This is a genomic window from Synechococcus sp. BSA11S (genome assembly GCF_014224355.1).
In the GTDB taxonomy this organism is placed as follows: Bacteria; Cyanobacteriota; Cyanobacteriia; order PCC-6307; family Cyanobiaceae; genus Regnicoccus_A.
In genome coordinates this window covers 1-54,591 of record NZ_VNWP01000016.1, presented here as the reverse complement: position 1 = coordinate 54,591, position 54,591 = coordinate 1, and the positions used below count along the sequence as shown (strand labels likewise).

General features: G+C 68.2%; 60 protein-coding genes (1 of these 60 only partly in view). 36 read left to right on the top strand and 24 right to left on the bottom strand.

Translation table 11 applies throughout. The features are described from left to right. A protein-coding gene (locus FPZ61_RS12845) for a CPP1-like family protein (protein WP_185466975.1) crosses the window boundary here: on the top strand, nt 1-603 show its 3' portion. It extends 87 nt beyond the left edge of the window; 603 of the gene's 690 nt are visible here — the last part of the coding sequence; the start codon falls outside the window, past its left edge; its stop codon occupies nt 601-603. Here the strand turns inward: FPZ61_RS12845 and hslO are convergent. Both hslO and FPZ61_RS12835 read right to left on the bottom strand, forming a co-directional pair. Beyond that, the gene (hslO, locus tag FPZ61_RS12840; protein WP_185466974.1) at nt 600-1,514 is read right to left on the bottom strand and encodes an Hsp33 family molecular chaperone HslO; all 915 of its coding nucleotides are present in this window, start codon (nt 1,512-1,514) and stop codon (nt 600-602) included. The two genes, FPZ61_RS12845 and hslO, sit on opposite strands and share 4 nt — an antisense overlap. Nucleotides 1,515-1,532: 18 nt before the next feature. Further along, on the bottom strand, nt 1,533-2,180 hold the full coding sequence (locus FPZ61_RS12835; protein WP_185466973.1) for an ABC transporter ATP-binding protein: 648 nt from the start codon (nt 2,178-2,180) through the stop codon (nt 1,533-1,535). 84 nt (nt 2,181-2,264) lie between these two features. Here FPZ61_RS12835 and FPZ61_RS12830 point away from each other — a divergent pair, with 84 nt between their 5' ends. After that, the gene (locus tag FPZ61_RS12830; protein WP_185466972.1) at nt 2,265-2,717 is read left to right on the top strand and encodes a DUF3531 family protein; all 453 of its coding nucleotides are present in this window, start codon (nt 2,265-2,267) and stop codon (nt 2,715-2,717) included. An 8-nt stretch (nt 2,718-2,725) separates the two neighbouring features. Further along, complete coding sequence (locus tag FPZ61_RS12825; protein ID WP_185466971.1) at nt 2,726-3,481, top strand: 16S rRNA (uracil(1498)-N(3))-methyltransferase; 756 nt, start codon at nt 2,726-2,728, stop codon at nt 3,479-3,481. 16 nt (nt 3,482-3,497) lie between these two features. Here the strand turns inward: FPZ61_RS12825 and FPZ61_RS12820 are convergent, their stop codons facing one another. Continuing rightward, nucleotides 3,498-3,854 carry a hypothetical protein gene (locus tag FPZ61_RS12820; RefSeq protein WP_185474858.1) on the bottom strand — a complete coding sequence of 119 codons (357 nt, stop codon included), beginning with the start codon at nt 3,852-3,854 and terminating at the stop codon, nt 3,498-3,500. A gap of 158 nt (nt 3,855-4,012) precedes the next feature. Here FPZ61_RS12820 and FPZ61_RS12815 point away from each other — a divergent pair, with 158 nt between their 5' ends. Beyond that, the gene (locus tag FPZ61_RS12815) at nt 4,013-4,768 is read left to right on the top strand and encodes a DUF92 domain-containing protein (protein WP_221630158.1); all 756 of its coding nucleotides are present in this window, start codon (nt 4,013-4,015) and stop codon (nt 4,766-4,768) included. Here the strand turns inward: FPZ61_RS12815 and FPZ61_RS12810 are convergent. From FPZ61_RS12810 to FPZ61_RS12780, 7 genes are all read right to left on the bottom strand, one after another. Beyond that, nucleotides 4,686-5,642 (bottom strand): sigma-70 family RNA polymerase sigma factor, encoded by a 957-nt coding sequence (locus tag FPZ61_RS12810; RefSeq protein WP_185466969.1) that lies wholly within the window; start codon nt 5,640-5,642, stop codon nt 4,686-4,688. The two genes, FPZ61_RS12815 and FPZ61_RS12810, sit on opposite strands and share 83 nt — an antisense overlap. Before the next feature lie 111 nt (nt 5,643-5,753). Then, on the bottom strand, nt 5,754-6,434 hold the full coding sequence (locus FPZ61_RS12805) for a GDSL-type esterase/lipase family protein (RefSeq protein WP_185466968.1): 681 nt from the start codon (nt 6,432-6,434) through the stop codon (nt 5,754-5,756). An 11-nt stretch (nt 6,435-6,445) separates the two neighbouring features. Next, complete coding sequence (locus tag FPZ61_RS12800; RefSeq protein WP_185466967.1) at nt 6,446-8,017, bottom strand: ABC transporter permease; 1,572 nt, start codon at nt 8,015-8,017, stop codon at nt 6,446-6,448. Then, on the bottom strand, nt 8,014-8,769 hold the full coding sequence (locus FPZ61_RS12795; RefSeq protein ID WP_370593456.1) for an ATP-binding cassette domain-containing protein: 756 nt from the start codon (nt 8,767-8,769) through the stop codon (nt 8,014-8,016). Before FPZ61_RS12795 ends, FPZ61_RS12800 begins: the two co-directional genes overlap by 4 nt. Before the next feature lie 35 nt (nt 8,770-8,804). After that, nucleotides 8,805-9,047: a hypothetical protein gene (locus FPZ61_RS12790; protein ID WP_185466966.1), complete on the bottom strand. Its 243-nt coding sequence runs from the start codon at nt 9,045-9,047 to the stop codon at nt 8,805-8,807. Nucleotides 9,048-9,096: 49 nt separating this feature from the next. After that, nucleotides 9,097-10,059, bottom strand: coding sequence for a putative selenate ABC transporter substrate-binding protein (locus FPZ61_RS12785; RefSeq protein WP_185466965.1), 963 nt, complete (start codon nt 10,057-10,059; stop codon nt 9,097-9,099). A 6-nt stretch (nt 10,060-10,065) separates the two neighbouring features. After that, nucleotides 10,066-11,244: a pyridoxal phosphate-dependent aminotransferase gene (locus tag FPZ61_RS12780; protein ID WP_185466964.1), complete on the bottom strand. Its 1,179-nt coding sequence runs from the start codon at nt 11,242-11,244 to the stop codon at nt 10,066-10,068. Between the two features lie 214 nt (nt 11,245-11,458). Between FPZ61_RS12780 and FPZ61_RS12775 the strand changes: the two genes are divergently transcribed. The 3 genes from FPZ61_RS12775 (at nt 11,459) to FPZ61_RS12765 (ending at nt 14,836) form a co-directional block, all read left to right on the top strand. Continuing rightward, complete coding sequence (locus tag FPZ61_RS12775) at nt 11,459-12,085, top strand: uracil-DNA glycosylase (protein ID WP_185474857.1); 627 nt, start codon at nt 11,459-11,461, stop codon at nt 12,083-12,085. 38 nt (nt 12,086-12,123) lie between these two features. Beyond that, entirely contained in the window at nt 12,124-13,368 is a 1,245-nt protein-coding gene (ispG, locus tag FPZ61_RS12770; protein WP_185466988.1) for a (E)-4-hydroxy-3-methylbut-2-enyl-diphosphate synthase, read from the top strand. A gap of 121 nt (nt 13,369-13,489) precedes the next feature. Then, entirely contained in the window at nt 13,490-14,836 is a 1,347-nt protein-coding gene (locus tag FPZ61_RS12765) for a S41 family peptidase (protein WP_185466962.1), read from the top strand. Nucleotides 14,837-14,860: 24 nt separating this feature from the next. On the opposite strand, the gene FPZ61_RS12760 is transcribed toward FPZ61_RS12765, so the two are convergent. Together FPZ61_RS12760 and mfd are read right to left on the bottom strand one after the other, a co-directional pair. Continuing rightward, entirely contained in the window at nt 14,861-15,040 is a 180-nt protein-coding gene (locus FPZ61_RS12760) for a hypothetical protein (protein ID WP_185466961.1), read from the bottom strand. Nucleotides 15,041-15,132: 92 nt separating this feature from the next. Further along, nucleotides 15,133-18,696, bottom strand: coding sequence for a transcription-repair coupling factor (gene mfd / locus FPZ61_RS12755; protein ID WP_185466960.1), 3,564 nt, complete (start codon nt 18,694-18,696; stop codon nt 15,133-15,135). A 141-nt stretch (nt 18,697-18,837) separates the two neighbouring features. Between mfd and FPZ61_RS12750 the strand changes: the two genes are divergently transcribed. Beyond that, nucleotides 18,838-19,743 carry a hypothetical protein gene (locus FPZ61_RS12750; protein WP_255441598.1) on the top strand — a complete coding sequence of 302 codons (906 nt, stop codon included), beginning with the start codon at nt 18,838-18,840 and terminating at the stop codon, nt 19,741-19,743. Here the strand turns inward: FPZ61_RS12750 and FPZ61_RS12745 are convergent. Beyond that, a complete protein-coding gene (locus tag FPZ61_RS12745; RefSeq protein WP_185466959.1) occupies nt 19,652-20,404 on the bottom strand; it encodes a hypothetical protein in 753 nt (250 codons plus the stop codon). The two genes, FPZ61_RS12750 and FPZ61_RS12745, sit on opposite strands and share 92 nt — an antisense overlap. 60 nt (nt 20,405-20,464) lie before the next feature. Between FPZ61_RS12745 and FPZ61_RS12740 the strand changes: the two genes are divergently transcribed. Together FPZ61_RS12740 and FPZ61_RS12735 are read left to right on the top strand one after the other, a co-directional pair. After that, complete coding sequence (locus tag FPZ61_RS12740) at nt 20,465-21,247, top strand: hypothetical protein (RefSeq protein WP_185466958.1); 783 nt, start codon at nt 20,465-20,467, stop codon at nt 21,245-21,247. A gap of 5 nt (nt 21,248-21,252) precedes the next feature. Next, on the top strand, nt 21,253-21,609 hold the full coding sequence (locus tag FPZ61_RS12735; RefSeq protein WP_185466986.1) for a DUF6464 family protein: 357 nt from the start codon (nt 21,253-21,255) through the stop codon (nt 21,607-21,609). Nucleotides 21,610-21,624: 15 nt separating this feature from the next. Here FPZ61_RS12735 and FPZ61_RS12730 read toward each other — a convergent pair whose 3' ends face one another. The 6 genes from FPZ61_RS12730 to FPZ61_RS12705 all read right to left on the bottom strand — a co-directional run bounded on the left by FPZ61_RS12730 (nt 21,625) and on the right by FPZ61_RS12705 (nt 26,867). Continuing rightward, nucleotides 21,625-22,272 carry a TMEM165/GDT1 family protein gene (locus FPZ61_RS12730; RefSeq protein ID WP_185466957.1) on the bottom strand — a complete coding sequence of 216 codons (648 nt, stop codon included), beginning with the start codon at nt 22,270-22,272 and terminating at the stop codon, nt 21,625-21,627. A 21-nt stretch (nt 22,273-22,293) separates the two neighbouring features. Beyond that, nucleotides 22,294-22,575, bottom strand: a complete 282-nt coding sequence (locus FPZ61_RS12725) for a transcriptional regulator (RefSeq protein WP_185466956.1) — start codon at nt 22,573-22,575, stop codon at nt 22,294-22,296. Nucleotides 22,576-22,590: 15 nt separating this feature from the next. Next, entirely contained in the window at nt 22,591-23,586 is a 996-nt protein-coding gene (locus FPZ61_RS12720; protein WP_185466955.1) for a sodium-dependent bicarbonate transport family permease, read from the bottom strand. Nucleotides 23,587-23,724: 138 nt separating this feature from the next. Further along, entirely contained in the window at nt 23,725-24,504 is a 780-nt protein-coding gene (locus FPZ61_RS12715) for a carbohydrate ABC transporter permease (RefSeq protein WP_221630156.1), read from the bottom strand. 50 nt (nt 24,505-24,554) lie between these two features. Next, the gene (locus tag FPZ61_RS12710) at nt 24,555-26,177 is read right to left on the bottom strand and encodes a 2-isopropylmalate synthase (RefSeq protein WP_185466953.1); all 1,623 of its coding nucleotides are present in this window, start codon (nt 26,175-26,177) and stop codon (nt 24,555-24,557) included. A 39-nt stretch (nt 26,178-26,216) separates the two neighbouring features. Then, the gene (locus FPZ61_RS12705; RefSeq protein WP_370594289.1) at nt 26,217-26,867 is read right to left on the bottom strand and encodes an NYN domain-containing protein; all 651 of its coding nucleotides are present in this window, start codon (nt 26,865-26,867) and stop codon (nt 26,217-26,219) included. A gap of 96 nt (nt 26,868-26,963) precedes the next feature. On the opposite strand from FPZ61_RS12705, the gene FPZ61_RS12700 reads away from it, so the two are divergent. After that, nucleotides 26,964-28,544: a glycoside hydrolase family 57 protein gene (locus FPZ61_RS12700; protein WP_185466952.1), complete on the top strand. Its 1,581-nt coding sequence runs from the start codon at nt 26,964-26,966 to the stop codon at nt 28,542-28,544. Nucleotides 28,545-28,685: 141 nt separating this feature from the next. Then, entirely contained in the window at nt 28,686-29,129 is a 444-nt protein-coding gene (locus tag FPZ61_RS12695; RefSeq protein WP_185466951.1) for a universal stress protein, read from the top strand. Between the two features lie 15 nt (nt 29,130-29,144). Here the strand turns inward: FPZ61_RS12695 and crtL are convergent, their stop codons facing one another. Together crtL and gyrA are read right to left on the bottom strand one after the other, a co-directional pair. Continuing rightward, a complete protein-coding gene (crtL, locus tag FPZ61_RS12690) occupies nt 29,145-30,371 on the bottom strand; it encodes a lycopene beta cyclase (protein WP_185466984.1) in 1,227 nt (408 codons plus the stop codon). 8 nt (nt 30,372-30,379) lie between these two features. Continuing rightward, nucleotides 30,380-32,992: a DNA gyrase subunit A gene (gene gyrA, locus FPZ61_RS12685; protein WP_185466950.1), complete on the bottom strand. Its 2,613-nt coding sequence runs from the start codon at nt 32,990-32,992 to the stop codon at nt 30,380-30,382. A gap of 68 nt (nt 32,993-33,060) precedes the next feature. On the opposite strand from gyrA, the gene FPZ61_RS12680 reads away from it, so the two are divergent. The 7 genes from FPZ61_RS12680 to rsmD all read left to right on the top strand — a co-directional run bounded on the left by FPZ61_RS12680 (nt 33,061) and on the right by rsmD (nt 38,982). Beyond that, the gene (locus tag FPZ61_RS12680; protein ID WP_185474856.1) at nt 33,061-34,224 is read left to right on the top strand and encodes a homocysteine biosynthesis protein; all 1,164 of its coding nucleotides are present in this window, start codon (nt 33,061-33,063) and stop codon (nt 34,222-34,224) included. Nucleotides 34,225-34,295: 71 nt separating this feature from the next. Further along, the gene (locus tag FPZ61_RS12675; protein ID WP_185466948.1) at nt 34,296-34,922 is read left to right on the top strand and encodes a CAAD domain-containing protein; all 627 of its coding nucleotides are present in this window, start codon (nt 34,296-34,298) and stop codon (nt 34,920-34,922) included. 72 nt (nt 34,923-34,994) lie between these two features. Then, the gene (locus FPZ61_RS12670) at nt 34,995-36,158 is read left to right on the top strand and encodes a GuaB3 family IMP dehydrogenase-related protein (protein ID WP_185466947.1); all 1,164 of its coding nucleotides are present in this window, start codon (nt 34,995-34,997) and stop codon (nt 36,156-36,158) included. A 214-nt stretch (nt 36,159-36,372) separates the two neighbouring features. Next, nucleotides 36,373-36,696, top strand: coding sequence for a thioredoxin (trxA, locus tag FPZ61_RS12665; RefSeq protein WP_006170349.1), 324 nt, complete (start codon nt 36,373-36,375; stop codon nt 36,694-36,696). A 38-nt stretch (nt 36,697-36,734) separates the two neighbouring features. Next, a complete protein-coding gene (locus tag FPZ61_RS12660; protein ID WP_185466946.1) occupies nt 36,735-37,781 on the top strand; it encodes an LOG family protein in 1,047 nt (348 codons plus the stop codon). Then, nucleotides 37,778-38,410: an imidazole glycerol phosphate synthase subunit HisH gene (gene hisH, locus FPZ61_RS12655; protein WP_185466945.1), complete on the top strand. Its 633-nt coding sequence runs from the start codon at nt 37,778-37,780 to the stop codon at nt 38,408-38,410. The genes FPZ61_RS12660 and hisH overlap by 4 nt, the downstream gene beginning before the upstream one ends. Next, nucleotides 38,407-38,982 carry a 16S rRNA (guanine(966)-N(2))-methyltransferase RsmD gene (gene rsmD / locus FPZ61_RS12650; protein ID WP_185466944.1) on the top strand — a complete coding sequence of 192 codons (576 nt, stop codon included), beginning with the start codon at nt 38,407-38,409 and terminating at the stop codon, nt 38,980-38,982. Before hisH ends, rsmD begins: the two co-directional genes overlap by 4 nt. A 1-nt stretch (nt 38,983) precedes the next feature. Here rsmD and petG read toward each other — a convergent pair whose 3' ends face one another. Then, complete coding sequence (petG, locus tag FPZ61_RS12645; RefSeq protein ID WP_006170345.1) at nt 38,984-39,097, bottom strand: cytochrome b6-f complex subunit V; 114 nt, start codon at nt 39,095-39,097, stop codon at nt 38,984-38,986. A 73-nt stretch (nt 39,098-39,170) separates the two neighbouring features. Between petG and FPZ61_RS12640 the strand changes: the two genes are divergently transcribed. The 14 genes from FPZ61_RS12640 to FPZ61_RS12575 all read left to right on the top strand — a co-directional run bounded on the left by FPZ61_RS12640 (nt 39,171) and on the right by FPZ61_RS12575 (nt 50,979). Beyond that, entirely contained in the window at nt 39,171-39,569 is a 399-nt protein-coding gene (locus FPZ61_RS12640) for a cytochrome c (RefSeq protein ID WP_185466943.1), read from the top strand. Between the two features lie 44 nt (nt 39,570-39,613). Further along, the gene (locus FPZ61_RS12635) at nt 39,614-40,369 is read left to right on the top strand and encodes an RNA methyltransferase (RefSeq protein ID WP_185466983.1); all 756 of its coding nucleotides are present in this window, start codon (nt 39,614-39,616) and stop codon (nt 40,367-40,369) included. Nucleotides 40,370-40,401: 32 nt separating this feature from the next. Then, nucleotides 40,402-41,490, top strand: coding sequence for a serine hydrolase (locus FPZ61_RS12630; protein WP_185466942.1), 1,089 nt, complete (start codon nt 40,402-40,404; stop codon nt 41,488-41,490). A gap of 6 nt (nt 41,491-41,496) precedes the next feature. After that, entirely contained in the window at nt 41,497-42,930 is a 1,434-nt protein-coding gene (locus FPZ61_RS12625; RefSeq protein ID WP_185474855.1) for a DUF3370 domain-containing protein, read from the top strand. Beyond that, entirely contained in the window at nt 42,927-44,012 is a 1,086-nt protein-coding gene (gene bchI / locus FPZ61_RS12620) for a magnesium chelatase ATPase subunit I (RefSeq protein WP_185466940.1), read from the top strand. Before FPZ61_RS12625 ends, bchI begins: the two co-directional genes overlap by 4 nt. 4 nt (nt 44,013-44,016) lie before the next feature. Further along, entirely contained in the window at nt 44,017-44,478 is a 462-nt protein-coding gene (ruvC, locus tag FPZ61_RS12615) for a crossover junction endodeoxyribonuclease RuvC (protein ID WP_185466939.1), read from the top strand. Beyond that, nucleotides 44,478-45,083 carry a 5-formyltetrahydrofolate cyclo-ligase gene (locus FPZ61_RS12610; RefSeq protein ID WP_185466938.1) on the top strand — a complete coding sequence of 202 codons (606 nt, stop codon included), beginning with the start codon at nt 44,478-44,480 and terminating at the stop codon, nt 45,081-45,083. The genes ruvC and FPZ61_RS12610 overlap by 1 nt, the downstream gene beginning before the upstream one ends. A gap of 53 nt (nt 45,084-45,136) precedes the next feature. Beyond that, entirely contained in the window at nt 45,137-45,352 is a 216-nt protein-coding gene (locus FPZ61_RS12605; protein ID WP_255441597.1) for a hypothetical protein, read from the top strand. A 51-nt stretch (nt 45,353-45,403) separates the two neighbouring features. Continuing rightward, nucleotides 45,404-45,925 carry a hypothetical protein gene (locus tag FPZ61_RS12600; protein WP_255441596.1) on the top strand — a complete coding sequence of 174 codons (522 nt, stop codon included), beginning with the start codon at nt 45,404-45,406 and terminating at the stop codon, nt 45,923-45,925. Nucleotides 45,926-45,967: 42 nt separating this feature from the next. Then, entirely contained in the window at nt 45,968-46,387 is a 420-nt protein-coding gene (locus FPZ61_RS12595; RefSeq protein ID WP_185466936.1) for a SufE family protein, read from the top strand. A gap of 34 nt (nt 46,388-46,421) precedes the next feature. Continuing rightward, nucleotides 46,422-47,726: a homoserine dehydrogenase gene (locus FPZ61_RS12590; protein ID WP_185466935.1), complete on the top strand. Its 1,305-nt coding sequence runs from the start codon at nt 46,422-46,424 to the stop codon at nt 47,724-47,726. Between the two features lie 300 nt (nt 47,727-48,026). Next, nucleotides 48,027-48,338 carry a hypothetical protein gene (locus tag FPZ61_RS12585; RefSeq protein WP_185466992.1) on the top strand — a complete coding sequence of 104 codons (312 nt, stop codon included), beginning with the start codon at nt 48,027-48,029 and terminating at the stop codon, nt 48,336-48,338. Between the two features lie 38 nt (nt 48,339-48,376). Next, complete coding sequence (locus FPZ61_RS12580) at nt 48,377-49,951, top strand: ABC transporter substrate-binding protein (protein WP_370593451.1); 1,575 nt, start codon at nt 48,377-48,379, stop codon at nt 49,949-49,951. Continuing rightward, nucleotides 49,948-50,979: an ABC transporter permease gene (locus FPZ61_RS12575; protein WP_185466934.1), complete on the top strand. Its 1,032-nt coding sequence runs from the start codon at nt 49,948-49,950 to the stop codon at nt 50,977-50,979. The genes FPZ61_RS12580 and FPZ61_RS12575 overlap by 4 nt, the downstream gene beginning before the upstream one ends. A gap of 10 nt (nt 50,980-50,989) precedes the next feature. Here FPZ61_RS12575 and FPZ61_RS12570 read toward each other — a convergent pair whose 3' ends face one another. Next, entirely contained in the window at nt 50,990-52,522 is a 1,533-nt protein-coding gene (locus FPZ61_RS12570) for an alpha/beta hydrolase (RefSeq protein WP_370593450.1), read from the bottom strand. 128 nt (nt 52,523-52,650) lie between these two features. Here FPZ61_RS12570 and FPZ61_RS12565 point away from each other — a divergent pair, with 128 nt between their 5' ends. Further along, a complete protein-coding gene (locus tag FPZ61_RS12565) occupies nt 52,651-53,814 on the top strand; it encodes an MFS transporter (protein ID WP_370594288.1) in 1,164 nt (387 codons plus the stop codon). Between the two features lie 16 nt (nt 53,815-53,830). Here FPZ61_RS12565 and FPZ61_RS12560 read toward each other — a convergent pair whose 3' ends face one another. Continuing rightward, entirely contained in the window at nt 53,831-54,049 is a 219-nt protein-coding gene (locus tag FPZ61_RS12560) for a hypothetical protein (RefSeq protein WP_185466931.1), read from the bottom strand. A gap of 85 nt (nt 54,050-54,134) precedes the next feature. On the opposite strand from FPZ61_RS12560, the gene FPZ61_RS15335 reads away from it, so the two are divergent. Beyond that, nucleotides 54,135-54,371 carry a hypothetical protein gene (locus FPZ61_RS15335; protein ID WP_221630149.1) on the top strand — a complete coding sequence of 79 codons (237 nt, stop codon included), beginning with the start codon at nt 54,135-54,137 and terminating at the stop codon, nt 54,369-54,371. Continuing rightward, a partial coding sequence (locus tag FPZ61_RS12550; protein ID WP_185466930.1) for a transposase occupies nt 54,355-54,591 on the top strand: 237 nt, incomplete at its 3' end. The genes FPZ61_RS15335 and FPZ61_RS12550, both read left to right, overlap by 17 nt.

The window sequence follows — 54,591 nt, the reverse complement described above, 5'->3', positions numbered from 1 at the left end:
ACGGCCCGCCAGCGTCAGCTCGATGCCGTCGCCGATGATCCCCAGGCTCGCGCCAGGGTCGAAGCCGCCTACGACGCGGTGCTCATGGAGCGGCTGCGGGAACGCCAGCAGGGCAAGGTGAGCAGCGCCGCAGTCACCGCCTCCAAGCGCGAGGAGATCAAGCCTGCGCCTGCCAGGGTTCCCTCCCGGCCTTCCCTGCCCCAGCTCCCCTCCCTGCCCCAGCTCAGCGGTGGCAACAAGCTGCAGGCCCCCAGCCTCTCCCTGCCCCAGCTCGCCCTGGCCGAAGGCCGTGAGCTCTGGTTTCCCCTGGTGGCCGATGGCCTGCTCGTTCTGCTGGTCCTGATCAGCCCGCCGGGCTCGGCGGAAGTGCTGCTGGCTCTGGCCACCGGCGTCACGGTGGTGAACCTCAGGCGCCGCAACGGCCGCTTCCTGGCTGCGGTGGGCTGGAGCTTCGCCCTGCTCAGCGTGGGGCTGCTGCTTGGTGGCGCTCTCACCCTGGGCCTCGATCCAGCTCTGCCCCTCGGGCTGCCCCTGGCCCTGAATCAGGTCCAGAGCCTGCCGGCCCTGATCCTGCTGCTGCTCGGTGCCCTGCTGATCGCCTAGGCCGGAGAGAGCTCGGCGATCAGCTCCCGCAGCTCTCCTTCCTCCACGCCGTACACCTCGTTGCAGAAGTGGCAGGTGAGCTCGGCGCGGCCGTCCTCCCGCAGAATCGAAGCCAGTTCCTGCTCACCCAGCAGCCGCAGGGCGTTGACACTGCGGCGGCGGGTGCACGGGCAGTGGAAGGTCACGTCCTGTCGGGCCTCGGCTTCCTCCAGCAACTGGGGATCGAGATCAGGGAAAATATCTTCCAACAGCTGCTTGAGATCGTCCTTGCAGGCAGCCAGACGCCCGCTGAAACCGCTGATCTCCCGGCACCGCTCCTCCAGCAGCGCCACCAGTGCAGGCTCCCGTGCCGCCTTGGGGAGCACCTGCACCAGCACACCGCCGGAGCAACGCACACCGGAGCTGTCGATCTGCTCGCCTACGAACACCGCCGAGGGTGTCTGCTCGGAATGGAGCAGATAGGAGGCCACGTCGTCGCCGATGCCGCCGCTCACCAGTTCCACGGTGCTGCTGAACGGCTCCCCCTTGCCCAGGTCACGCACCACGTGCAGGTAACCGGTGCCGGTGGCCTGGCGGAAGTCGAACTGGTGCTGACCATCGGCCTCCTCGAGCAGGTCGAGCTCAAGCGCGGGGTGACCCACATAGCCGCGCACCGTGCCATCGCGGCCCGCATCCACCATCAGCCCACGCAGGGGGCCATCCGACTGGATGCGCAGGTTAACCCGCCCGTGGGCCACCTTCATCGAGCTGGCCAGCAGCAGTCCGGCCGTCATCGCCCGCCCCAGCAGAGCTGTGGTGAGGTAGGAGAGCCCATGGCGGCGGCGGGCGTAGCGGCTGGTGACGGTCGTGAGCGCCGCCACCAGGCGGATTCCCCCCTCGGCCGCCGTGGCCCTCACCAACTGATCGGGCATCGCTCGCCCTCCCCCAACTCAGGGCATCGTACGGAGCGCCGGCAGGGCCTGAAGGCCCCCGTCGCTCAGGCGCCAGGCCTGCCTCACCACGCTCTGGAACACCTCCGGCTCATGGGTGACCACCAGCAGAGCCCGCTGGCAGCCGAGCTGGGCGATCAGCTGCAGCACCTCGTGGCGCACCGACCAGTCCAGCCCTGCGGTGGGCTCATCCAGCAGCAGCACCTTCGGGTTCCGCAGCAGCTGCACCGCCAGGGCCAGGCGCCGCTGCTGGCCGCCGCTGAGCCGCTCCGGCGCCTGCTGCAGCGACACCCCCTGCAGACCCACCTGGGCCAGCACCGCCTCCAGCCGCTCGCTTCCCAGCCGGCGCTGCCCCAGCTTGAGTTCCTGGCCCACGCTCAGGCCAAGGAAATGGCGTTCGGGAAACTGGAACACCAGGCCGCTCAGCCAGCGGCGCTGACGGCCCGACACCGGCTGGCCCTGCCAGAGGATCGTGCCGCCGCTGGGTTCCGCCAGCCCACTGATCAGCTCCAGCAGGGTGCTCTTACCGCTGCCGCTGCGGCCCGCCACCAGCACCGGCTCGCCCACGGGCAGTGTCAGGCTGAGATCGCGCAATACCGGCTCGGGGGTGGTGGCCGGGTGGTAGCGGATCGATCGGAGCTCCAGCATGGCGGACCACGGACCGCACCAGCTTGCAGCAGCCGCCACCGTGTTTGATGGGATCACCAGTCGATGCTGGAAGGAGCAACGCCCATGGACATTCGCTTCCGCGAGGTGGATCCGTTCAACTGCTGGATCTGGTTGCGCTTCCCCAATCCCCCCGGTCAGGGGGAGAAGGGATACATCGACACGGTGTTCGACAGCTGGTTCTTCCTGGGCAAGCTGGGCGGGTTCAACGCCGAATGCCTGCAGGTGCACGAGGAGGGGATCGACCTCAGCGCCATGGACTACGACATCGAGGCCGCCGAGGCAACTCTCCCCGCGCTGATGCACAGCATGGGTGAACCGGAATACCGCGACGCCTGGTGCCGCTGCTGGGTCGACCTGGGCACCAGCGATGGGGTGGCCCTCGATGTGCTCATCAACGCCCTGCGTCAGCTCGACAACGACGTGGTGGAGATCGAGGAGATCGTGATCGGTGGCGTCAATGACGACTGGCCGGTGGAGGAGGTGCCCGAGGCCCTTTTCCCCCTCGGCGCCAACTGAGGGCGGCGGTGCGGGAACTGCGCCGGCTGCTGATTTCGCCCGAGCGGCTGGCGACCGGCACCACCCTGGCCCTGACCACCGAGGAGAGCCGGTATCTCAGCCGCGTACTGCGCTACGGGCCCGGAGACCGCTTCGCCGTGATCGACGGGCAGGGCCAGCTCTGGAGTGTGGTGCTGCTCGATGGCCCCCAGGCCCGCCTGGACCAGCCGCTCGATCGCCCCCTGCAGCGCCAGGCGGCAGCCAGCCCCTGGCTAGAGCTGGCGGTGGCGGTGCCCAGGCTCGACTTTGACGTGGTGGTGCGCATGGCCTGCGAGCTGGGGGTGGACCGGCTCCAGCCCCTGGCGGCTGAGCACGCCGCCCTCCGGGGCAGCTGGAAGGCGGCCCGCTGGCAGGCGATCCTGCGTGAAGCCTGCGAGCAGTGCGAACGCCTCTGGCTGCCGCAGCTGCTGGAACCGCTCGAAGCGATCACCTACCTGGCCAGATCGCGGCAGGACTTGCAACTGCTGGCCTGCACCCGGGAGGGAGAGCTGCCGCTGCTGAGCGCCGTTCTGCCCCGGCCACGTTCCGGCGCCTCAGCCGAGCCGCCCCCCGGGGTGGTGCTGGCGATCGGAGCGGAGGGCGGCTGGAGCCCTGCAGAAGCCAGGGCCGCTCAAAAGGCTGGCTGGCGCAGGGTGAGCCTGGGGCCCCACATCCTGCGCACCTCCACGGCGGCCGTGGCGGGGTTGGCCTCGCTGGCGCAATGGCGGACGGCGGGCGACGCGTGAGTGGAGGCCAGCCGCTTCAGCGGCCGCGCATGCCGCTGGCCATCTCCTTGAACATCGCCAGGTTGGCGCCCGCGCGGCGGCGGGCACGGGGCAGCGCCCCGGAGGGGATCAAGCGCTCCGGGGAGAAGGTGACGACGCTGGGGGCAGGGCGGTTCTCCTGATCCCGCCGCAGCTCGGCCGCGATCGCCTCGGCGGTGGTGAGTATCTGGGCGGAAGCGGAGGCGGCTTCAGGGGCCACCGGGGCAGCCATGGCCTTGGGCGCTTCAGCCTTCGCAGCCTTGGGAGCGACCTGAGCCACGGGAGCAACCGTCACAGGCTTGTCGGCAGCGTCCTTGTCGAGGTTGAGGAAGACCCCCTTGGGCTTGAAGATCATGACGCCGGCCAGCCAGGACGTAAGAGCTGATTATCCGCCGCAACGGGACCGCCTCGACAGGCCCGTTGGGGAGTGCAACAGAGGGCTGCACCGACGCCAACGGCACCAGCACTGCACAGCCGGGCGGGGAAACTGGTGGCCGACGGACCCCCGCTGTGCTGCCCCCCTGGACTCCCGCCCCGGCACCTGCGGCTGCGTGGCCGCTGGCTTTCGCCATCAACGCCGGGCTGATCACCGCCGCCCAGCGGCTGCCACTGCTCACCAAGGCGGGCTGGGTACATGCCGGCATTCTCGGAACGCTGCTCTGGGGCTGCCTCGGCTGGCGCGGCTGGCTGGCGGTGGTGCTCTACCTGGCCCTGGGCTCGGCCGTGACCCGGCTCGGGATCAGGCGCAAGCAGGAGCAGGGGCTGGCGGAGGCCCGTGGCGGCCGGCGCGGCCCCGAGAACGTCTGGGGGTCGGCGGCCACAGGTGCCGTTCTGGCCCTACTCACCACCTTGCCCGGAGCGCCGATTCCCTGGTTGCTGATCGGGTTTGCCGCCAGCTTCGCCGCCAAGCTGGCCGACACCTGTGGCAGCGAGATCGGCAAGCGCTGGGGGCGCACCACCGTGCTGATCACCACCCTGCGGCCTGTCCCCCCGGGCAGTGAAGGGGCCATCAGCCTGGAGGGGTCCCTGGCCAGCCTCGGCGGCAGCGCCCTGATGGCTCTGGTGCTGCTCTTCCTCGGACTGCTGCCGGGCAGCGCCGCGGCCCTGCTGGTGACGGCGGTGGGGCTGGTGGCCACGTTGATCGAGAGTCTGATCGGCGCCAGCCTGCAGGGGCGCCTGGCCTGGCTCAGCAATGAACTGGTGAACGGCCTGCAGACCCTGATCGCCGCCCTGCTGGCACTGGGGCTGGCCCCGTTGCTGGGGCTCTGAGTGCAGCCGCGGCGGCTCCCGCACGCGCCGGCCAGACCGGCGGCGCCTGGCGGACCTGCACCAGCTCCAGGATTTCCTCGCGCAACAGCAGCACAAGGGCCTCGAAGCGCCGCTGGGTGGCCCGGGCCGGCAGGCCCTGAGCCTCCCCCAGGCGCCTCCAGGAGGATCCGTGGAGCACCCGCTCCAGCAACAGCTGACGCAGGGAGGGATCGAGACGACCCAGACGGTGACTCATCCAGCGCTGCGTCTCGGCTTCACAGCAGAGGGAGTCCCCCTCGTGGTCGGCGCGGCAGGGATCCGGCCGCTCGCGGGCCGGGAGCCGATCCAGCAGCGTGCCGCCCCGCTCATCCCCATCGGCAGTGGGAGCGTCGAGGCTGCGCAGCCGCAGAGCCTGGTGCAGCTCCACCGCCTCACGCCAGCGCTGCGGCGAGCAGCCCAGGGCCGTCGCAAGCTCCTCCTCCCCCAGCGCAGGCAGCTGGCGATGCTGACGCTGCTGCTCCAGGGCCTGGCCACGCCGGTGCAGCTCGCGCAGCTGGCGGGAGCAGCGCAGAGGCTGCTCGTGATCGCGCAGGTGGTGCTGCATCGCCCCGCGGACGTAGGGCACCGCGAAGCTGCTCAGAGCAGTGGGGCGCGATGGATCAAAGGCCTCGATCGCACGGATCAGCCCAAGGCAGCCCAGTTGCACCAGATCCTCGAGTGGCAGGCGGGTGCTCGCGCTCACGCGTCCAGCCACCTGGCGCACCAGGGGCAGGTTCAACTCCACCAGCCGGTTGCGCAGCCGGTGGTCAGCACTGCTGTGAAAGCGCTGAAGCAGGTCGGCATTGCGGCTGTGGAGGTCCTGGTCCTGGTGAGGCTGGGGGCGTGGATCTGGCATGGCGGGGACAGCGGTGGGTCCGTGGTTCCACCCTCTGCCGAGCTGCCCTGGCCGCGCTTCACCCCAACCGGGGAACAGTCCTCCCCCAGATGGGTGATTGGGCCGGCCGTTTCAGTGGGCCGGCGTGCGGGCCAGGCGCGACTCCAGACCCGCCCAGGCCAGCAGGGCAGGCCACTGGCGCACCTGCTCATACACCCGGCCATGGCCGTCGGGATTGAGATGCAGGCCATCGGCGCTCAGCAGCCGACTCCAGTGGGGATCATCCAGCAGAGGCTCCAGCAGCGGCAGGAAGGGCACATCGGCCTCCAGGCAGGCCTCCTCAAGCAGGCACTCGTACTGGCGCACCGTGGCCAGCTGATACCAGAGGCAACCGGCGAAGGGCATCGCCGCCTCATCCACCGGCGTCAGCCCCAGCACCAGCACCGGAGCCAGCCGCACCGCCTCCCGCAACAGCTGCTGCAAGCCGAAGAGGAAAGCCTCCGGCGCCAGTTGGTGGCGCCCATCGGGACGACCGACCCGGGCCGTGTCGTTCAGACCGACGCTGATCACAATGCCCTGGGGGGCCTGACGGCGCAGCTCACCCCGGCAGCCCACCTCCCCATGCAGGCGGGTCGCCAGCCGCTCCAGTCCATCGCCGCGAACCCCGAGGTTGTAGAGCACGGGCCCTTCGGGCAGACCCATCCAGTGGCGCCGCAGCCGCTCGCACCAGCCGCCGCCATCGGGATCCCCCCAGCCGTAGACACCGCTGTCCCCCAGCACGATCAGCTTGCGTGGTGTCGGGGTCTCGGCCATGGGCTTGGGCGTCAGGCCGCCAGCAGGCGCCGGCGGAGGCGGTCGCTGAGATCTTCCCCCACCAGGGTGAGCACCACGTAGACCGCCACCAGGGCGATCAACTGATCGATCGCGAAGGAACTGAGGGCCTCCAGCAGCAGGCTGCCCAGCCCCGCCGCCCCCACCAGACCCACCACCACCGTTTCGCGCAGGATCACATCGGCGCGGTAAGCGCCATAGGCCAGGTAAGAGCGGGCCAGGACGCTGAAGCGGCCGTAGAGCAGGGCGAGCCGCGGGCCGGTGCCGGCGGCCCCCAGGGCCTCCTCCGCCAGAACCGAAGCCGACTCCTCCGCCTCCAGAAGCAGGCGGCCGAGGATGCCCAGGTTGTGGAAGGCCAGGGCCAGTGCAGCCGTGAGCACTCCCGGTTGCAGCACAAACAGCAGCAGCAGGGCCGTTAGGGGGGGTGGCCAGAGCCGCCCCAGGGCCCAGATGGCCTGCATCAGCACCCGTCCCCAGGGCCAGGGGGCCATCATCAGCAGCAGCAGCGGTGCGCTGCCCACCGCCAGGGCGGCCGCCAGCAGGGTGAGCCCCAGGGTGGAGCCGATCAGCGAGGGCCAGGGCAAGGCCGCCACCGCCGGCCAGTCGGCTGACCAGGGGGGCAGGGGCTGGAGCTGTCCCAGCTGCAGAGGGTTGACCCCCAGCGCCATGGCCACCACCACCAGCACCGGCAGCAGCAGAAGCAGGCCGAGGGCCACCTCCCGACCACCACGCCCGACCGAGCGGTGCGTCAGGCCGAAGCGGGCCGGCATCGCCCAACGCCGCCGCAGGCCCCGCAGCAGGGCCTCCAGCGCCAGCATCACCAGCAACAGCAACCACAGACCGCTCCAGAGCTCGTGGAACTGCAGCGACTGGAGGGTGAGGCGCAGATCGGTGCCCAGCCCACCGAGGCCGAACACCCCCAACAGGGTGGCGCTGCGCAGGGAGCATTCCAGACGGTAGCCGCCATAGCTGAGCACTCCAGGCTGCAGGGCCGGCCCCAGGGCGGTGAGCAAGGCCGGCCCTGCGGGTGCTCCCGCCAGGCGCAGGGCCTCCAGACCCTTGGTGGGCAGGGCATCGAGCAGATCACTCACCACCCGCGCCACCAGGGCGGCGTAGGGGATGGTGATCGCCAGCACCGCCACCACCGGCTGGAGACCGAGCAGCTGCAACAGCAGCAGACCCCAGAGCAGCTCATGCACCGCCCGGGGCACCGCCAGCAGCCGGCGCATCCATGCCGCCGGCAGGGCGCTGCCGGTGGCTGTCCGCCAGACCGTGCGGGAGCTGAGCACCCCGCCCAGCAGCCCCAGCGCGAGGCTCAAGGCCCAGCCGAGCAAGGCGATGCCCACGGTGACCCCCAGGCCGGAGAGGGCGGAACCCAGCACCTGTGGGTCCAGGGACGGGCTGAAGGCCGCCCGGGCGAACTGGCCGATCAGGTCCCAGCCACCGCCGTGGAAGACAGCGGGGAGCATCAGCAGCACCGGCAGCCAGACCAGGGCGGGCAGCAGGGGGAGCAGGGGAGGCGCCAGGCGCAGCTGCCGCCAGGACCGGGCGGGGATGGCCGTCATGCCTCGGACCGGTAGAGCGCCGCCAGCTGGGAGCCGGTCAGCTCCGACGGGGAAGCATCCAGCACCACCCGGCCCTGGCGCAGGGCCACCACCCGATCGAAGCCATCGAGCAGATCGGGGCGGTGGAGGCTGAGCAACAGGGCCCTCCGTCCCCGGGCCTGCTCCAGCAACAAGCCCAGCAGCTCCCGCGCCAGCCGTGGATCAAGGTGGGCCAGGGGTTCGTCGGCCAGCAACAGCAGAGGATCCTGCCGCAGCAGCCTGGCCAGGGCCAGGCGCTGGCGCTGGCCGCCCGAGAGGGCGGTCACGGGCTGCCCCAGCAGGAGGGCGCTGAGATCGACCCTCTCGAGAACCGCTGCATTGGCGGCGGTGTCGAGGGGCAGCACCAGGTTGAGAAGGGCCCGCGGCCAGCCCCAGCGGGCCAGCCGCGCGGCGTTCAGGTTCTGCTGCACCGTCAGCTCCTCGATCAGGCGCAGGTCCTGCCAGAGGGTGCCGATCAACGCCTGCTGCCGCCTGCGCCGGCGCCTTGAGCGCGCTGGGGCCACGCCATTCCAGAGCACTTCGCCGGCTTCGGGACTGAGCAGGCCATTGGCCACGGCCAGCAGGGTGCTCTTGCCCGCGCCGCTGGGGCCCACCAGGGCCACACGCTCACCAGGCCTGAGCTGCAACGACACCTCCATGAGCCGGGGGGCCATGCGGCCCGGCACCTGGATGGCGCGCAGCTCCAGAGGAGGACGGTCGGGGGAGCTGGTCACGGCAGGGGGATCGATCCGGTGAGGACGGGACACGATCAGCCCGTGGCGTCCCCGGGATCAGGGAGCAGGGTCTGGAGAGCATTCTCCAGACCCACACGCTGGGCGGGATCGCCCACCAGGCGGAGATCACCGCTGCGGGGCCACCAGTTCAGCCGGATGTTGGTCTCCTCGTCGTCGAGAACGTACATCTCGAACGCCCCTTGGTGCACCCAGTGGCCGGGTTGCCCGAGCTGGGCGACGAGGGCCTGAAGCTCCTCCAGACTGCCGTTGAAGCGCATGCCACCGCCGGGACCTGAGCTCAGGCTAGGGGGGCACGAGATCCGTGGCTCAGCGGATCTTGCCGATCTGGCGTCCCACCTTCTCGATGGCTGCGTACTGGCTCACCGGAGCGGGGATGAACTTCTGGGCACCGAACAGCTCCAGGATCCGGGCCTGTTGCGGATTGCTGCGACGCAGCCCCACAAAGGCCTTCTGCAGCTTGCTGGTGAAGCCCTTACCGAACCGTTGATCCAGATTGGGCTGGGCGATCCAGTGGTAATCGGGATAGCCGGGGGTGCGCCAGATCACGGCCACCCTGCGGCGATCGGCCTTACCGGAGCGCAGGTTGCTCTTCCAGACCTGCTCGTTGACCGCACCGGCCTGGTAAGCACCGCTCTGCACCAGAGCGATGGTGGCGTCGTGGCTGCCACTGAAGCCTGGGGCACCCCCGGCGAAATCCCTCAGCTTCACGCCGGCCTGGTTGAGGTAGTGCTGCGGCATCAGCCGCCCCGAAGTGGAACTCTCCGAACCGAAGGTGAACCGCTTGCCCTTCAGTTCCGCCAGGCCCTTGACGTTGCGCAGGGGCTTCAGCCTAGCCGAGGTGTTGGCGATGAACACGCTGTGAAAGGAGGCGTCGATGTCGCGCTGGGCGATCACCCGGGCGCCCGGCTTCTGCAGCCGGGCCTGCACGCCGGTGAGACCACCGAACCAGACCAGATCCAGATCACCGGTGCGGAAGGCGCTCACCGCCGCCGTGTAGTTGGTCACGGGCACGTACTTGACGGGTACCTTCAGCTGTCGGCTGAGCTCAGAGGCCACGAGCCCGTAGAGGCGGTTGAGCTTCTCCGGGTTCTGATCGGGGATGGCGCTGATACGCAGCTGCTTCTGCCGGGCCTGGGCACCGGCGAGCAGGGGCGCAGCCCGCTGCAGCTGCGGCGGAAGCGCCGCCGGCGCCAGAGCCAGGGCCAGACCAGCCAGCAGAGCCAGGCGGAAGCCTGCTCGTGGGCGGCGACGGAAGTTCAGAGGGGTCATGGAGGATCAGAGGGTGGAGAGGAAGCGGCCGAACCTGTTCAGACCATCGCGAATGGTGGTGGACGAGGCGGCGCAGGAGAGGCGCACACAGCGGTCATCACCGAAGGCGACCCCCGGCACCAGGGCCAGGCCCACGTCGTTGAGCAGCCGGTTGCAGAACGTCATCGAATCGAGCCCGTGGGCGCTCACATCCGGGAAGGCGTAGAAGGCGCCTTCCGGCGGCCGCAAGGTGAGTCCCGGCAGGGAGGCGAGGCCTTCGTGGAGCAGGGCCCGCCGCTCAGTGAACTGCCGGGCCATCGCCGCGACGCAGTCGCGCGGGCCGCTCACCGCCGCCAGGGCGCCGAACTGGGCGAAGGAGCAGACGTTGCTGGTGCTCTGGCTCTGCAGAGCGATCGCGGCGCGGACCACGGCGGCGGGTCCAGCCAGATATCCCAGCCTCCAGCCGGTCATGGCCCAGCCCTTGGCGAAGCCATTGACGATGAACACCCGATCGCTCAGATCGGGTGCCACCGAGGCGAAGCTGTGGTGCCTGTGGCCGGGGGCGAGCAGGAACTCGTAGATCTCGTCACAGACGACAGCCACCTGGGGATGACGACGCAGCACGGCGGCGATCGCCTCCAGCTCCAGGCGACTGAAGACCATGCCGGTGGGGTTGGACGGACTGTTGAGCACCAGCAGGCGACTGGCCGGGGTGATCGCCGCCTCCAGTTGCTCCGGATCAAGCCGGAACCCGTGCTCGGCGTCGCTGGGCAGCAGCCGCACGGTGGCCCCGGCCAGCTGCACCATCTCCGGGTAACTCAGCCAGTAAGGGGCGGGGAGAAGGACCTCATCCCCGGGGCCCAGCAGCACCTGGAAGAGGTTGAACAGGGCCTGCTTGCCGCCATTGGTGACCAGCACCTGCTCGGCCTGGGTGGGGACCCCGTTTTCCTCACTGAGCTTGCGGGCGATCGCCTCCCGCAGGGCCGGCTCTCCCGCGGCCGGTCCATAGCGGGTGGCTCCGCCCTCGAGGGCCTCGCTGGCGGCCTGGCGGATGAAGGCCGGGGTATCGAAATCGGGCTCGCCGGCACTGAGACTGCAGACATCCTGCCCCTCGGCGCGCAACTGCCTGGCGCGGGCAGCAATGGCCAGGGTGAGCGAAGGCTGCAGGGCTTCGGCCCGGGCCGAGAGCTTCAACGGGCGGGGCATCGGCGGGGGCGCGGCCGAAGGCCGCAGGGCGAAGTGGCCGCAGGGCAAAGTGGCCGCAACAGGCCACGGCGCTCCGAAGGAGAAGCGCCAGGAAGATCAAGCATCCTGCCTGACGCCCATCCTGGGAAAGGTTCGAGCGGGCACCGTCGGGCCTGACAACTGGACAGCTACCCCCAGCTGCAGCGAGCGTGGGTGCTGATCCGCAGGCAAGGGCGTGGAGGGCGATTCAGGGGCAGCGCTGCAACAATTCGCGCGTGATTGCGCCAACTGCCGTCGCTGCCCCCTGGCCGAGGGCCGGCAGCAGGTGGTGGTGAGCCGGGGGAATCCCCGTGCCGCCCTGATGGTGATCGGAGAGGGACCGGGCGCCCAGGAAGACGCCACGGGCTCCCCATTCGTGGGCAGGGCGGGCCAGCTGCTCGACCGGATGCTGGCCAGCGTGGGCCTCGAGAGCAACCGCGACGCCTACATCTGCAATGTGGTGAAGTGCCGGCCACCCGACAACCGCAAACCCACCCCCCAGGAGATGGCCGCCTGCATGCCCTGGCTGCTGCAGCAGGTGGAACTGGTGCAACCGAAGCTGGTGCTGCTGGCCGGCGCCACCGCCGTGGAAGGGGTGCTGGGCATCAAAGGAGGGATCACCCGCCTGCGGGGCCAGTGGCGTCCCTGGCAGGGGCGGTGGTGTCTGCCGATCTTTCCCCCCTCCTATCTGCTGCGCAATCCCTCACGGGAGCCCGACACTCCCAAGTGGCACACCTGGCAGGACCTCAGGGCGGTCAGAGCGCGTCTTGACCAGCTCGAGACCGCCCCAGCCCATGCTCAGGATTCGTCAGGCGCCCCCTGATCTGTGGCAGTGTTGGCCCACTTCCCGGCCCCATGGCGATGACCGGCACCCTCGCCCGCCCCGACACCAGCCATCCGGGCCTCCCCGCCGACTGGGCCAGCAACCCCCGCTACGACACCCTGATCCACCGCCGCAAGACCCGCAGCGTGCGGGTGGGTGACGTGTGGGTGGGCAGCGAGCACCCGGTGGTGGTGCAGTCGATGATCAACGAGGACACCCTCGACATCGAGGGCGCCACGGCCGGCATCCGCCGCCTGCATGAGGCGGGCTGCGAGATCGTGCGGCTCACGGTGCCGAGCCTGGGCCATGCCCGGGCCGTGGGGGAGATCCGCAAGCGCCTCGAAGACACCTACCAGCCGGTGCCGCTGGTGGCCGATGTGCACCACAACGGCATGAAGATCGCCCTGGAGGTGGCCCAGCACGTCGACAAGGTGCGCATCAATCCGGGCCTCTATGTGTTCGACAAGCCCGATCCCAACCGCACCGAGTTCACCCCCGAGGAGGTCGCGGCGATCGGGCAGCGGATCCAGGCCACGCTCGAGCCGCTGGTGAGCCTGCTCAAGGATCAGGACAAGGCCCTGCGCATCGGCGTGAACCACGGCTCGCTGGCCGAGAGGATGCTGTTCACCTACGGCGACACGCCCCTGGGCATGGTGGAGAGCGCCATGGAGTTCATCCACATCTGCGATCGCCTCGACTTCCACAACATCGTGGTGTCGATGAAGGCGTCGCGGGCGCCGGTGATGCTGGCCGCCTACCGGATGATGGCCGACCGCATGGACGCCGCGGGGTTCCACTACCCCCTTCACCTGGGCGTCACCGAGGCGGGCGACGGCGACTACGGACGGATCAAGAGCACCGCCGGCATTGCCACCTTGCTGGCCGAGGGCCTGGGCGACACGATCCGGGTGTCGCTCACCGAGGCGCCGGAGAAGGAGATCCCTGTCTGCTATTCGATTCTGCAGGCCCTGGGCCTGAGGAAAACGATGGTGGAGTACGTGGCCTGCCCCAGTTGCGGCCGCACCCTGTTCAATCTGGAGGAGGTGCTGCATGTGGTGCGCAACGCCACGGCCCACCTCACCGGCCTGGACATCGCCGTGATGGGCTGCATCGTCAACGGCCCCGGCGAGATGGCCGACGCCGACTACGGCTACGTGGGCAAGACCCCCGGCACCATCTCCCTCTACCGCGGCCGCGACGAGATCCGCCGGGTGCCGGAGGCCGAGGGGGTGGAGGCTCTGATCAACCTGATCAAGGAGGACGGACGCTGGGTCGATCCCTGAGATCCGGCGCTCAGCTGCTGGCGGTCACATCCGGACTTGACTGTGACCGGCCCCGATGCCTCGCCCTTGCCGAGGACCCAGGCTAGCTTGATAAGACAGTCAAGCTCCAGGAACGCAGCCAATGGGCAGGGGACGCACCGGCATCGCCATTCTCGCCGGACTCGGTGCCTGCACCACAGCCGTGATCGTCGGCACCGACTGGCTGGGCTCCCCGAGCGCCGCCTCCCTGATCACCGACAGTCCCAAGGAGGTGATGGATCAGGCCTGGCAGATCGTCTTCCGCGACTACCTCGACACCACCGGCAAATACACCCCGGAGCAATGGCGCAAGCTCCGTCGCGACCTGCTGGCCAAGAGCTACGGCAGCACCAAGGAAAGTTACGAGGCGATCCGGGGAATGCTGGGCACCCTCGACGATCCCTACACCCGCTTCATGGATCCGCGGGAGTTCAAGGAGATGCAGATCGACACCTCCGGAGAACTCTCCGGGGTGGGTATCCAGCTGAGCCTCGACAAGGACACCAAGGAACTGGTGGTGGTGTCGCCGATCGACGGTTCACCGGCCTCGGCAGCGGGGGTGCAGCCCAAGGACGTGATCGTCTCGATCGACGGCAAGAGCACCAAGGGCATGACCACCGCCGATGCGGTCAAGCTGATCCGCGGCCAGGCCGGCACCAAGGTGACTCTGGAGTTGCGTCGCCGCAAACAGGTGGTCACTGTGCCGCTCACCAGGGCCCGGATCGAGCTTCATGCGGTGGAGCAAAAGATCAACAGCGGCCCCAACGGCGTCAAGGTGGGCTACATCCGCCTCAAGCAGTTCAACGCCAACGCCGCCAAGGACATGCGCGCCGCCCTGCGCGAGCTGGAGCAGAAGGGGGTGCAGGGCTATGTGCTCGACCTGCGCAGCAACCCCGGTGGTCTGTTGATGGCCAGCGTCGAGATCGCCCGGCAGTTGCTGGATGAAGGCATCATCGTCTCCACCAGAACCCGGGACGGCATCCAGGACGTGCGGCGGGCCAATGGTCGAGCCCTGACCAAGTCACCGATCGTGGTGCTGGTGAACGAAGGATCCGCCAGCGCCAGCGAAATCCTCTCCGGCGCCCTGCAGGACAACAAGCGGGCCGTGCTGGTGGGACAGAAAACCTTCGGCAAGGGCCTGGTGCAGTCGGTGCGAGGGCTCTCCGATGGATCCGGCATGACCGTCACCATCGCCAAATACCTCACCCCCAGCGGCCGCGACATCCACAAGCACGGCATCTCCCCGGATGTATCGGTGAAGCTCAGCGAAGAGGAAGCTGCCAAGCTCAAGCTCGAAGATCTGGGAACCACCAAGGATGTTCAGTACCGCGCCGCTGAATCCACCCTGGTGAAAAAATTGCGGGCCGCCAGCGCTTCAACGACCACATTCAATCCAACCAGCGCCAACCTGCCGGCCGCGCTGGGAACTCCTGCCGTCGCCACTCCATAGCTCTGCGGACCGGCCGAAACCGATTCAGGACACGGGCTGCATCAGACCGCCGCCGGGGCTGGAGTCGTCGTCGTCGTTTTCCTTGTCGTTCTGGAACAGAGCGAACAGACCGAGGGCCAGCACGCTGATCAGAGCCGAGACAAGGGCATAGCCGCTCTGGAGCTCTGCCGTCAGACCGCTGGTACCACCCACCAATTCACCCATGTTTACGTTTCAGGTCGTAACACTGTAACGAACTTTTGCGGAGATGAGACAAAAGACAATCTGAAGCCTGCCCGCACCCTGACACGGGGGCCTCACACCGCCAGCACCGCGGCGTTCCTCGCCGCCGCCTGCTCCTGCCGCTGGGCATCGGTGAGGCCATCCGTCCCGGGGATCTGCTCGGCCATTGCGGCCAGCCACTCCTTGAGGGTGTCCAGCTGGCGCTCGGCCGCCAGCACGTTCAGGCCGCGGGCCAGCACCTTGGCTGTGCTGCCGCCGCCGCCCTGATACACCAGCCGGCCGTGAAGATGCTGGGGCAGACCCTGGCGCAGCAGGCGGAACGCCGGTTCCTCCATCGGTGTTTCCAGCACGATGTTGGGCTTCTCCAGGCGGATGCGCGAGAAGCCGCAACGCCGAGCCAGCAGCTTCAGCTCCATCAGCTGCAGCAGACTGGCCACCGGTGATGGGAGGGCCCCGTAGCGATCCACCCAGTCGGCGGCCAGCTGCACCAGCTCCTCTCGGGCCCGGCAGTCGGCGGCAGCGCGGTAGGCGGCCATCTTCTCGTCGCTCTCGGGGATCCAGTCCGCGGGAATGAAGGCGGTGATCGGCAGATCGATCTGGGCTTCCTCCACCACCGGGATGTCCTGGCCCTGAATCTCGGCCAGCGATTCCTGCAGCATCTCCATGTAGAGATCGAATCCGATCACTTCCATCTGGCCGCTCTGCTCCACCCCCAGCAGATTGCCGACGCCGCGGATCTCCATGTCGCGCATGGCCAGCTGGTAGCCGGACCCCAGCTGGGCGAATTCCTGAATCGCCCGCAGCCGCTGCCGTGCCGCTTCACTCAGTGACGCATCACCGGGATAGAACAGCCAGGCATGGGCCTGGATTCCGCTGCGGCCCACCCGGCCTCGCAATTGATAGAGCTGGGCGAGGCCGAACTTGTGGGCGTCCTCCACCAGGATCGTGTTCACCCTGGGGATGTCGAGCCCGCTCTCGATGATCGTGGTGCAGAGCATCACGTCGGCCTCGCCGGCGTTGAAGGCCACCATCGCGCTCTCCAGCTCCCCCTCAGCCATCTGGCCGTGGGCCACCAACAGTTTCAGGCCCGGCAGCATCTCGCGCAGCACTCCAGCCACCTCCTCGATCCCCTCCACCCGCGGCACCACGTAGAACACCTGGCCGCCTCGGTCGAGCTCCTGGCGGATGGCACTGCGCACCGCCTCCTCATCGAGGGCCGCCAGGTGGGTCTTGATCGGCCGGCGCAGGGGAGGCGGGGTGGTGATCAGGCTCATCTCACGCACCCCGGAGAGACTCATGTAGAGCGTGCGCGGAATGGGTGTGGCCGAGAGGGTGAGCACATCCACGTCCTTTCTCAGCGCCTTGATCTTCTCTTTCTGATTCACCCCGAAGCGCTGTTCCTCATCCACCACCAGCAGTCCGAGCTTCTCGAAGTGGGTGCTCTTGCCCAGCAGCTGGTGGGTGCCCACCACCACGTCCACTGTTCCATCCTTGAGGCCATCGAGGATCGTCTTGCGCTCGGCGGCGGTGCGGAAGCGGTTGAGCAGGGCCACCTTGAGCGGGTAGGGAGCGAAGCGCTCGCTGAGGGTGCGCCAGTGCTGCTGCGCCAGCACCGTGGTGGGGGCCAAAAGAGCACATTGCCTGCCGGCCGTCACCGCCTTGAACACCGCGCGGATCGCCACCTCGGTCTTGCCGAAGCCCACATCCCCGCACACCAGCCGGTCCATCGGCTCGGGCTTCTCCATGTCGCGCTTGACCTCGGCGATCGCCTTCAGCTGATCAGGCGTGGGCTCGTAGGGGAAGGATTCCTCCAGCTCCCCCTGCCAGGGGCCATCGGGAGGGAAGGGGAAACCATCGGCCTGCTGACGCTCCGCATAGAGCTTCACCAGGTCCATCGCCACCTTGCGCACCGCCTTGCGGGCGCGCTCCTTGGCCCGGCTCCAGGCCACACCGCCCATGCGGTTCAGCTCCGGCGGGCTGTCGGTGCTGGCGCGGAAGCGCCCGAGGCTGCCCAGCTGGTCGGCTGCCACCCTCAGCAGCCCGTCGGCGTACTGCACCACCAGGTAATCGCGCGACTCAGCGCTGATCGCCAGTTTCTCCAGCCTCAGAAAGCGGCCGATGCCGTGGTTGCGGTGCACCACGAAGTCGCCGGGGCGCATCTTGTTGGGGTCCACCGTGCGGCTGGCCGCCTTGCGGCGCCGGCGCACGTAGCCCGAGGCGGTCAGGCTGTGCTGGCCGAAGAACTCCCGGTCGGTGAGCAGCACCAGCCGCCAGGCCGGCAGCTGCAGCCCCTCCAGCTCGGCGGTGCCGCGCAGCTTCAGGGCCACCGGGGTGGCCTGCTCGATCAGGCGCTCGATCGCCGGAAAATCATGGGGGTTCGGCACGAAGCGAGCCGGGCAGTCGTGCTCCTCCAGCAGCGCCACGGCCCGGCTGGGCTGGGCTGACACCAGCCACACCCGCGCCTTCTCCTGCTGGTAGCCCTTCACCAGGGCTGCCAGGCGACCGAAGGCGTTGGGGTGGGCCGGCACCGGGCGGCTGGCCAGATCGAAGCTGTTGGGGTGCCGGTCGCTCTCGTGCAGCTCCGCCAGATCGAAGCCGGGGAAGCGATCGGCCGCCGCCAGGGCCTCGCCCACCGACCTGTGCAGCGAGGGCGGCAGGGAGTCCCGAGGCAGCGAGGCACTGACCTCGGCGTGGTGGTCGCTGGCGTGGTCGAACCACTGCTGGCCATGGGCCAGGCCCTGGCGCCGCTCATCCACAGCAATCAGGGTGGAGCCGGGCAGGTAGTCGAGCAGGGAGGCCGGCTGCTGCCAGGCCAGGCCCATCAGCCGGCGCATCCCCTCGGGAGTGCCTCCCTCGAGCAGCTGCTCAAGGGCCTCAGCAGCAAGCAGCTCCGCCAGAGCCTCCGGCATCGACTCGCGCAGGGCATCAGCGATCAGCGGGGCATAGCCGGTGGGGGTGAGGCGCACCGCCTCGATCGCGTCGAGGGAGCGCTGGGTGGCGGGATCGAACTCCCGCAGCTTCTCCAGGTCCTCCCCGAAGAACTCCAGCCGTACCGGCAGCTCGGCACTCACCGGGAAGACATCGACGATGTCGCCGCGGCGGCTCCAGCTGCCCTCCTGCTCGATCGTCGGCACCCGCTCGTAGCCCAGACGGGTGAGGGTGTCGGCCAGCTGCTCGAGGTCGACGCTGCTGCCCTTGCGCAGGCTCAGGCAGCGGGCGGCCAGGGCGGCGGGCGGCGGCAGATGGGGCTGCAGGGCTCGCTCGGTGGCCACGATCGCTCCTGACCACGGCCGGCCGCTGCCGTCGATCAGCTCGCTGAGCACCTGCAGCTGGCCCCAGGTGATCTCGCTGGTGGGATCAAAGGGTTCATAAGGGGAGCCCTCGCTGGTGGGGTAGAGCTGAGCTGTAGGCCAGCCCATCAGCTCAAGCAGGGCGGCCCAGCGACCAGCCTCCTCAAGGGTGGGCACGATCACCACCAGGGGCCTGGTGCTGCGACGGGCGAGGGCACTGGCGATCAGCGCCCGGGCTGCCCGGCCGGCTCCACTGAGACGCAACCGCTCGGGGCGCCCGCTGCGCTCCAGCACCTCCCCGGTGAGGGGCACCTGCTCGAGCTGGCGCACCAGGGCGGTGAGGGGCATCGGAGGGCAGGCGGGCTCGGGGATCGATCTTCGCAAGCGGGGGCATCGGCCGCGGCCCGCCGCCAACTTCCCCTCCAGGCGCTATGACCAGAGTCCGGAAGCCGGCTGTTCCGGCCTCCGTCTGCAGCAGATGGCGCCGTCATGAGCAAGACCCGCCGCCCATCGCGCCGATCCCGTCCAGTCCGCCGCCCACGGGGATCAGGGCCCAGATCAACCGTGGCGGGGCGCCTGGCCCCTGTGCTGATGGGTCTGGTGATCAGCACAGGCGGAGGTCTGGCTGCCCTGGCCCTGCTCGCCCCCCTGACCAGACGCACCGACACCCTCCTGGCCCTGCAGGACCTCACGTTCCAGCTGCAGGAGGTGGTGCTCGCCAGCCGTCCGGCGCCGCCGCGGCCCGGCGATCGGGTGCTCAGCCGTGCTGATCTGCCCTGGCTTCAACAGCAACTGAAGACGGCTGACCTGACCTGGCAGCCGCGGGCCGAACCCCTTGGCGATGGACGAATCCGCTACACATACAAGCGTCGTCTAGACGATCCACCCCTGTCCATCGCGCAGATCGAGGACCTGCGACGCAATCCCCCCAGCCACGAGGCCGAGCGTGCGGCCATCGCGGACCTGCTGACCATGCTCGAGCGGGTGGGGGTGCAGGTGGTGATCGGCGCGCCCCGCAAGGACCGGGCTGCCGGGGAATGGGAACCGTCGGCCCGCACCCTGCGCCTCCGCCCCGATGTGATCGAGAAGGGCAGCGTGGAGTTCGCCCGGGTGCTCAACCATGAGGCGATCCACGTGGCCCAGAGCTGCCGGCACGGAGGACTGGGAGCCCGGCCCAGGCTGCTGGGTCTCTCGATGGTGCTGGATCCGATCAGCCAGCGCCACCTGGAGGATCCCGTGTATGCCAGGGCCAGCCCCTCCGAGATCAGCCTGGAGCGGGAGGCCTACGCCAACCAGAACCAGCTCAGCCTGGGGCCTGCTCTGCTGGCGAGGGAGTGCCCTGCTCCTGGCTGGAGGCCGTGGGCTCCTCCAGCCGCTGCGCCAGCAGCTCGTTGAAACGCAGCAGGTCATCGTCGCTGAGCTGCTGGCGGCTGGCCAGGCGGAACTCGCGCTCCAGCAACGACCGACCCTCGGCGGGTCCCCAGCCCAGACGCGCGAGCAGAGCGTCGGAGCGGCGCAGGAGGTCGGAGCGGCGCATGGGCAGGGGGGCGCTGGCCGGATCCATGCCAGGCTCCAGCCGGCGCAGGACCCCGAGGTAGGCCAGCAGATCGGCATAGCGGATCAGACGGCTGCGGCTGGGATGGCCGAAAGCGCGCTGCAGGTAGATCGACTCCTGATCCCGCTCCCAGCTGAGCTGACGCAACAAACGCTCCAGCTCCGCCAGCTCCTCGCTCCAGTCGTCGGGATCAGCCGGAGGTTCGATCTCGGGGCCGGCCACTCCGCCTTCGGAGGCGCTGGGTTCAGAAGACGCGGCAGGCGCTGGAGGTGCCGGTGGGAGCGGAGCTGGCCTGACTTCTGACTGCAATGCAGGAGGTGGTGCAACCTGGGAGGACGTCTCAAGCCGTTGCAGCAACCGCTGCAGAGCCCGGTCCTCGGCGGCTTCGGCCGTGGGTGCTTCCCCCAGGGCGCTGCCCAGGCAACGCCCTCCCTCCCAGGCGCTCACCGCCACCACCCGCTGGCCGGATTCGGCATGGGCCAGTCGTGCCCGAAGCTGCATCGCGGAGGAGCCGGTGGTGGGGACTTTCTAGAGTGGCGCCACCGAACCCGCTGCACGACAATGGAAGCGGAGTCGATCTCCTCCCTCACCCCCCTGCTGGAAGAAGCGGATCAGTGGGGGGAACTGTTGCTGCTGCTGCCGCTGCTGGTGGCGCTCGAGGCGGTGCTCTCCGCCGACAACGCCATCGCCCTGGCCGCCATTTCACGGCGGCTGCACGATCCGGCCCGCCAGCGCCAGGCCCTGAACCTCGGACTTGGCCTTGCCTTGCTCTTCCGCCTGGGGTTGATCCTGCTGGCGCGCTGGGTCCTCAACTTCTGGCCCCTGCAGCTGGCTGCCGCCGCCTACCTGCTCTGGCTGAGCGGCAGCAACCTGCTGCGGCCAGGCGAGGGGGCCGCCGACGACGAGCCGGTGGCGGTGGCGGCCGTGAAAGCCTCCGCCGTCGGCCAGCATCCCTCCGAGGGCCTCGCGGCTCAGCCCGGCACTGGGGGACTGGGGGCCGTGGTGATCACCCTGGCCGTCACCGACCTGGCGTTCTCTCTCGACAGCGTGGCGGCTGCGGTGGCCGTGAGCGATCGGCTCTGGCTGGTGATGACCGGCGGAGTGATCGGGGTGATCGCCCTCCGCCTCACCGCGGAACTGTTCATCCGCTGGCTGGGGCTCTACCCCAACCTGGAGCGGGCGGGTTATCTGGCGGTGGGGCTGGTGGGCCTGCGGCTGCTCCTGCGCCTCGGGCTGCCCCAGCTGGTGCCGCCGGAGTGGACCCTGCTGCTGCTTGTGGCCGGTCTCTTCCTCTGGGGCTTCTCCAGGCGTGTGAGCGGCGATGCCGGTGAGGTGAACCCCTGAAGCCCCTGCGCGTCGAACTCCGCCAGGCCGGCAGCGGCCACTTGCTGGCCCAGCTCGAGCTCGATGAACTGGGCGAGATTCCCCTGCCAGGCCGTTGGTTTCTCCATGGCGGCAACAGCTTCCTTGTGCTGCAGCGCCATCACCGGTATCAGTTGCGCAATGGTCGCTACGAGCTGGCCGGTGTGGCCCTGCAGGTGAAAGCCGAGCGGCAGCCCAGGGAGGCACGCTGGTGGAATGGAGGCTGGGTGATCGGCGACCCCAGTTGCCGCTTCAATGCCCGATCGCCGCTGCTGCGCTGCGCGGTGCTGCCCGACGGACCCTGTGAACGCTGCGCCCACTACAGCGGACGCCACCAGCCCTGAGCTTCCCTCAGACCCTCAACCCAGGGCTTCGCGCAGGGCCACTGCGGCGAACACCAGGAACAGGCCCCCGCTGAGCCGATAGAGCACCCGCTCGGAGAGGAGCTGGCCGATCCACTTGCCCGCCCCCACCGCCAGGCCCGTGACCAGGGCATGGCCCGCCAGGGTGCCGGCCAGCAGGGCCGCGAAGGTGAAACCAGGCGCTGTGGCCAGAAAAATTGTGGCGAACTGGGTGCGGTCGCCCAGTTCGGCCATGAATACCAGCAGGAAGGCTTCACGCACCACCAGCCAGCCGCCGGCCTTGCTCTGGCTCTGGCCAGCTTCGGCGGCGTTGACCAGGTCCTCGGCCTCCTGGGCCTCCTGCTCGGCGGCCTGGGCTCCCATCGACTGAGCATCGATCAGCAGCTTCAGGCCGAACCCGCCGAAGAGCAGAGCCGCCAGCCAGGGCACCAGCTCGGGCGGCAGCAGACTGCGCAGGCCCAGGCCGAGGGCCAGGGAAATCACCGTGACGGCCGCCAGGGCCGTGAAGGCCCCGAGGAACACCCAGCGGCCCCGGTGGCGGGCGGCCAGAAGGAAGGCCACGAAAAAGGTCTTGTCCCCCAGCTCCGCCAGGGTGATGGCCGTGAAGCTGGAGCCGAACGCGGCAATGGCGGGATCGCTGGCCATGAAGGAAACGGTGGCTGAGGCTCAGAACGGCTCAGCCTGGGAGACGAAGCCAACCCCTCCGTAGTACTCCAGGATCGGCCTCAGGCCCTGACGGAGGGTCTCGAGAACGGCGCTCTCGCAGAACACCATCACATGGACATTGGCACCGAAACCGCTGAACTCCATCGACTCGGAGACCGACCCATGGGGCCCTCTCCCCGTCACATGGCGGATCACCGAGTAGCCGGGGGCGCCTGCGGAATCGATCAGGTGAACCACCCGCTCGAGTTCCCGTTCGCTGCAGATCAGATCGAGGCGTTGCATGGGAAGGGCCGGAAATCAGACAGCAGGGATGACCAGCCTCACCATCGCCATGTAAAGCGGAATGCCCACCACGATGTTGAACGGGAAGGTCACCCCCAGGGCGGTGGAGATGTAAAGGCTCGGACTGGCCTGAGGCACAGTCATGCGCATCGCCGCGGGCACCGCGATGTAGGAGGCACTGGCGCTGAGCACCATGAACAGGAGCGCATCCCCCTGGGGCAGACCGAGCAACCTGGACACCACCAGGCCCACCCCTGCATTGAACAGGGGCATCAGCACGGCGAAGCCGATCAGGAAGGCCCCGGCCCGCCGGAGATCACCAACCCGCTGGGCCGCCACGATGCCCATGTCGAGCAGGAAGAAACTGAGGGCTCCGTAGAAGAGCTCACCGGTGAAGGGCTCCATTCTGCCCAGCCCCGAAGGGCTGAAAGCCGCCACGAGCCCACCGATCACCAGGCTGCCCACCAGCAGCAGCACCGAGCTGTTCAGAAAGGCCTCATGCAGCAGCGAACCCCAGCGGATTCCCTCCCGGGGTTGCTCCGCCGGCTCACTCGAGGCCAGCTTCACCAGCAGCAGACCGATGATGATCGCCGGGGATTCCATCAGGGCCAGGGCCGCCACCATGAAGCCGTCGTGGGGCATCCCCGTGAGACCCAGGAAGCTCTCCGCCGTGATGAAAGTGACCGCACTGATCGAGCCGTAGGTGGCGGCGATCGCCGCCGCGTTGAAGGTGTCGAGCTGACGCTGCAGCACCAGGAAGCTGTACAGGGGCACGAGGGCCGACATCAGCATCGCCGCCGCGATCGTGCTGATCACCTGGGGACCGAGGCCGCTGTGGAGCAGCTCCACTCCCCCCTTGAAGCCGATGGCCAGCAGGAGATAGAGAGAGAAAAGCTTCGGCAGCGGCGCCGGGATCTCCAGGTCGGATCCCACCAGCACCGCGATCACCCCGAGGGCGAAGAACAGCACCGGCGGTGAGAGCAGATTCTGCAGAACCAGGCTGGTCTCCATTCCGGCGCCCGGCTGATGATGAACTCCAAGGGCGCAGATTACCCAGGACCATCGACAACTCCAGGCCGGCGACGCGCTTGTTCGCAGAGCGGAAAGCAGCCCGGTCCCAGGGACCCGAACCGCGTGGTGGCTCGTTCCTCAGCCCTTCACCGCATCGCCGCTGGCACTGGGGAGGATGTACCGCTGCAACAGCACGAACAGCACCAGCACCGGCAGGATCGAGACGACGGAACCCGCCGCCACCAGGCGCCAGTCAAGGGAGAAACTGCTGGCCAGTTGCTGCAGACCCAGGGGAAGGGTGTAGAGCCTGGGGTCATCGAGGATCACCAACGGCCAGAGGAAATCACTCCAGGTGCCGATGAACACGAACATCGCCAGGGTGATCAGGTCGGCCCGGGCAGCGGGAATCATCACGTTCCACCACTCGCCCACCGGGGTGCAGCCATCGATGCGGGCCGCCTCCTCCAGTTCCACCGGAACCCCGAGAAAACTCTGGCGCAACAGAAAGATGCCGAAGGCCGTGGCCGCCTGGGGCACGATCAGGGCCCAGAGGGTGTTGCGCAGGCCCAGCTGGACCATCATCAGATACAGCGGAATCATCACCACCTGAAAGGGAATCAGGATGGTGGCCACCACCAGGGCCAGCACCAGGCCGCGGCCGGCGAAGCGCATCCGCGCCAGCGGGTAAGCCGCCAGCGAACAGAACAGCAGGTTGCCCAGCACCGCCAGCAGGCTGACCACTGTGCTGTTGAACAGGTACAGGCCCAGAGGATGATCAGCGAAGAGGCGGCCGTAGGCCTCCAGGCTGGGCTGGGCTGGGATCAGCGCCGGTGGGGTGGCGAAGATGTTCTCGGCGGGGCCCTTCAGGGAGGTGCTCACCAGCCAGAGCAGGGGCACCAGCATCAGCAGGGCCAGCATCAGCAGGGCCCCCAGTTGCAGAACGCTTGCCCAGAGAGGCCGTTGCTGCTTCACAGCCGCGGCAGCTCCGCCACCGGCAGGGACGCTTTCTGGGGATGCAGGGGCTGGCGCTCCATCGCATTCACCAGCCGGTTGAGGGCATTCACGAAGGCCTGCGCCGCAGCCACCACGATGTCGGTGTCGGCGGCATGGCCGGAATAGAGCACCCCCTGGTGGCGCAGGCGGATCGTGACCTCGCCCATGGCGTCGATGCCCTCGGTGACGGACTTGACGCTGAATTCCACGAGCTCATTGGGCACCCGCGCCAGGCTGTTGAGGGCCTGACAGACGGCGTCGACAGGACCGGTGCCGATGGCGGCCTCGGTGAGCTCGGCCCCATCGCTGGTGGTGAGCGTGACGGTGGCCGTGGGCTGCAGATTGGTGCCGGTGCTCACCTGCACCAGCTTCAGGTCGTAGCGGGCTTCGGTCTGCTGGGCCTGATCGCTGACGATCGCCTCGAGATCTCGGTCGGTGATCTCCCGCTTGCGATCGGCCAGCTCCTTGAAACGGGCAAAGGCCTCATCGAGGTCGTCACGCTCAAGGGTGTAGCCGAGGTCCTCCAGCCGCGCCCGGAAAGCACTGCGGCCGCTCAGCTTGCCCAGGGAGATGCGGTTGTCGGCCAGACCGATGGTGCGCGCATCGACGATCTCGTAGGTGAGCCGGTTCTTGAGCACCCCGTCCTGATGGATGCCCGATTCATGGGCGAAGGCATTGGCCCCCACGATCGCCTTGTTGGGCTGCACCGCCATGCCGGTGAGGTTGCTGACCAGGCGTGAGGTCTTGTAGATCTCCTCGGTGCGCACCCCCGTGAGCGGCTCAGAGCTGCCTGCCTGGCGGCCGAGAAAGGGATTGAAGTAGCTGCGGCGTACGTGCAGCGCCATCACCAGCTCCTCGAGGGAGGCGTTGCCGGCCCGTTCACCGATGCCGTTGATCGTGCACTCCAGCTGGCGGGCTCCGTTCTTGACCGCCTCAAGGAAGTTGGCCACCGCCAGACCGAGATCGTTGTGGCCATGCACAGAGATCACAGCCTGGTCGATGTTGGGCACGTGAGCATTGATGCCGGCGATCAGGCCACCGAATTCAGCCGGCGTTGTGTACCCGACAGTGTCGGGGATGTTGATGGTGGTGGCACCGGCGGCAATGGCGGCTTCGATCACCTCGTAGAGGTAGTCGGGATCAGAGCGACCAGCGTCCTCACAGGAAAACTCCACATCTTCGACGAGGGAGCGGGCGTAGGCCACCATCTCTGCGGTGATCGCCACCACCTCAGCGCGACTTTTGCGCAGTTTGTGCTCGAGATGAATGTCGCTGGTGGCGATGAAGGTGTGGATGCGGCGGTTGGCGGCAGGAGCCACCGCTTCCGCGCAGGCTTTGATGTCGCCCTGGGCGGCCCGGGCCAGGCCACAGATCACGGGTCCTTCGGGGGTGCCGACGGCGGCTGCGATGCGCTGCACAGCATTGAAATCCCCGGGGCTGGCGAAGGGGAAGCCCGCCTCAATGATGTCGACCCGCAGGCGGGCGAGCTGGTGGGCGATCGCCAGCTTCTCCTCGAGGTTGAGGCTGGCCCCGGGGGATTGCTCGCCATCCCGCAGGGTGGTGTCGAAGATCAGTACGCGGCCGGGGTCCTTGGCCATGACCGTTGCAAGTCGATGTGACTATGAGTTGACCTGATCCTAGGGGGAGGGAGCGATCACCACCTCACGGGAACCGCCGTCTGGACGCTCCAGCGGACGGCGCACCAGCTCCCTGCTGATCGGCTCAACCCGCACCGAGCTCTCGGATCCCCGCTGGAACACAGGCGCCTGGACCGCTTCGGCCTTCTCCAGCTTCTCCCGTAACCCGGACAGGTCCAGGAAGATGTCGACGGCATTGCGCAGCTCCCGAGGCACCATCCCATCGGTGTTGAGCAGCACGATCCTGATCCCCCGGGCCCGCAGGGTCTCCACCAACCGTTCCAGATCGCGGCTGCCGCTCAGGAGCCAGACCTCATCAAGCCGGTGGGCCACCATCATCAGATCCAGGCAGATCTCCACATCCAGATTCGCCCTGGCGAACTGACGATGCTCCGGATCCGCACCGAATTCCCGCAGCGGTTTGCTACGAACCGTGTAGCCCAGGCTGGTGAGTGCATCGCGGAAGGGCCGCTGATCAGCCGGATCCTTCAGGCCCGTGTACCAGAAGGCCCCATCAAGTTCGACGCCCGGCTCGGAAGCCGCCAGCTCCAGCAGCCTGCGGGGATCGAAGAACCAGCCCAGCTTCTGCTGGGCATAGAACATTCCGTGGCCGTCCACGAACATCCCGCGCCGGATCCTGCCCTGATCCACCTGACTCCCATCCCGCCTCTCTCACCAGCCTAGGAGTGAAGGCACAAAGGGTTGCCGGAGGGAGACCCGTACAGTGCCTCCACCCATGGATGGTCAATGGCCAAAGGCACCCTGGCCCTGGTCCTTCATGCCCATCTCCCCTACGTCCGGAGCAGCGATCCGGGCTCTCTGGAGGAAGACTGGTACTTCCAGGCTCTGCTCGAGAGCTACCTGCCCCTGCTTGAGGTGCTGGAGGAGAGCCGGGATGATCCCGGCCAAAGCCCCTGCCTCAGCCTCGGGCTTTCCCCCACCCTGCTCAGCCTGATCAGCGACCCCGTGCTCAGTGCACGGTTCCCTGACTGGCTGGCCCAGCGCCTTCAGTTGCTCCGGCAGGCGCCCCCCGCTGAGGGGGGCGCCGCCGCGGCCCTGACCGACACCCTGGAGCGCACGCGCGAGGGCTGGATCGAGAGCGGCGGCCAGGTGCTGCATCGCTTCCAGCAGTTGCAGCGGGATGGGGTGCTCGACCTGCTCACCTGCGCCGCCACCCACGGCTACCTGCCACTGCTGCGCCACAGCCCTGAAGCCGTGCGGGCCCAGCTGATCAATGCCGTGCGTGAGCATCAGCGGTTGCTGGGGGTGCGGCCGCTCGGGATCTGGCTGCCGGAGTGCGCCTACTACGAAGGTCTTGACCTGCTCCTGCGGCAGTGCGGCCTGCGCTATGCCGTGCTCGACGCCCATGGCCTGCTGCACGCCCTGCCAAGGCCCCGCTACGGGGTTTACGCGCCGATCTGCTCCCCGGCGGGCATCGCCTTCTTCGCCCGCGATGGGGCTGCCACGCTGCCGGTCTGGTCGGCCTCGGAAGGCTTTCCAGGCGATGGCCACTACCGGGAATTTCACCGTGATCTGGGCTGGGACCTGCCCGAAGAGGAGCTGCGGGCCCATGGCATCCCCTCAGCCCGACCCCTGGGCCTGAAACTGCATCGGGTCAGCGGCCGGAACTGCCCCCTCGATCAGAAACAGCCGTACGACCCGGAGGCCGCCGCCGGGCGGACCGTGGAGCACGCCGCGACCTACCTGGCCGGCCGGAGCGAGGAACTGGCGGACCTGGCCAGGGCCATGGACCGTCCCCCTCTGCTGGTGGCCCCCTTCGATGCCGAGTTGTTCGGCCACTGGTGGTACGAGGGGCCCCGCTTCCTCGCCGAACTGTTCAGCCAGGGGCCCGCAGCGGGCGTGAGCTTTTCCAGCCTGCACAGCTCCCTCGAGGAGGGGAGGTCCCTGCAGATCTGCCGTCCCTCCCCTTCGAGCTGGGGCCAGGGGGGGTATCACCATTACTGGCTTCACCAGAGCAATGCCTGGGTGGTGCCGGAGTGGCACCGTGCCTCCGAAGCCATGGTGAAGCGGGTCAATGGCGGCGTGGCCGGCGAGCGCCAGCGTCGGCTGCTCCACCAGGCGGGACGGGAACTGCTGCTGGCCCAGAGCTCGGACTGGAGCTTCATCCTCCGGGCGGGGACCACCACAGAGCTGGCCCGGCAGCGGATCCACCGCCATCTGGATCGCTTCTGGCGGTTGATGCACGCCATCGACACCGGAGCGGAGCTGCCCGAAAGCTGGCTGGAGGCTCTCGAAGCCGACGATGGCCTCTTTCCCCAGCTGAACGCGGCGGACTGGGCCAGTGTCAGCCTGGCAAGGCCCTGCTGACCATCCTCCCCGACACGCGACGGCGCGATCAGCCCCACCAGGTTCTTCCTTGATCGCTTCCAGGAACAGCCACCTCAGCCCAGTTACGCTCCTCCACGACGACACCCCCTGGGCTGGCCATCCCCCCTCGGACTCCACCCCATGTATTCCCACCTGCTTGTCCCCATCGATGGATCCGAGGTCTCCCTCAGGGCCGTCCAGGGGGCTGTGGCCTTTGCCAAGGAAGTGGGCGCGCGGATCACCTTCCTCAATGCCCGGAGCATCCTGCCGGTGTCGATGGTGGGCACCGGGACCATGCTTGACGGGGGCACCCTCGAGCACCTCAGCCTGGTGGCCCGGGAGAACAGCGAACGGATCCTTGCGGAGGCCGAAGCCGTGGCGAACAGCGCCGGTGTCCCCTGCAGTGGCGAAGGGGTGGTCAACGATCTGCCCCACGAGGCGATCATCGAGGCTGCCCAGACCCATGGCTGCGATCTGATCTTCATGGCCTCCCACGGCCGCAGGGGGCTGAGTGGCCTCTTGCTGGGCAGCCAGACCCAGCGGGTGCTGATCCATGCGCCTCTGCCGGTTCTGGTGTTCCGCTGAGGGCCCGGGAGTCGGCTAACCGCGGAGGGCTCGCCAGAGCAGGGAAACTTCGCGTCCTTTCGGCTGCATCAACCCCCAGCGCACGTCGGCTGGAGCCAGGGCGAACAGACGCAGCATCGCCGCCACCAGCTCGCTCAGGCTGAGTGTGTTGGTGAGGAAGCCAAACCACTGCGGTTCAGGCAGGGCGAAGAACGTGCTGAAAAACTGCCTCAGCTCCTGCTCGGAGAAGCGCATCAGCTTCTCCAGACCGAACTGGTAGATCCCGTGCATGCGCACGAGCTCCGGAGTCCAGAGGGCAGCCCAGGCCGCTTCAGCCACCTGGGCGGCTGAACGATCGCCCCCGGCCAGGGCAGTGGCGATGGCGGCCGCCAGGCCGGGGGCACGGCGGAGCAAGGAGCCCACCAGGTAGCCCGAAGCGGGGTGAACCAGGCTGGCAGACCCTCCGAAACCCATCACCCGCTGGCGGAGATCGGGCAACGGCAGGTTCATCGGAAACAGGCACCGTTCTTCATGCTGGACATGGACCACGGCCACACCTCGGTGGGCCAGCCGCCGCCGGAGGCGATCTTCGAGCACCTCGATCGGTACCGGAGGGGCCAGCGCCAGCGAGGTTTCCTCCACAAAGAAGCGGCCTCCGCCCAGGTCCATGGCATACAGGAAGGTGGGAGGGGCCAAGCGCTCCTGCTCGCTCAGATGATCGCTGCGGTAATCCATCAACACGAACTGGCCGGGAGGCACCGGATCCGCCGAGAAGGTGCCCACAATCCCGTAGGCAGCCTGGGCGGCCACAGGTCCAAGGACCGGTCTCCGCACAAAGACCGGATCATGGCCGGTGGTGTCGATCACCAGCCGGGCCGTGAGAACGTCCCCGTCGTGGGTTGTCACCTGAGAGCCCCGCTCATCGTGGCTGAGCTCCGCCGCCAGACCACGGCGCCAGCTCATGCCTGCGCTGCGGCCCAGCCAGTGGCCCTGGAGCTTCTCGCGATCGAAGAGGCCGTAGTCGCGGCCGAGGCTCACCGGCTCAGCGCCGAAATAGCTCACACAGTTCGACCAGCGGTGCTCCAGCAGATGGGAGAGGTTGAGCTGATCCAGCTCGTCGGCCCAGATGCCATAGGTGTTCTGCCATGGGCTAGCGGGATCATCGGCCGCCAAACCCACCACCTTGAGGCCCAAGGGAACAAGCTCACTGGCGATAGCCAGCCCCGCCGGACCGGCGCCGAGCACCAGCACATCAGCGGCGATGGGAAACGTCAGGCGGACTCCGGCGATGGGGGCTGATCAACGGGCTCGCCGGATTCATCGACACTGGCGTCCTCCTCAGGAGCCGGGGGCACCAGCACCACTTCGCTGAGACGATCCCCGCTGTCGAGCTTCTGGAGGCGCACCCCGGTGGCAGCACGCGACTGCTGAGGAATCGCGTCGGCCTGCATGCGCACGATCACGCCCCGCTCGCTCACCAGCAGCAATTCCTCTCCGGGTCCCATCACCGTGAGCCCCACCAGCACGTCACCGTCGCGGCGGAACTTGATGGCCCGCAGGCCCAGGCCGGCCCGGCGCTGCAGGCGGAACTGGGTCACCGGCACGCGCTTGCCCAGCCCGCTGGCGGACGCCACCAGCACCCATGGGCCCTCGGCACTCTCGGTTGTCTCCGGCGTCTCCTCGTCATCGCCCGCGCTGGCGGAACTGCTGGCCACCTGATCAGCCAGCTCGGCCGGCAGCACGTCCATGCTCACCAGCTCATCGCCCGGTCGCAGGGCCATGGCGCGCACACCGCGGGCGGTCCGGCCCAGGGGCCTCAGTTCACCATCGGTGAGGCGGAAGTGGATCGTCATCCCCTTGAGCGAACCGATCAGCACACTGTCGCCAGGAAGGGCCAGCCGCGCCCAGCGCAGGGCGTCGCCGTCTTCGAGGCTGATGGCGATCAATCCGTTGGAGCGGATGTTGGCGAACGCCGAGAGACGGGTGCGCTTGATGTAGCCCCCGCTGGTGAGCATCAGCAACTGAACGTCGTCGTCGAAGGCACTCACCGCCACCAGGGAGGTGATCTGCTCCTCGCGGGGAATCGGCAGCAACTGCACCACGGGGGTGCCTTTGGCTCCCCGACTTCCCACCGGCACCCGGTAGGCGGGAACGGCATAGACCACGCCACGGTCGCTGAACAGCAGCAAGGTGTCGTGGTCGTTGCAGCTGATGAACAGCCTCACCGCCTCCTCACCCTGGCTTCGGGTTCCGGCCTTGCCACGGGTTCCGCGGCTGGTGGCCTCGAACTCGCTCACCGGCATGCGCTTGAGGTAGCCGTTCTCGGTGAGCAGCACCACCGAACGCTCGTTGGCGATCAGGTCAATGTCCTCGAGCCCTCCTTCGAGATCAAGAATTTCTGTCCGTCGCTCGGACGGATAACGATCACGCAGCTGATTCAGCTCTGATTGGATCAATCCAAGAACGCGCTCGCGCCGGCCGAGAATATCTTTGTAGTCGGCAATCTTGGCTACGAGATCCTCATGCTCCAGGCGGATCTTGTCGGCCTCGAGGGCCGTGAGCCGACGGAGTTGCATCTGCAGAATCGCATCAGCCTGAATCTCACTGAGGCCATGACGCTCCTGCAGCTGATGGCGGGCGGTGGCTGCATCAGCTGCCGCACGAATCAGGGCGATGATCGGATCGAGTTGTTCCAGCGCCAGCAGCAAGCCAAGAAGGATGTGATCCCGCTCTTCGGCCTTCCTAAGGAAGTACCGGGTACGCCGCTCGATCGTCTCGATGCGGAAATCGAGAAAGACCTGCAGCATGCGACGCAGGGTGAGCAGGAGAGGCTCGCCATTCACCAGCGCCAACATGTGGGCACTGAAGTTGCTCTGGAGGGGCGTGAGCTTGAACAGGTTGTTCAGCACTACCTGGGGATAGGCATCCCGACGCAGTTCAATCACGATCCGCATGCCATCGCGGTCGCTCTCGTCACGGATGTCGGAGATGCCGTCGAGCTTCTTGTCGTTCACCATCTCGGCGATACGCTCGATCAGCGCTGCCTTGTTGGTCTGGTAGGGAAGTTCGGTGATGATCACCGCATCGCGATCGGGCCGGCCTGGGATTTCCAGCGTTTCGATGGCGGCCACCCCGCGCATCGTCACAGATCCGCGGCCGGTGGTGTAAGTCTCACGGATGCCGCGACGGCCGAGGATCTGACCCCCGGTGGGAAAATCAGGACCGGGAATCAGGGCCATCAAGGCCCGGTCATCGATCTCGGGATCGGCGATCAGGGCCAGCAACCCGTTGATCAGTTCGGTGAGGTTGTGGGGCGGGATGTTGGTGGCCATGCCCACCGCGATGCCCGAGGAACCGTTCAGCAGCAGGTGAGGAACCCGCGCTGGCATCACCGTGGGTTCCTGCTGGGAGCCATCGAAGTTGTCGATGTAATCGACGGTTTCAGCTTCGATGTCTTCGAGCAGGCTGTCGGTGGTGAGGGCCTGCAACCGTGATTCGGTGTAGCGCATGGCAGCCGGTGGGTCGTTGTCCACCGAGCCGAAGTTGCCGTGGCCGTCGATCAGCGGCATCCGCATCGAGAAGTCCTGGGCCATGCGCACCAGGGCGTCATAGACAGCCGTATCACCGTGGGGATGGTATTTACCGAGCACCTCACCCACCACCCGGGCACATTTCCGGTAGGGGCGATCGCTGGTGAGGCCCAGTTCATACATCGCGTAGAGGATGCGGCGATGCACCGGCTTGAGGCCATCGCGGGCATCGGGCAGGGCCCGTCCCACGATCACGCTCATCGCGTACTCCAGGTAGGAGCGCGACATCTCATTGCGCAGGTCGGTCTGGATGATCCGTCCGTCGGATTCGCCGGGACCCGTTGGATCCGCCATCTCACACCACACTGCCGAAGGCCACGTTAAGCGAGGCTGGGGCCACCGTCTTCGGGCTGCTTGCGCCGATGGGCTCCGTCTCCCCCAGCCCCCGCAGCGAAACGCAGCTGATGGAGCGCCAGAGCAACGGTGACCTGGTGGTGCGCAGCGGAGCGGACTTCCGCGCCCTGGTGGCTGCCGAGGGGCTGGAGGCGGCCTACAAACGCACGGATGTGGTGGTGGCCGCCAACGCCGAGTTCACCGACCAGGCCACTCTTCAGCTCAGCCTTGGCCCCTGTGATCCGCCCATGCGCCTGCGCGAGGCGCGGCTGGATGGGGTCACGGCCCTTGGTGCGAGCGGCAGCGGGGGCCTGAGTCTGCCGATTGGGGGTGGGCTCTCCGATCCCGAGCAGCGGGGGGGCGCCCAGGTGCTGGGCAAGCTGCTCGCCGGCCTGGAGGTGGAACTGGTGGCCACGGGTGAAGGCACGACCCTGCATCCTCGCCGTGAACTCCAGACCCGCCTGCAGCTGGAGCGTCTCGGTGTGGCGCGCCTGCTGCTGCATCGCGCCATCAGCGAGAACGGCATCGTGGCGGTGAGCAGTGCCGAAGGGGTCACCCACAGCCCCTACGGTCCCCTGCTGGGCCCCTACGGCAGTGCCCTCTACAGCGGTGGTGGTTGTCGCAGCATCGGCCTGACCATGCCAGGCCTGAGCCTGCTGGGACCCGGTTCACCCGTGCTGGTGGGGGGGGCGATCGGTTGGGGGATCGGCGCCGGCGGCGGCCACCAGCCCCAGCTCCGGCGGCTGCCGAGCGGCCATGCCCGCGGGCCGGGGGCTGTGGCGGCGGTGAGGGTCGATCTGGCGGAGCTGAAGGCCGAGTGGATCCGCCCCTGCCACTTCGAGGGCCATGGCAGCGCCCTGCTGGTGGCCATTGCGGCGCCCGTTCCCCTGATCAGCCTGGCTGTGGCCCGTCAGGCAGCCTGCGGCGACGACCAGCTCGAGGCGCCCGTGCTGGATTTCTCGATCCCCCGCCGGATCCGACCGAGCTTCGGATTCGTTCCCTACAGCCAACTGCTCGCCGGCGAGATTCAGGTGGATGCCCGCCGCCTGCGCTGTGCGCCGGCCCACAGCCCTCGCCTCGCCGAGGAGATCAGCGCCGAACTGATCCAGCGGCTGCGCAATGGATCCTTTCCCCTGCGGCTTCCCCTGGTTCCCCTGAGCGATCGCCCAGGGCTGATTCCCCTGGAGGGCTGAGCCTGTCAGCGGCGGCAGGGACAAGCCAGGGGAATCGGCGTAAGCTCCACCGGCGGTTTTCGCGACAACCGATGGTTGAGTCCTCTTCTGCATTCCACGAGTCCGATCCAGACCAGGACCTGCCATCCCCGCCCCCCCTTGGTGATGAAGAGACGAGCACCGAGACCGGGCAGGAGCCCGTCTCCGCTGAGGTCGGCGTGGAGCCGGAGAAGCTGATCCCCATCGAGATCGAGGCCGAAACGGCACCAGCAGCCGAGCCTCAGCCCGAGCCGGAGTCGGAGCCCGACCCAGCTCCTGCCCAGGCGCCGCAGCCGTCGGCTGATCCAGCCGTGGCCACCACCCTGCACATCCCCGCCAGTGACGAGAGCGGCGAGGAAACTGGAGGCGGCGAGTGGGAGCTGCTCACCGGCAAGATCCGCACCTGGTTCGACAGTGGTGACTTCCAGAAGCAGCTGAAGCAGTACAGCTCCCCTCTGAAGCTTCTGGCAGGCTTTCTGGCCCTGCTGGTGGTGCTCAGGATCTACGCCGCCCTGCTGGGAGCGCTCGAAAGCCTCCCACTCGTGCCTGGGCTGCTGGAGCTGGCCGGGGTGATCTGGCTCAGCCGCTTCGCCCTCACCCGCCTGGTGCGCAGCAGCGACCGCCAGGCCCTGCTGGCGTCGTGGCAGGAGCGCTGGAACTCCTTCCGCGGCCAGAGCTGATCCCTGACCTGCAACGGTCCTGGAGGCGACCAGACCGGTTGATAGCTTGGCCCGACTGCAGAAACCCCAGTGGTGTCCATTCAGTTAGGCCGTTCCCGAACCGTTCGCCGCGCCTATGGGATCGATGAAATCGCCCTGGTTCCCGGTGGCCGCACCGTGGATCCTGAGGTAACCGACAGCCGCTGGACCATCGGCGGCATCGAGCGTGAGATTCCGATCATCGCCAGCGCCATGGATGGGGTGGTCGATGTGGCGATGGCGTTGGAACTCTCGCGGCTCGGGGCCCTGGGGGTGCTGAACCTGGAAGGGGTTCAATGCCGCTACGAGGATCCGAACCCGGTCCTTGATCGGATCGCAGCGGTAGGAAAGGAGGCGTTCGTGCCCCTGATGCAGGAGCTCTACGCCCAGCCGGTGCGCGAAGACCTGATCCGCCAGCGGATCGCCGCGATCAAAGCCGGCGGTGGCATCGCCGCCGTCAGTGCCACCCCCGCCGCGGCCCTGCGCTTTGGCAAGGCGGTGGCGGAAGCGGGAGCCGACCTCTTCTTCGTTCAGGCCACGGTGGTCTCCACCGACCACATCGGCCCGGCCGGGCGCGAGACGCTCGACCTGGCGGCCCTTTGCCGTGATCTGGGCATCCCTGTGGTGATCGGCAACTGCGTCACCTACGACGTGGCCCTCGAACTGATGCGAGCCGGAGCAGCTGCGGTGATGGTGGGCATCGGTCCCGGCGCCGCCTGCACCTCCCGGGGGGTGCTGGGCGTGGGCATCCCCCAGGCCACGGCCGTGGCCGATTGCGCCGCCGCCCGTGACGACCATGAGCGGGAGACCGGTCGGTATGTGCCGATCGTCGCCGACGGCGGCATTGTCACCGGCGGCGACATCTGCAAGTGCATCGCCTGCGGAGCCGATGCGGTGATGATCGGCTCCCCGATCGCCAGGGCCAGCGAAGCTCCCGGCCGTGGCTTCCACTGGGGGATGGCCACCCCCAGTCCGGTGCTGCCCCGGGGCACCAGGATCAGCGTGGGCACCACGGGCAGCCTCGAAAAGATCCTGCGCGGCCCGGCAGGGCTGGATGACGGCACCCAGAATCTGCTGGGCGCCCTGCGCACCTCGATGGGAACACTTGGCGCGCGCACCATCAGGGAGATGCAGCGGGTGGATGTGGTGGTGGCCCCATCCCTCCTCACCGAGGGCAAGGTCTACCAGAAAGCCCAGCAGCTGGGCATGGGCAAGTAACCCCCTGCCCAAGGCCGCTTCTTCCCGCCCCGGAACGACGGATTCCCGGCAGAGACGGGCGTTAACCTCAAGGTGTGGGGGCCACGGCTCACACACTCCTCACACCAACCCGCCCGGCGCGTCCGGGCATTTTGTCTTCCTACGGTCGCTCGCTGGTGATGGGGGAAACCGGAGCCTCATTGCTAGATTCCGGATACCTTGTCCCCTCCCTCAGATGTCCAGCGCCACTGCCGTCACCGATGCTTCCTTTGAGCTGGATGTGCTCAAAAGTGACGTGCCCGTGCTGGTCGATTTCTGGGCCCCCTGGTGCGGTCCCTGCCGCATGGTGGCCCCGATCGTCGATGAGATCGCCAAGGAATTCGAGGGCAAGCTGAAGGTCTACAAGCTCAACACCGACGAGAACCCCAACGTCGCCAGCCAGTACGGCATCCGCAGCATCCCCACCCTGATGATCTTCAAGGGAGGTCAGAAGGTGGACACCGTGGTGGGCGCCGTTCCCAAGAACACCCTTTCCGGCACGATTGCCAAATACCTCTGAGCAGCACCTCCGCTCCCGCAGCCTCCTCTCCAGAGCTGATGCATCCGGCGCAGGAGCCACCCGGGCATTTGCTGGTTGATCACCCCCATCGCCTCCTGATCGAGCGATCGCTCGACTCGATTCTGGAGATGGCCAGGATCGCCGACGCCACCGAGGACTGGCGACTGATATCCGGTGCCATCAGCGACCTCCACGCAGCCTTGGCCACCTTTCATGCGCACCGCACCACCCGCAAGGTGGCCGTGTTCGGGTCCGCCCGCAGCCTGCCGGAGAGTCCCACCTACGCCCTGGCAGAGGCCGTCGGCCGTGAAGCGATGGCGGCGGGATTCGACGTGATCACCGGCGCCGGCGGTGGAGTGATGGAAGCGGCCAACCTGGGAGCTGGATCCGATCACAGCTTCGGCCTCAACATTCAACTGCCCTTCGAGCAGGAGCCCAATCCCTATGTTGCGGGGGCCGGTGATCGCCTGGTCCATTTCCGCTACTTCTTCACGCGCAAACTTTTCTTTCTGCGCGAGAGCGATGCCCTGGTGGTGCTTCCTGGCGGCTTCGGCACCCTCGATGAATTCTTCGAGGCACTCACACTGATCCAGACGGGACGCACGGCTCCGATTCCGGTGGTTCTGCTCGCCCCCCCGGGCCAGCAGGTCTGGCAGCGCTGGCATCGGGACCTGCTCGCTGGGCTGGCCCGCGAAGGGCTGATCGGTCCCGACGATGGGGAGCTGATCAGCCGCGCCCGCAGCGCCAGAGAGGCGATCGATCAGATCCGCTTCTTCTACAGGGTGTTCCACACCACCAGGGTCAGCGACGACGGTCTGGAGCTGCTGCTGCACGTCCCCCTCGAAGAGCGCGATCTGCAGGCCATCCGCGCCGACTTCCAGGATCTGCTGCGCAGCGGCGACTTCGTGCCAGGGGAAAGCTGCGACGACAATGACCGACTGCGGCCCTGTCTGCGCTTCGACTTCGATCAACGGCGGGTGGGCCGTCTCTACCGGCTGATCGCCACCATCAACGCCCTCGATCTGCCCCGCTCCGAAGATCTTCTTCACCCGGAGCAACGCCTCTGCCTGGAACCGCAGCCATGAGGGGCCCGATCGGACTGATCGACTACGGCATGGGCAACCTGCACTCCGTGGCCCGGGCCGTGGAGCGCCTCGGGGCCGATCTGATTCCCGTGGAGAATGCCGGGGCCATGGACGCCTGCTCCGCCCTGATTCTGCCGGGGGTGGGATCCTTCGATCCGGCGATGGAGCGCCTGAGCCAGGCGGGTCTGGTGGATCCACTGCGAGCCTGGAGCCACAAGGGACGCCCCCTGCTGGGCATCTGCCTGGGGTTGCAACTGCTGTTCGAGGGCAGCGAAGAAGGGGAAGCCCCGGGTCTCGGTCTGTTCAGGGGCACCGTGCGGGCCCTGCCATCCTCTCCTGGCCATCCGATCCCCCACATGGGCTGGGCCCCCTTGATTCCCACCAACCCCAGTCCCTTGCTGCCTGAGGGGCATCCGCCGGCCTGGGTCTATTTCGTGCACTCCTATGCCGCTGCTCCCGACGACCCGGCCTGCAGCACCGCCGACGTCCTCTTCGCCGATCGAGCCGTCACCGCGGCCGTCTGGCAGGACAACCTGGCGGCCTGCCAGTTTCACCCCGAGAAATCCGGCCCCCAGGGGCAGCGCATGCTCGGGCGCTGGCTCCGCTGGCTCGAGCAGGGCGGGGCGTGAGTCTGCGGCTCAGTGGCGGGCGCCGATTGCTCAGCCCAGCGGGGCAGGGCACACGCCCCACCACCTCCAGGGTGCGCCTGGCGGTGCTGAACCTGCTGGCCGGTGAACTGAGCGGCTGCAGCTGGCTCGACCTCTTCTGCGGCAGCGGAGTGATGGGCTGCGAAGCCCTGCAACGGGGTGCCCAGCGGGTGGTCGCCATCGATCACGACAGGACAACCCTCAGCATCGCCCGGCGCAATCTCGAAGCCGTCCAGGCGGGGTTGAATCCGGCCAGCGACGTGCGGGTGATCAAGGCCGAACTTCCACTGTGGCTGTGCCGCAGCCCCCGGCAGCAACTGGGGGACGCGGCGGATGGAGGTTTCGATCTGATCTACACCGATCCGCCCTATGGCACCGGCCTCTATGAACCGATTGCCACGGCGGTTGCAGCTGGCGGTTGGCTGGCGGAAGGAGGACGCCTGGTGTGGGAGTGCTCCAGCGAGGCCTACCCGCAAGTACCACACGGCTGGAGAATGACCGACAGGAGGCGCTACGGCAGCTGCGGTCTGATGCTCCTGGAACCGGGGGCCTGATTCAGCCGCCCAGGGCGCTGCCACGCCGGTACTGGTTCCAGGCCGCCACGAACAGGCCCACCAGGGTGATCGGGATCAGGCCCAGGACGATGCCGCAGAGCAGAGGTTCGATCATCGGGAGCCGGAAGTTGTGCCTGACGCAATTCTCCCATGGCCAAGGCAGGCTGGGGGAGTCTTCCGAGTGATCCGTGACCGGCGATCCTTCCACCATCCTGGAGACCAGCCCGGCACCGGTTCAGCGCCAGGGGCTGGTCACCGCCCTGGTGCTGCTGGCCGCGGCCGCCTGCATCCTGCTGCTGTTGCTGGTCCTGCCGGCAGCACGCAGCGATCCCTACACCCGCCGAACCCTTGAGCTCACAGGCTCGAGCGAGAACGGTGGTCGTCTTTTTCGGATGAACTGCGCCGGCTGCCATGGCATCGCCGCCCAGGGGCTGGTGGGACCCGGCCTGCACGGGGTCAGCCAGCGGCGCAGCGACCGGCAGTTGATCCACCAGGTGGTCAGCGGCCGCACGCCCCCGATGCCCCGGTTCCAACCCGAACCTCAGGCCATGGCCGACCTGCTGGCCCATCTTCACAGCCTTGAGTGAGCGGCGGCGTCCCTGGCCCGGCACGGACCCCCCCGTCACGCCCTCTGGCTCTGGTTCTGGTCGAACCTGCCGGGCCGCTGAACGTGGGCAGCGTGGCCAGGCTCTGCGCCAACTTCGGCGTGCGGGATCTGCGGCTGGTGGCTCCTCGCTGTGATCACCTCAGCGAGGAATCCCGGCGCATGGCCGTCCATGGCGGAGCCCTGCTGGAGCAGGCCGGGCTCTATCCGGATCTGGCGGCGGCCATTGCCGATCGCACCAGGGTGGTGGCCGCCAGTGGGCGGGTGGACTCGGAGGCGGTGCCGATCATGGGCCCCGCGGACGCCCTGCCCTGGCTGCTGGAGCCCGCGCCGGGCTCCGGCTGGGAGGTGAGCTCCGGTGGCCCGGCGCTGGTCTTCGGGAGGGAGAACCGGGGCCTGAGCACCGACGAGCTGCTCCAGGCCGGGCGCATCGTGCGACTCGGCACCGATGACGGCTACCCCTCCCTCAACCTCTCGCACGCTGTGGCCATCAGCCTGCACGCGTTGCACGGCTTCCAGCAGGGCCTTGAACAGGGGCATCCGGGTGGATCGCCCGCCGTGGCCTGGCCCGAACCCGCTGAGCGGAACGTGCTCGAGGCGGCCCTGGCCGACGCCGAGGAGTTGTTGCTGGAGGTGGGTTTTCTTCTGCCCCACACGGCCCACGCCCGGATGGCCAAGCTGCGCGCCTTACTGCAGCGCGGCCAGATCAGCAGCGACGAGGTGGCCCTGGTCCGGGGAATGGTCCGTCAGTTGCGCTGGGCCAGCCAACGGAGAACCCCCTAAGGTCCTGCCATCTTCGTCGCCTCGGCTGCATCGTGCCTTCGGGTCGCTCCCCCCGTTCCGGCTCCCCCGGCTGGCTTCAACCCATCGCCCTTGTCCTGCGCCTGCTGGTGATGGGACTTGGCCTCGGGGTGCTCACCGGCACGGTCCTCAAACAACTGGCCCCCAGGCTCGCCCAGGGGGCGATGGATGCTCCCAAGGCCAGCAGTGCCAGCTCACCGGTTCCCACCCCAAGGGGCGGACTGGCGAACGGCCGCTTCGAGCCCCGCGTTGAGCTCACCAAACTCAGCCAGCGCTGGAAGACCCTGGCGGCCCAGCAGAAGGACCTGAAGGCGGGTGGGTTCCTCTTGGTGCTGGATGACGGCCGTTACGCCCAGCTCAATCCCGACACCCCCCTGCCGGCGGCGAGCTCGATCAAGACCCCGATCCTGCTGGCGGCCCTTGACGACCTCGATGCCGGCAAGCTGCGCTGGAACGAACCCCTGCCGCTCACCAAGGAGGTGATCGGCGGGGGGGCCGGATGGATGGCCAGCCGCCCCGTGGGCACGCGCTTCCCCTTTTATGAGGCCGCCACCGAGATGATCCGGGTGAGCGACAACAGCGCCACGAACCTCCTGATCAAGCGGCTGGGGGGCAAAGCCGCCACCAACGCCCACTTCCAGGCCCTGGGCCTGCCGGCCACGGTGGTGAACAACTGGCTCCCTGATCTCGAGGGGACCAACACCACCAGCCCCCGGGATCTGGCCCGCTCGATCGCCCTGGTGGACACGGGTGAAAAGCTCAGCCCCCGTGCCCGGGACCATTTCCGCACGATCATGGGGACCTCCCGCACCAACACCCTGCTGCCGGCGGGGCTGCTCAAGGGGCTTGGGGCATCGTCGGGTGACACGGACAGCGAGCTGATGGCCCGTGGTCTGACCGTGCTCAACAAGACCGGTGATATCGGCATCGCCTATTCCGACGCGGCTCTGATCGAACTCCCCGACGGCAAGCGGGCCGTGGCAGGGTTCATGGTCAAGGGTCCGTTCAATGACCCCCGCTCCACCAACCTGATCAGGGCCATGGCCGCCGCTGTGAGCGAAACCCTCGTCGGCCGCAACCAACCATCCCCCAATCCCCGCTGAGGTCTGATGCGCGTCCTGACCATGGCCACCAGCCTGCTGCTCACTGCCGGGATGGCCACAACCCCGGCGGCGGCCGCCGCCCCCAGCACCGAGCTGAGGAGCCAGCAGGTGCGTCCGCTCAGCGGCGGGCTCGACCAGGTGCCCCTGGTCAACGACAACAACCCCGAACTGATCATCCAGCCCGGCATCCTGCTCTCCACCTTCGATGGTCGCGGGACGCTGGCCGGCCAACCCTTCTCCAGCCCCGCTGCCCATCTGAACGTCCCGCTGAATGGACGCTTCGACCTCTTCAGCCACCATGTTTACGCCGGCAGGCCCGAAACGCTCGACTCGGTGCTCTGGCTGGGGGTGGTGGCCGCTCCGGTGAGCAACACGCCAGTGCGGCTGAGGGTGCTGAACGGATCCACAGCCCTCTCCCAGTCGACGGATCCGGGCCAGCCGTCCGCCCCCTTCCTGCCCCTGCCCCCCCTGATGGCGCACGACGGCAGCTCCGTGTACGCCGGCCCCGGCTCCAGGGTGGCGGCCGAACTGCTGCAGAAGAGCCGCGGCATCGGGATTCCCCAGGAATGGACCCTGGCCCCCGGGCAGCTCAGCACCCTGCTGGCCCTCCCCATTCCCGTCAAGGGGCTTGATCCCTTGCTGAACGGCCGCAACCTCCAGCTGCGGCTCGAGAGTGACGGTCCCGTGCAGCTGGCCACCCTGGCGGCCTTCGGGAGCGAACAACCGCCCGAGGCGGAGGTCTGGAGCCGCCTGCTCCGCGGCGGGCTCAGCGCCAAGGAGCACGTGCCCACCCCACGAGGCCAGGCTGGAGCGATCATCTATTCCCGGGTGAGCGGGGTGCAGACGGGCAGCCGCTGGAGCGCCAGGCTCACCGACCCCGGCACCAAGTTGCTCTCCGTGCGCAGTGCACCGGTCTCCTGGCCGATCGCCTCACTGGAGCGTGGGCGCCTGGGCAGCGGCCAGGTGCAGACCGCCGAGCTGCAGGCCCTCTACCCAGGCACCGCCTGGGCCGCCCACGGCAACTACGGCGTGGAGTACGACCTGCTCCTGCCCCTGGTGAACGACACCAAGGGGCCTGTGGTCCTCGATCTGGCCCTCGAATCCCCACGCAAGACCGACAAGCCCGAAGGCGGCCTGAGCTTCAACCTCACCCTGCCCCGTGCCGTGGTCTTCCGCGGCACGGTGGGGGTGGCCGGGCTGGACGGCACGGCGGGCCGGCCCGCCGGCCGGCGCTGGTTCCATCTGGTTCAGCGCCAGGGAGAGAAGGGCCCGAGCCTGGGTCGCATCAGCCTGGCCCCCGGCCAGCAGCGGCAGGTGAGAGTTCGTCTGATCTATCCCGCCGATGCCACACCCCCTCAGGTGCTGAGCCTTCTGCCGGCGCCTGAGGTCCCAGAGGCAGCTGTGAAACAATCCGAATCCGTGCCGGCCCCCCGTCCGTGAGTCAGACCCGCAAACGCAGGGCGTTTCCCTTCACCGCCATCGTCGGCCAGGAGGAGATGAAGCTCGCCCTGCTGTTGAACGTGATCGATCCGCGCATCGGCGGCGTGATGATCATGGGCGATCGGGGCACGGGCAAATCAACCACGATCCGCGCCCTGGCCGATCTGCTGCCGGAGATCGAGGTCGTTGCCGGCGATCCTTACAACAGTTCCCCCGGCGACCCCGACCTGCAGAGTGCAGATGTGCGCCTGCGGGCCGAGGCGGGCGAGGTGCTGCCGGTCGAGCCCCGCCAGGTGCCGATGGTGGACCTGCCCCTGGGCGCCACCGAAGACCGCCTCTGCGGCACGATCGACATCGAGAAAGCCCTCAGCGAAGGGGTGCGGGCTTTTGAGCCGGGCCTGCTGGCCAAGGCGAACCGCGGCCTCCTCTATGTGGATGAGGTGAACCTGCTCGACGACCACCTGGTCGACGTGTTGCTGGATTCGGCCGCTTCCGGCTGGAACACCGTGGAGCGGGAGGGGGTGTCCGTCCGCCACCCGGCCCGCTTCGTGCTGATCGGCTCGGGCAACCCCGAGGAAGGCGAACTGCGTCCCCAGCTGCTCGATCGCTTCGGCATGAGCGTGGAGGTGCGCACGGTGCGCGATCCGGAGCTGCGGGTGCAGGTGGTGGACCAGCGAACCGGCTACGACAGCGATCCCGATGGCTTCAACGGCCAACACCAGAGCGCCCAGGACGCGCTCCAGCAGCGGGTGGTGGAGGCCCAGCAGCGGCTGCCTGAGGTGCTGATCGATCCTGAGCTGCGCATTCGCATCTCAGCAGTGTGCGGCGAGCTGGATGTGGACGGCCTGCGCGGTGACATCGTCACCAACCGGGCAGCCAGGGCCCTGGCCGCCTTCGAAGGGCGCACCGAGGTGAACGACGATGACGTGGCCCGGGTGGTGGCCTGCTGCCTGCGCCATCGACTGCGCAAGGATCCGCTCGAGCAGATCGATTCCGGTGATCGCGTGATCAAGGTGTTCTGCAAGATCTTCGAGATGGCTGACACCACCCCCGAGGCCTTCCAGCTGGCCCTGGCCGCCTGAGGCCTTGCGCATCCTCGGCATCGATCCAGGGCTGGCCCGCGTCGGCTATGGCCTGATCGAGACCGGCCCGCCGCAGCGGCTGCTGGATTGCGGGATGATCCGCACCGAGGCCGGCACCCCCGAGGGGGAGCGTCTTGTGGAGATCGCCCGCGATCTGCGCTGGCTGGTGCGCCGCTGGAGACCTCAGCTGGCCTCTGTTGAGAAGTTCTTTTTCTATCGCTCCAGCACCACGATCTCCGTGGTGCAGGCCAGAGGGGTGGTGATGATGACCCTGGCCCGGTTGCAGGTGCCGGTGGTGGAATTCCCGCCGATGCAGATCAAGCTGGCCCTCACGGGCTGCGGCCATGCCGACAAGAATGACGTGCTCGACGCCGTGATGCGGGAACTGGATCTGGAGCACCCTCCTCGCCCAGACGACGCTGCCGATGCCCTGGCCGTGGCCCTCACCGGCTGGTTTCAGCGCTGATGGCGGGCGTACCCAGGCTGTGCGACCCCAAACCCATCTGGCGCCGGCATTACCGCCAGCGCCGGGGCGATCAGCCCTCAGCGCAGCGCAGAGAGCTGCTGGAGCAGGCTCTGGCCGGGGTGCCCCCCCTGATCCCGGCAGACCGGAGGCTCGGGCTGTACTGGCCCCTGACGGGTGAAGCGGATCTGCGAGAGCTGGCGGCGGAGCTGCCCACCCAGCTGGCTCTGCCCGCCATCCGCGCCATGTCAGGGAAGCGCAGCCTCGGCTACGAGGCATGGCGGCCGGCGGATCCACTCCAGCCCGACGCCGCGGGGGTGCCTGCACCGGCCGCGGCCAGCACCCCCTTGCCCGCCGAAGCCCTCGGCCTTCTGCTGGTCCCGGCCCTGGCCCTCGACCGTCGCGGTTTCCGACTCGGCTATGGCGGCGGCTGGTTCGACAGGCTGCGTGCCGATCCGTCGTGGCGCTCGGTGCCGGCCCTGATCGTGGCCCCGTTCAGCTGTGTTGTGGAGCGGCTGCCGGTGGAGCCGTGGGATGTGCCCTTCGATGGCTGGCTGAGTGAAAAGGGGATCGAATGGTTGCAACCTGTTGAGAGGCCAGGGCTCTGATGGTCTCGGCGCAGATCTTTTGCCAGGATCCCCAGGTGCGAGCCCCTGATTCCTTGGACCTCAGCTTCGATCACTCCCGCCCCTCGCCCGCCCGGCGGGTTGGCGCCACCGCGAGCGGATCCGGCACGGTTCCCGAACGCGTGATGGCTGCGGAGCTTGGCCACCGCTCCCAACCGAGTGAAGCGCTCTCGATGATGGTCAGCTCGATGGTGCGCATGGTCCAGGCCGGCAAGGGTCAGGCCGCCGGCAGCCGCTGGTCAGCCTCCTGAAGGCGCCTTAGCGTTGGAGCCACTTCCCTCGGACGCGACCACGCCCTGCCGATGACGACTCCACCTCTCACCCGTTCCTGCGGCCTGATCGCCCTCACGGCCCTTGGCTCCCTGGTGGCCCTGCTCGCCACTCCCGGCCGGATCGAGGCGCACGCGATCGAATCGAGCCTGGATCGACTCACCTCCCTGCGGGAAGGGTTGATGCTCGAAAGCCACTTCTCCAATGGCGAACCGGTGAAGGGTGCCGTTGTGCGGCTGGTGCCACCCGATGGAGGCCAGGCCGTGGACGTGGGTCAGATCGATGACCAGGGACGCCTCAGTTTCAACATGCCCAAGGGCGCCGATGGGGACTGGGAACTGCAGGTGGATGCAGGCCCCGGACACCGCGACTTCCTGGAAGTTCCAACCCGCCAGGGTCAGGCCCAACTTGATCAGGTGAGCCGAGGCGATTCAGGGTTCCAGCCGCTCTCGCCACCTCCCCATCGGCTTCGGTCACTGCTGCTGATCGGAGGCATCACCGGACTTGGTGGTCTGGTTGGTGGCCTGGTGATGCAGCAGCGGCGCCGCGGCTGAACTGAAGCGCCACACTGGGGCCACCTCTTCCCGGCCCCATTGATGAGCACCGGCAGCGAAACCCTCGACGCGATCGTGGAACGCCTGCGCAGCACCAGCGACCCCAAGCGCCGCTACGAGTACGTGCTCTGGCTGGCCAAGAAGCTTGAGCCACTGCCCGAGGAATTCCGGCAGGAGGTGTTCAAGGTGAAGGGCTGTGTTTCCCAGGTGTACGTGGTGGGTCAACTGGTGGATGGCAAGCTCCACTGGCGGGGTGATTCCGATGCCCAGATCACCAAGGGGCTGCTGGCCTTGCTGATCGCCGGGCTTGAAGGGCTGGCACCGGAGCAGGCCGCGGGCCTCGACCCCGGTTTTCTGGCTGAGACGGGCCTTCAGGCCAGCCTGACCCCCTCAAGGGCCAATGGCTTCCTGAACATTCTGAAGATGATGCAGGCCCAGGCCAAGAGCCTGACGGCGGGATGATTTCTAGGATCATCGGTTTCGCGGCGCAATCGGCATGACCATCGGCATCGGCTTGCTCGGCCTGGGCACGGTGGGAACCGGTGTCGCCGGGATCCTCACCTCCCCCGCCGGGCGCCATCCCCTGGTGGGGGAGCTGGAGTTGCGGCGCATCGCCGTGCGCGATCCGAACCGGCCCAGGTCCGTGGTCCTGCCACCAGAGCTGCTGACCACCGATCCGGCCGAGGTGGTGCAGGATCCATCGGTGGACATCGTCGTGGAAGTGATGGGCGGGCTGGAGCCAGCCCGGAGCCTGATCCTCGCGGCGATCTCTGCCGGCAAGTCGGTGGTGACCGCCAACAAGGCCGTGATCGCCCGCCATGGCGAGGAAATCGCCGACGCCGCTGCCCGCCAGGGGGTTTATGTGCTGATCGAAGCCGCCGTGGGTGGCGGCATTCCGATCATCGAGCCGCTCAAGCAATCCCTGGGCGGCAACCGCCTCCAACGGGTGAGCGGCATCATCAACGGCACCACCAATTACATCCTCAGTCGCATGGCGGATGAGGGGGCCGCCTACGGAGACGTGCTGGCGGAGGCCCAGCGGCTGGGCTACGCCGAGGCCGACCCCGCCGCCGACGTCGAAGGTGACGACGCGGCCGACAAGATCGCCATCCTCGCCGGCCTGGCTTACGGAGGTTCCGTGGATCGCGCCTCAATCCCCACGGCCGGCATCAGTGGCCTGCAAGCCCGGGATGTGAGCTACGCCGGCCAGCTGGGCTACCGGGTCAAATTGCTGGCGGTGGCCCAGTATCTGGGCTCCGATCCCGACGGGAGCGAATGCCTCGACGTGCGGGTCCACCCCACCCTCGTCCCCGCCGATCATCCCCTGGCGGTGGTCAACGGGGTCAACAACGCCATTCTCGTGGAGGGTGATCCGGTTGGGCGGGTGATGTTCTACGGCCCGGGGGCAGGGGCGGGACCCACCGCCTCGGCCGTGGTGGCCGACATCCTCAACATCGCCGGCATTCGCCAGGTGGGCGGCCCGGGATGCGGGCTGGATCCACTGCTGGCGGCCAGTCGCTGGCGACGGTGCCGCCTGGTGGAGAGTTCCCGCACCAGCCACCGCAACTACGTGCGGTTGCAGACCAGCGATCAGGCCGGGGTGATCGGCCGCATCGGCAGCTGCTTCGGGCTTGAGGACGTCTCGATCCAATCGATCGTGCAGCTGGAGGCCAGCGGCGGCCAGGCCGAGATCGTGGTGATCACCCATGAGGTGGAGGAGGGCCGTTTCCAGGCAGCCCTCGCGGCAATCCGGGCCCTGAGCGAGGTGGAGACCGTGGCGGCCTGCCTGCGCACCCTCTGAGCCCATCAGCAGACCTGCTGGTGGTGAGAATGAGTGCTCATGGGGCGGCGGTTGACGGGCACGGGCTGGGCGGAGGCAATATGGATACATTCCGCAAATATTGATGGGATGGTCATCCGCTGACCTCCAGCAGCTACCTGTCCAGCTTGAACGCCAGGCGCATCTCCCCTGCGGAACCCTGTGCTCACAACAACGCCCCAACCCCTCCGCTTCTCCTGCCCTTCCCGGTTCCCAGCCCTGACCGCCTTTTCTGCCAGTCCTGATCAGGGCTGCCGTTCGCCCCACGATCCCGCGACCGCCATGACCCTTCACCAGGGAGACTGCGTTCATCTCGTCACCGATCTGGCCCTCAGCGCCGGACTCCCGAATGGCGAAAACTCCTCCACCTGGACCATCGAGAGGCACGCCGGTGAATCCGCGCCCCGCCCCGGCAACACCTCCCCTTCCCAGGGGACCCTGTACCAGGTGATCGGCGTGGACATCCCCCGCGATCGTTGCTGGGTGCGCCGCTGGCCCCTGGCACGGCACGGATCACCGGTGTTCGAAGTGCCGATCGCTCAGGTGGAGCTTCCCCAGCGGCCCCATTCCCAGGGTTGCCCCTCACGGTCTTGAATGGGCGCCTCTGAGCATCCGGGAGCACCCTGCACGCCTTGCCTGCCTTGAAGGGGCTGAGCCCGCTCTGCCTGCTGGGGGCTCTGCTGGTCCTGCTGCTGGGCTGCCAGCCCCACCGACCAGGCGGGCGCCTGGTGGTGGCCACCAGTGCCCGGGTGGGGTCTGTGGACCCGGTCCGAGCCTCCACCTTCGGTGCCACCCAGCTGCTCAGCGCCGTGGGAGACCCGCTCTACCGCCTCGCCGCCGATGGCGCTGTGCTGCCCGCCCTGGCCGCCGAACTCCCCCGCGTCAGCCCGGACGGGCTGACGGTCACGATCCCCCTGCGGCGGGATGTGCTGTTCCACGACGGCACCCCCTTTGACGCAGCCGCGATGGTGTTCAGCCTGGAGCGGTTCCTGGAGATCGGCACCCTCAGCTACCTGCTCAACGAGCGCCTCGCTGCGGTGCGGGCCGCTGGCCCGCACCTGCTGGAACTGCGCCTCAAGCGCCCCACCACGGTGCTCCCCCAGCTGCTGAGCACCATCAACATCACGCCGGTCTCCCCCCGGGCCTATCGCGACTACGGCGAGCGGGCCCTGAGTGACCGTTTCGTGGGGACCGGCCCCTACCGGCTGAGCTTCTTCAGCGACCAGCAGCAGCGGCTGGAACCCTTCGATCGCTACTGGGGCACGCCACCCCGTAACGACGGCATCGTTCTGATCAGCCTGGGCAACTCCACCGCCCTCTACGGCGCCATGCGCAGCGGTGAGGTGGATGTGCTCCTCTCCACAGGCCTGCACGAAGACCACCAGCAGGCCCTGCAGCAGCAGGCGGGGAAGGGGGAGCTGCGGGAGGGCCTGGGACCGGCCCTGGAGATCGGCTACCTCACCCTCCACACCCGGCAGCCGCCCTTCAACGACCCCGACCTGCGCCAGGCCCTGGCCCACAGCCTCGATCGGGAGCGCATCAGCGAACGCGTGAGCCAGGGGCTGCGCAGCCCTCTGCGCAATCTCGTGCCCCCGGCGGTGAGCGGCGCCAAGCGGCAGATCTGGCCCGCCTATGCCCCGGACAAGGCCCGCCGCCTGTTCCGCCAGGCGGGCTACTGCGAGGGCCGGCAGATGGAGCTGCCGCTCACCTTCCGCTCCAACATCCCTTCCGACCGCCTGATGGTGCTCACCTGGCAGGCTCAGCTGGCGCGCGATCTGGGGGACTGCATCGTGCTCCAGCCCAACGGAATGGAGTCGACCACGGTGTACCGGCAACTCGGAGAGGGGGCCTTCCCGGCCGTGATGCTGGACTGGCGGGGTGCGGTTCGGGATCCGGAGGCCTACCTGTTCCCCCTGCTCAGCTGCAGCGAGTCCGTGGGCGATCACTGCCTGCAGGGTGAGAGCGCCCTGAGCGGCAGCTTCTGGACCGCCCCTGGCCTGCAGGAGGATCTGCTGCGCAGCGAAGGACTGGTGGGGAGCGAACGGCTGGAGCTGCTGCAGGCCATCGAACGGCGCACCGCCGCCGCCGCCCCCTACCTGCCCCTGTGGCTGGTGACGCCCAGGGCCTGGGCCCAGCGCAGGCTGGCTCCGCCCCGCTTCGACGGCAACGGCCGCCTGCTGCTCCAAGACCTCCAGCTCCTGCCATGAGCCGCCGCCGCGCCCTGGCCCGCTACCTGGCGGCCCGCCTGGCCCTGGTGCCGGTGATGCTGTTGCTGATCGCCAGCCTGGTGTTTCTGTTGCTGCGCGTGGCCCCCGGTGATCCGGTGGATGCGGTGCTCGGCACCCGGGCGCCGGAGGCGGCCCGGGCCGCCCTGCGCAGTCAGCTGGGCCTGGATCAACCCCTGCTGCTGCAGTACGGCCACTTCCTGCTGAATCTGCTGCGGGGAGATCTGGGCGAATCGCTGAACAGCCAGGAGCCGGTGAGCCGGATCATCGGCCAGAGCCTGCCGGCCAGCCTGGAGCTGGGGCTGACGGCTCTCCTCCTGGCCGCTGTGCTGGGGCTGGCCGTGGGCTTCTCCGGCATTGCCCGGCCCGAGGGCAAGCTTGATCTGGCCGGCCGGCTCTACGGCATCGGCACTTACGCCCTGCCACCCTTCTGGGCAGCGATGGTGGTGCAGCTGATCTTCGCAGTGTGGCTGGGCTGGCTGCCGGTGGGCGGCCGCTTCCCGGCCACGCTGCTGCCGCCGCAAGGCAGCGGCTTCTACCTGCTCGACAGCCTGCTCAGCGGCCTGGGGGGGGGGAACTGGCAGCAGCTCGGCGGAGCGGTCCGGCACCTGGTGTTGCCCGCCTGCACCCTGGCTCTGCTGCTCAGCGGGATCTTCACGAACGCCCTGCGCCTCAATCTGCGACGGGCGCTGGCCTCCGACTACGTGGAGGCGGCACGCAGCCGAGGCCTGAGTGAAACCCGGGTGGTGCTGCGCCATGCCCTGCCCAATGCCCTGCTGCCTGTCCTCACGATCACGGGGATCACCGTGGCCTCCCTGATCGGTGGCGCCCTGTTGATTGAAGTCACCTATTCATGGCCCGGGATCGCCTTCCGGCTGCAGGAGGCCATCGGCCAGCGTGACTATCCGCTGGTGCAGGGCATCGTGGTGGTGGTGGCAGCCCTGGTGGTGCTGGTGAGTGTGACTGTCGACATCCTGGTGGCCGTGCTGGATCCACGCATCCGCTTCTGACTCCGATCTTTCAGCGACTGAGGCGGCTGCGCCAGCGTCGAGCGCCGCGGCCATCGAGCACATAGGCCGTGATGCCCTCGCGGCTGCGCCGTTGCGGAGCCATCGGGATGCTCCCGTCCAACGAAGTGAGGAAGTCGGAGGTGAGGCTCAGCAACAGGTTCTGAACCCTCACCGGCTCCATCCCCACCAGACCATCGCCGAGCCGCCAGAGAGCCTGATCCTGCTCCTTGATCCGCACAGCGGAAAAGTGGCTGCCGCCTTCCACCACCACCAGACGACTGCGGGGATCCGGGTGCTGAAGGAACAGACCCAGCTGCTCACTCACCGGCGGCGTGACCAGATCCAACCCGCCTCCAACGATCAGCAGAGGCGCGTTGAGCTGCTCAAGGCCATGACCGGGCCAGAGCAGACTTCCGAACCCGTTCAGGCTCACCACGGCGGCCACGGTCCTGGGGCGCCCTCTTACGGGCGCTGGCAGGGGCACCTCCTGGAGCTGACACTGCAGCAGCCTGGAGATGTTGATCAGTGGGATCACCTCCAGGTCCCGCTCACAACGCTGGGCCAGACCGGGGACGGGGCGCAGACCACTGGATAGAAGCGCAGAAAGTCCTCCCATCGAGTGCCCCATCAACACCACCGAGTCACCCAGGCGGGGAATCTGCCCCTGTCGCTCAGCGGCCAGCACCGCCTCCACATCGGCGAGACGATCGGGAAGGGTTTCCGCCCCCGGAGGTGGCCGCTGCCCATCGAGCATCTGACGCACCGCCCGTTCGTTGCTGCCGGGGTGCTCGATCACCAGCACGGGCCAGCCCCGGGCCGCCAGTCCCTGAGCCAACCAGCTCAGCTGGGCGCTGCTGCCACCGAGGCCCGGCATCAGCAGCACCCAGGCCCCCTCACGTTCCGTGACGGTGGGCCAGAGCTCCAGCTCCAGCGGCGCTGCCCGGTGATCCACCGTCAGCGAGAGGGGTGTGGGCCTGGGGGTGGGCTGGATCGCCGCCAGCCGTGCCCGGGTGTCGGAGATCTCCCGAGGACGCAGCGGCAGGTCCCGCAGGCGACGCAGGGCCAGGGACTGTTCTTCCAGCTGCCGGCGCCAGAGATCCGCCAACTGCAACAACCCATCGAGATCGAGGGTGAGGCTCGGGGTGGGGACCGCCAGCAGCAGTTCCACGAACCGGATCGGCTCGGGACGTTGCAGGAGCTCGCGCAGGGTGTTCAGCAGCACAACGCCGCTGCCGGGCTGGCCCCCAGCGAACAGCTCCCCCACCTCCTCGAGGAGCTGGCGGCCTGTCCAGCTCTGGAGCAGCTGCTTGGCCAGGGCGCGATCGGTCAGAAGAGGGGCCCGCAGCAAAGAGCGCAGATCGTTGCGGCTGCGCTCATTGAGCAGCTCGAACCAGACCCCCAGTTCGTTGTGACTCCCCTCGGGGTCCCGGCTCCATGCATCGAGCTGATTCAGGTCGACCGGCAGCGACAGGCCATCGAGCCGCACATCCAGCCGATCGGCAGCCAGGGTGGCGCCACCCGCCCAGGTCGGCGTCGTGCCCACGAGCAGACTGGCCGCGAGTGCCAGCCAACGACGGACGTGTTGTGACAGAGCCGCAGGCAAGAGCAAGCCAACCAATCTGGTGGTCCCAGTTTCCCGCGCCACTGCGCGAGCTGACAGTGATCCGGCTGGTGGGCAGTTTCGGTGGCGGCGGAATCCTTTACCTCACCCCTGTGGTGTTCCACCAAGCGCAGTTCTCGCCTCTGGCCGTGGGCCAGGGCCTGGCCGCCGCCGCCGTTGCCGGGACGGCGGGGCGGCTGTTCAGTGGCTGGTGGCTGGATCGTGGGCTCTGCACCACCCGGCCGGTGCTGCTGGCGGCCCTGCTCTCGGTGCTGGCCGACAGCCGGCTGCTGAGTGCGGACAGCTTCGCCGCCTACCTGCAGGGGCAGGTGCTGCTGGGCACGGCGATGGGGATCTACTGGCCGGCGATCGAGCTGGCGGTGCCACTGAGCGCGCCGCCCCTGGCCTCCAGCCGTGCCTATGCCCTGGTCCGAACCGGTGATGCCCTCGGGGTCGCCCTTGGGGTGCTGCTCGGGGCCGCGCTGGCGGGGAGCAGGCACCTGCTGGGCATCTATCTGGTCGACATCGCCTGCATGGCGGTGGTGATGACCCTGCTGCTGCGTTCACCGCTGCCCACGGCATTGGCCGCCAGTGGCCAGGAGCACCGTCTCAACTGGCGCCAGTGGGTGAGACCCCTGCTGCCGCTGCTGGGGGTGACGCTGCTGGCGACAGCCATGGTGTCGCTGCTTCAGAGCGCTCTGCCGCTGGATCTGGTGCGGGGTGGACTGGAGCGGGCGCCACTGCCCGAGAGCCTGGGAGCCCTGCTGCTGGGCCTGCAACTGACGCTGCTGCTGGCCTTCCAATGGCCCCTGGGGCGCTGGCTGGCGAAGCGGCCGGTGTCCTTCGGGCTGGGCTGGAGTCTGTTGGGCTTTGCGCTTGGCAGCCTGCTGCTGGCCGTCTCCAGCCTGGGATGGCAGAACCTCCCCCTGCTTGTTCTGGCCCAGGTGCCCCTGGCGGCGGCCGCGGCGGCCTTCCTGCCGACAGCCAGCGAAGCGGTGATCGAGATCACGCCGGTGTCCCATCAGGGGATGGCCATGGCCCTGTTCTCCCAGTGCTTCGCCATCAGTGCCTTCCTGGCACCTCTGGTGGGGGGCTGGATGCTGGAGCACCAGCGACATGGGGCCGGCCTGTGGCTGCTGATGTCGGTGTTGAGCCTGCTGGGACTGCTGCTGGTGGGGGAGCTCAACCGCTCCCATCCCCACCACAGTCAGCGGCGGGTCCAACGAGAGCCCTGACTGCCGTCGCGCCGGGTCAGGTTCTCTTCTCTTTGGCCTTCTGGTCACGGATCCAGGCTTCCGACTCATGGGGGAGCGGTTCGGTGCCGTACTCCCAGTCGTCGTAGTCAGGATCGTTGCGGATCCGCTGGTGCAGTTCCTTCTGGACGTCGAAGTTGTGGGGGTGATCCGCGGGAGCGGCAGGATCGATGCGCGCTTCCGGATCGTTGGCGGGGGACGTCTGGGTCGAGGGCATCACCGGCCGCTGCAGCTGAGGCCATTCTCGCCCCTGGCCGGGGCCGGCCGGCACAGACGCCGGAGCCTGTCCGCCGCAACAATGGATGCACCCAAGCGAAGACCTGGCCGTGACCCATTGCGTGGGCATGCTGCTCCAGGAGGACCTTGTGATGGCCTCCGATTCACGCACCAACGCCGGTGTCGATGATTTCGCCAGGTTCTGCAAGATGAGCACCTTCGAGCGTCCCGGGGATCGGGTCCCCCTGAGTCAGGAAAGAAGTCCGCTCGGTCTGACCCATCCACCAGGGGGCCAAACCGACGACCATGAAACCGATCTATGACCAGGCCATGCGGGCCGAGATCCGCAATCGCATGAGCCCGCCCAACCGGGAGAGCGTGGCCGAGATCGCTCGCTCCACCGGCATCACCGCCCAGACCCTCTACAACTGGCGCAGTCAGTGGCAGAAAGAGGGCCAGCTGGTGCCGGCCACCAGCAAGCCGCCGGAGCAGTGGGGCGCATCGGACAAGCTGGCCGCTGTGATCCAGGCCGCAGGCCTCAAT

Bases quoted from the DNA above. Each gene is read 5' to 3' on its own strand.
- hslO (WP_185466974.1), bottom strand. From the start codon at position 1,514: ATGCCCGATCAGTTGGTGAGGGCCACGGCGGCCGAGGGGGGAATCCGC.
- FPZ61_RS12835 (WP_185466973.1), bottom strand. From the start codon at position 2,180: ATGCTGGAGCTCCGATCGATCCGCTACCACCCGGCCACCACCCCCGAG.
- FPZ61_RS12830 (WP_185466972.1), top strand. From the start codon at position 2,265: ATGGACATTCGCTTCCGCGAGGTGGATCCGTTCAACTGCTGGATCTGG.
- FPZ61_RS12820 (WP_185474858.1), bottom strand. From the start codon at position 3,854: ATGATCTTCAAGCCCAAGGGGGTCTTCCTCAACCTCGACAAGGACGCT.
- FPZ61_RS12810 (WP_185466969.1), bottom strand. From the start codon at position 5,642: ATGCCAGATCCACGCCCCCAGCCTCACCAGGACCAGGACCTCCACAGC.
- FPZ61_RS12805 (WP_185466968.1), bottom strand. From the start codon at position 6,434: ATGGCCGAGACCCCGACACCACGCAAGCTGATCGTGCTGGGGGACAGC.
- FPZ61_RS12800 (WP_185466967.1), bottom strand. From the start codon at position 8,017: ATGACGGCCATCCCCGCCCGGTCCTGGCGGCAGCTGCGCCTGGCGCCT.
- FPZ61_RS12790 (WP_185466966.1), bottom strand. From the start codon at position 9,047: ATGCGCTTCAACGGCAGTCTGGAGGAGCTTCAGGCCCTCGTCGCCCAG.
- FPZ61_RS12785 (WP_185466965.1), bottom strand. From the start codon at position 10,059: ATGACCCCTCTGAACTTCCGTCGCCGCCCACGAGCAGGCTTCCGCCTG.
- FPZ61_RS12780 (WP_185466964.1), bottom strand. From the start codon at position 11,244: ATGCCCCGCCCGTTGAAGCTCTCGGCCCGGGCCGAAGCCCTGCAGCCT.
- ispG (WP_185466988.1), top strand. From the start codon at position 12,124: ATGACCGGCACCCTCGCCCGCCCCGACACCAGCCATCCGGGCCTCCCC.
- FPZ61_RS12765 (WP_185466962.1), top strand. From the start codon at position 13,490: ATGGGCAGGGGACGCACCGGCATCGCCATTCTCGCCGGACTCGGTGCC.
- FPZ61_RS12760 (WP_185466961.1), bottom strand. From the start codon at position 15,040: ATGGGTGAATTGGTGGGTGGTACCAGCGGTCTGACGGCAGAGCTCCAG.
- mfd (WP_185466960.1), bottom strand. From the start codon at position 18,696: ATGCCCCTCACCGCCCTGGTGCGCCAGCTCGAGCAGGTGCCCCTCACC.
- FPZ61_RS12750 (WP_255441598.1), top strand. From the start codon at position 18,838: ATGAGCAAGACCCGCCGCCCATCGCGCCGATCCCGTCCAGTCCGCCGC.
- FPZ61_RS12745 (WP_185466959.1), bottom strand. From the start codon at position 20,404: ATGCAGCTTCGGGCACGACTGGCCCATGCCGAATCCGGCCAGCGGGTG.
- FPZ61_RS12740 (WP_185466958.1), top strand. From the start codon at position 20,465: ATGGAAGCGGAGTCGATCTCCTCCCTCACCCCCCTGCTGGAAGAAGCG.
- FPZ61_RS12730 (WP_185466957.1), bottom strand. From the start codon at position 22,272: ATGGCCAGCGATCCCGCCATTGCCGCGTTCGGCTCCAGCTTCACGGCC.
- FPZ61_RS12725 (WP_185466956.1), bottom strand. From the start codon at position 22,575: ATGCAACGCCTCGATCTGATCTGCAGCGAACGGGAACTCGAGCGGGTG.
- FPZ61_RS12720 (WP_185466955.1), bottom strand. From the start codon at position 23,586: ATGGAGACCAGCCTGGTTCTGCAGAATCTGCTCTCACCGCCGGTGCTG.
- FPZ61_RS12715 (WP_221630156.1), bottom strand. From the start codon at position 24,504: ATGCTGGCCCTGCTGATGCTGGTGCCCCTGCTCTGGCTGGTGAGCACC.
- FPZ61_RS12710 (WP_185466953.1), bottom strand. From the start codon at position 26,177: ATGGCCAAGGACCCCGGCCGCGTACTGATCTTCGACACCACCCTGCGG.
- FPZ61_RS12700 (WP_185466952.1), top strand. From the start codon at position 26,964: ATGGCCAAAGGCACCCTGGCCCTGGTCCTTCATGCCCATCTCCCCTAC.
- FPZ61_RS12695 (WP_185466951.1), top strand. From the start codon at position 28,686: ATGTATTCCCACCTGCTTGTCCCCATCGATGGATCCGAGGTCTCCCTC.
- gyrA (WP_185466950.1), bottom strand. From the start codon at position 32,992: ATGGCGGATCCAACGGGTCCCGGCGAATCCGACGGACGGATCATCCAG.
- FPZ61_RS12680 (WP_185474856.1), top strand. From the start codon at position 33,061: ATGGGCTCCGTCTCCCCCAGCCCCCGCAGCGAAACGCAGCTGATGGAG.
- FPZ61_RS12675 (WP_185466948.1), top strand. From the start codon at position 34,296: ATGGTTGAGTCCTCTTCTGCATTCCACGAGTCCGATCCAGACCAGGAC.
- trxA (WP_006170349.1), top strand. From the start codon at position 36,373: ATGTCCAGCGCCACTGCCGTCACCGATGCTTCCTTTGAGCTGGATGTG.
- FPZ61_RS12660 (WP_185466946.1), top strand. From the start codon at position 36,735: ATGCATCCGGCGCAGGAGCCACCCGGGCATTTGCTGGTTGATCACCCC.
- hisH (WP_185466945.1), top strand. From the start codon at position 37,778: ATGAGGGGCCCGATCGGACTGATCGACTACGGCATGGGCAACCTGCAC.
- petG (WP_006170345.1), bottom strand. From the start codon at position 39,097: ATGATCGAACCTCTGCTCTGCGGCATCGTCCTGGGCCTGATCCCGATC.
- FPZ61_RS12625 (WP_185474855.1), top strand. From the start codon at position 41,497: ATGCGCGTCCTGACCATGGCCACCAGCCTGCTGCTCACTGCCGGGATG.
- FPZ61_RS12610 (WP_185466938.1), top strand. From the start codon at position 44,478: ATGGCGGGCGTACCCAGGCTGTGCGACCCCAAACCCATCTGGCGCCGG.
- FPZ61_RS12600 (WP_255441596.1), top strand. From the start codon at position 45,404: ATGACGACTCCACCTCTCACCCGTTCCTGCGGCCTGATCGCCCTCACG.
- FPZ61_RS12595 (WP_185466936.1), top strand. From the start codon at position 45,968: ATGAGCACCGGCAGCGAAACCCTCGACGCGATCGTGGAACGCCTGCGC.
- FPZ61_RS12590 (WP_185466935.1), top strand. From the start codon at position 46,422: ATGACCATCGGCATCGGCTTGCTCGGCCTGGGCACGGTGGGAACCGGT.
- FPZ61_RS12585 (WP_185466992.1), top strand. From the start codon at position 48,027: ATGACCCTTCACCAGGGAGACTGCGTTCATCTCGTCACCGATCTGGCC.
- FPZ61_RS12575 (WP_185466934.1), top strand. From the start codon at position 49,948: ATGAGCCGCCGCCGCGCCCTGGCCCGCTACCTGGCGGCCCGCCTGGCC.
- FPZ61_RS12560 (WP_185466931.1), bottom strand. From the start codon at position 54,049: ATGCCCTCGACCCAGACGTCCCCCGCCAACGATCCGGAAGCGCGCATC.
- FPZ61_RS15335 (WP_221630149.1), top strand. From the start codon at position 54,135: ATGCACCCAAGCGAAGACCTGGCCGTGACCCATTGCGTGGGCATGCTG.